The organism is Stenomitos rutilans (genome assembly GCF_059505485.1).
In genome coordinates this window covers 1-57,671 of record NZ_JCACKR010000081.1, presented here as the reverse complement: position 1 = coordinate 57,671, position 57,671 = coordinate 1, and the positions used below count along the sequence as shown (strand labels likewise).

52 protein-coding genes and 1 tRNA gene (1 of these 53 running past the window's edge) are annotated in these 57,671 nt (G+C 50.3%); 25 read left to right on the top strand and 28 right to left on the bottom strand.

The features are described 5' to 3' along the window. The 3 genes from AC5JLP_RS14560 to AC5JLP_RS14550 all read left to right on the top strand — a co-directional run. A protein-coding gene (locus AC5JLP_RS14560; RefSeq protein ID WP_496068643.1) for a WD40 domain-containing protein crosses the window boundary here: on the top strand, nt 1-2,219 show its 3' portion. The gene continues 1,339 nt to the left of window position 1, outside the view; 2,219 of the gene's 3,558 nt are visible here — the last part of the coding sequence; the start codon falls outside the window, past its left edge; it ends in the stop codon at nt 2,217-2,219. Between the two features lie 108 nt (nt 2,220-2,327). Then, nucleotides 2,328-2,552, top strand: coding sequence for a type II toxin-antitoxin system HicB family antitoxin (locus tag AC5JLP_RS14555; protein WP_496068642.1), 225 nt, complete (start codon nt 2,328-2,330; stop codon nt 2,550-2,552). Nucleotides 2,553-2,625: 73 nt separating this feature from the next. Then, complete coding sequence (locus tag AC5JLP_RS14550) at nt 2,626-3,210, top strand: hypothetical protein (protein WP_496068641.1); 585 nt, start codon at nt 2,626-2,628, stop codon at nt 3,208-3,210. 56 nt (nt 3,211-3,266) lie between these two features. On the opposite strand, the gene AC5JLP_RS14545 is transcribed toward AC5JLP_RS14550, so the two are convergent. From AC5JLP_RS14545 to AC5JLP_RS14525, 5 genes are all read right to left on the bottom strand, one after another. Next, complete coding sequence (locus tag AC5JLP_RS14545; RefSeq protein ID WP_496068640.1) at nt 3,267-4,628, bottom strand: 8-oxoguanine deaminase; 1,362 nt, start codon at nt 4,626-4,628, stop codon at nt 3,267-3,269. Nucleotides 4,629-4,748: 120 nt separating this feature from the next. Continuing rightward, a complete protein-coding gene (locus AC5JLP_RS14540; RefSeq protein ID WP_496068639.1) occupies nt 4,749-5,255 on the bottom strand; it encodes a nucleoside deaminase in 507 nt (168 codons plus the stop codon). Next, a complete protein-coding gene (locus tag AC5JLP_RS14535; protein ID WP_496068638.1) occupies nt 5,248-6,075 on the bottom strand; it encodes an ATP-grasp domain-containing protein in 828 nt (275 codons plus the stop codon). Before AC5JLP_RS14535 ends, AC5JLP_RS14540 begins: the two co-directional genes overlap by 8 nt. A 304-nt stretch (nt 6,076-6,379) precedes the next feature. Further along, nucleotides 6,380-6,535, bottom strand: a complete 156-nt coding sequence (locus AC5JLP_RS14530; protein WP_496068637.1) for a hypothetical protein — start codon at nt 6,533-6,535, stop codon at nt 6,380-6,382. 68 nt (nt 6,536-6,603) lie between these two features. Further along, nucleotides 6,604-7,050 (bottom strand): hypothetical protein, encoded by a 447-nt coding sequence (locus tag AC5JLP_RS14525; protein WP_496068636.1) that lies wholly within the window; start codon nt 7,048-7,050, stop codon nt 6,604-6,606. A 761-nt stretch (nt 7,051-7,811) separates the two neighbouring features. Here AC5JLP_RS14525 and AC5JLP_RS14520 point away from each other — a divergent pair. The 8 genes from AC5JLP_RS14520 to AC5JLP_RS14485 all read left to right on the top strand — a co-directional run bounded on the left by AC5JLP_RS14520 (nt 7,812) and on the right by AC5JLP_RS14485 (nt 12,130). Beyond that, on the top strand, nt 7,812-8,330 hold the full coding sequence (locus AC5JLP_RS14520) for a hypothetical protein (RefSeq protein WP_496068635.1): 519 nt from the start codon (nt 7,812-7,814) through the stop codon (nt 8,328-8,330). A gap of 187 nt (nt 8,331-8,517) precedes the next feature. Further along, nucleotides 8,518-9,309, top strand: a complete 792-nt coding sequence (locus tag AC5JLP_RS14515; protein WP_496068634.1) for a hypothetical protein — start codon at nt 8,518-8,520, stop codon at nt 9,307-9,309. 394 nt (nt 9,310-9,703) lie between these two features. Continuing rightward, on the top strand, nt 9,704-10,306 hold the full coding sequence (locus AC5JLP_RS14510) for a type II toxin-antitoxin system VapC family toxin (protein WP_496068633.1): 603 nt from the start codon (nt 9,704-9,706) through the stop codon (nt 10,304-10,306). Between the two features lie 2 nt (nt 10,307-10,308). Continuing rightward, nucleotides 10,309-10,536 (top strand): hypothetical protein, encoded by a 228-nt coding sequence (locus tag AC5JLP_RS14505; protein ID WP_496068632.1) that lies wholly within the window; start codon nt 10,309-10,311, stop codon nt 10,534-10,536. A 163-nt stretch (nt 10,537-10,699) separates the two neighbouring features. Then, the gene (locus AC5JLP_RS14500; protein WP_496068631.1) at nt 10,700-10,936 is read left to right on the top strand and encodes a DUF4160 domain-containing protein; all 237 of its coding nucleotides are present in this window, start codon (nt 10,700-10,702) and stop codon (nt 10,934-10,936) included. Next, the gene (locus AC5JLP_RS14495) at nt 10,917-11,225 is read left to right on the top strand and encodes a DUF2442 domain-containing protein (protein WP_496068630.1); all 309 of its coding nucleotides are present in this window, start codon (nt 10,917-10,919) and stop codon (nt 11,223-11,225) included. Before AC5JLP_RS14500 ends, AC5JLP_RS14495 begins: the two co-directional genes overlap by 20 nt. A gap of 228 nt (nt 11,226-11,453) precedes the next feature. Beyond that, nucleotides 11,454-11,726: a hypothetical protein gene (locus AC5JLP_RS14490; protein ID WP_496068629.1), complete on the top strand. Its 273-nt coding sequence runs from the start codon at nt 11,454-11,456 to the stop codon at nt 11,724-11,726. Then, complete coding sequence (locus AC5JLP_RS14485; protein ID WP_496068628.1) at nt 11,723-12,130, top strand: type II toxin-antitoxin system VapC family toxin; 408 nt, start codon at nt 11,723-11,725, stop codon at nt 12,128-12,130. Before AC5JLP_RS14490 ends, AC5JLP_RS14485 begins: the two co-directional genes overlap by 4 nt. A 24-nt stretch (nt 12,131-12,154) precedes the next feature. Here AC5JLP_RS14485 and hpxO read toward each other — a convergent pair whose 3' ends face one another. Beyond that, nucleotides 12,155-13,318 (bottom strand): FAD-dependent urate hydroxylase HpxO, encoded by a 1,164-nt coding sequence (gene hpxO, locus AC5JLP_RS14480; protein WP_496068627.1) that lies wholly within the window; start codon nt 13,316-13,318, stop codon nt 12,155-12,157. Between the two features lie 324 nt (nt 13,319-13,642). Between hpxO and AC5JLP_RS14475 the strand changes: the two genes are divergently transcribed. After that, a complete protein-coding gene (locus AC5JLP_RS14475; protein WP_496068626.1) occupies nt 13,643-13,897 on the top strand; it encodes a hypothetical protein in 255 nt (84 codons plus the stop codon). Here AC5JLP_RS14475 and AC5JLP_RS14470 read toward each other — a convergent pair. Further along, nucleotides 13,894-15,204 carry an MFS transporter gene (locus AC5JLP_RS14470; RefSeq protein WP_496068625.1) on the bottom strand — a complete coding sequence of 437 codons (1,311 nt, stop codon included), beginning with the start codon at nt 15,202-15,204 and terminating at the stop codon, nt 13,894-13,896. The two genes, AC5JLP_RS14475 and AC5JLP_RS14470, sit on opposite strands and share 4 nt — an antisense overlap. Before the next feature lie 105 nt (nt 15,205-15,309). Then, complete coding sequence (locus AC5JLP_RS14465; protein ID WP_496068624.1) at nt 15,310-15,978, bottom strand: hypothetical protein; 669 nt, start codon at nt 15,976-15,978, stop codon at nt 15,310-15,312. 235 nt (nt 15,979-16,213) lie between these two features. Here AC5JLP_RS14465 and AC5JLP_RS14460 point away from each other — a divergent pair, with 235 nt between their 5' ends. Continuing rightward, complete coding sequence (locus AC5JLP_RS14460) at nt 16,214-16,702, top strand: DUF4112 domain-containing protein (RefSeq protein WP_496068623.1); 489 nt, start codon at nt 16,214-16,216, stop codon at nt 16,700-16,702. On the opposite strand, the gene AC5JLP_RS14455 is transcribed toward AC5JLP_RS14460, so the two are convergent. After that, a complete protein-coding gene (locus AC5JLP_RS14455; RefSeq protein WP_496068622.1) occupies nt 16,671-17,141 on the bottom strand; it encodes a GNAT family N-acetyltransferase in 471 nt (156 codons plus the stop codon). The two genes, AC5JLP_RS14460 and AC5JLP_RS14455, sit on opposite strands and share 32 nt — an antisense overlap. Nucleotides 17,142-17,378: 237 nt before the next feature. Here AC5JLP_RS14455 and AC5JLP_RS14450 point away from each other — a divergent pair, with 237 nt between their 5' ends. The 5 genes from AC5JLP_RS14450 (at nt 17,379) to AC5JLP_RS14430 (ending at nt 27,852) form a co-directional block, all read left to right on the top strand. Further along, a complete protein-coding gene (locus AC5JLP_RS14450; RefSeq protein WP_496068621.1) occupies nt 17,379-17,999 on the top strand; it encodes a diheme cytochrome C in 621 nt (206 codons plus the stop codon). 333 nt (nt 18,000-18,332) lie between these two features. After that, on the top strand, nt 18,333-21,167 hold the full coding sequence (gene secA, locus AC5JLP_RS14445; protein WP_496068620.1) for a preprotein translocase subunit SecA: 2,835 nt from the start codon (nt 18,333-18,335) through the stop codon (nt 21,165-21,167). 765 nt (nt 21,168-21,932) lie between these two features. Beyond that, on the top strand, nt 21,933-23,387 hold the full coding sequence (locus tag AC5JLP_RS14440; RefSeq protein ID WP_496068619.1) for an efflux RND transporter periplasmic adaptor subunit: 1,455 nt from the start codon (nt 21,933-21,935) through the stop codon (nt 23,385-23,387). A 101-nt stretch (nt 23,388-23,488) separates the two neighbouring features. Continuing rightward, nucleotides 23,489-26,752 (top strand): efflux RND transporter permease subunit, encoded by a 3,264-nt coding sequence (locus AC5JLP_RS14435; protein WP_496068618.1) that lies wholly within the window; start codon nt 23,489-23,491, stop codon nt 26,750-26,752. 344 nt (nt 26,753-27,096) lie between these two features. Further along, nucleotides 27,097-27,852, top strand: coding sequence for a hypothetical protein (locus AC5JLP_RS14430; protein WP_496068617.1), 756 nt, complete (start codon nt 27,097-27,099; stop codon nt 27,850-27,852). A 29-nt stretch (nt 27,853-27,881) separates the two neighbouring features. Here the strand turns inward: AC5JLP_RS14430 and AC5JLP_RS14425 are convergent, their stop codons facing one another. Then, entirely contained in the window at nt 27,882-29,090 is a 1,209-nt protein-coding gene (locus AC5JLP_RS14425) for a M20 metallopeptidase family protein (RefSeq protein ID WP_496068616.1), read from the bottom strand. Nucleotides 29,091-29,206: 116 nt separating this feature from the next. On the opposite strand from AC5JLP_RS14425, the gene AC5JLP_RS14420 reads away from it, so the two are divergent. Beyond that, nucleotides 29,207-29,395, top strand: a complete 189-nt coding sequence (locus AC5JLP_RS14420) for a hypothetical protein (RefSeq protein ID WP_496068615.1) — start codon at nt 29,207-29,209, stop codon at nt 29,393-29,395. After that, nucleotides 29,365-29,820: a GNAT family N-acetyltransferase gene (locus AC5JLP_RS14415; RefSeq protein ID WP_496068614.1), complete on the top strand. Its 456-nt coding sequence runs from the start codon at nt 29,365-29,367 to the stop codon at nt 29,818-29,820. Before AC5JLP_RS14420 ends, AC5JLP_RS14415 begins: the two co-directional genes overlap by 31 nt. A gap of 206 nt (nt 29,821-30,026) precedes the next feature. On the opposite strand, the gene bioD is transcribed toward AC5JLP_RS14415, so the two are convergent. The 3 genes from bioD to AC5JLP_RS14400 form a co-directional block, all read right to left on the bottom strand. After that, nucleotides 30,027-30,749 (bottom strand): dethiobiotin synthase, encoded by a 723-nt coding sequence (gene bioD / locus AC5JLP_RS14410; protein WP_496068613.1) that lies wholly within the window; start codon nt 30,747-30,749, stop codon nt 30,027-30,029. 159 nt (nt 30,750-30,908) lie between these two features. After that, nucleotides 30,909-32,792 carry a protein kinase domain-containing protein gene (locus AC5JLP_RS14405; RefSeq protein WP_496068612.1) on the bottom strand — a complete coding sequence of 628 codons (1,884 nt, stop codon included), beginning with the start codon at nt 32,790-32,792 and terminating at the stop codon, nt 30,909-30,911. Between the two features lie 256 nt (nt 32,793-33,048). Then, entirely contained in the window at nt 33,049-33,507 is a 459-nt protein-coding gene (locus tag AC5JLP_RS14400) for a GatB/YqeY domain-containing protein (protein ID WP_496068611.1), read from the bottom strand. Between the two features lie 489 nt (nt 33,508-33,996). Between AC5JLP_RS14400 and AC5JLP_RS14395 the strand changes: the two genes are divergently transcribed. Both AC5JLP_RS14395 and AC5JLP_RS14390 read left to right on the top strand, forming a co-directional pair. Beyond that, nucleotides 33,997-34,989: a ribose-phosphate pyrophosphokinase gene (locus tag AC5JLP_RS14395; RefSeq protein ID WP_496068610.1), complete on the top strand. Its 993-nt coding sequence runs from the start codon at nt 33,997-33,999 to the stop codon at nt 34,987-34,989. Nucleotides 34,990-35,070: 81 nt separating this feature from the next. Then, on the top strand, nt 35,071-36,657 hold the full coding sequence (locus AC5JLP_RS14390; RefSeq protein ID WP_496068609.1) for an amidohydrolase family protein: 1,587 nt from the start codon (nt 35,071-35,073) through the stop codon (nt 36,655-36,657). Between the two features lie 180 nt (nt 36,658-36,837). Here the strand turns inward: AC5JLP_RS14390 and AC5JLP_RS14385 are convergent, their stop codons facing one another. The 4 genes from AC5JLP_RS14385 to AC5JLP_RS14370 form a co-directional block, all read right to left on the bottom strand. Further along, the gene (locus AC5JLP_RS14385) at nt 36,838-37,671 is read right to left on the bottom strand and encodes a nitrate ABC transporter ATP-binding protein (protein WP_496068608.1); all 834 of its coding nucleotides are present in this window, start codon (nt 37,669-37,671) and stop codon (nt 36,838-36,840) included. A 147-nt stretch (nt 37,672-37,818) separates the two neighbouring features. Then, entirely contained in the window at nt 37,819-39,819 is a 2,001-nt protein-coding gene (locus tag AC5JLP_RS14380) for an ABC transporter ATP-binding/substrate-binding protein (protein WP_496068607.1), read from the bottom strand. A gap of 132 nt (nt 39,820-39,951) precedes the next feature. Continuing rightward, nucleotides 39,952-40,797 carry a nitrate ABC transporter permease gene (gene ntrB / locus AC5JLP_RS14375; RefSeq protein ID WP_496068606.1) on the bottom strand — a complete coding sequence of 282 codons (846 nt, stop codon included), beginning with the start codon at nt 40,795-40,797 and terminating at the stop codon, nt 39,952-39,954. A gap of 319 nt (nt 40,798-41,116) precedes the next feature. Next, complete coding sequence (locus AC5JLP_RS14370) at nt 41,117-42,466, bottom strand: ABC transporter substrate-binding protein (RefSeq protein ID WP_496068605.1); 1,350 nt, start codon at nt 42,464-42,466, stop codon at nt 41,117-41,119. An 812-nt stretch (nt 42,467-43,278) separates the two neighbouring features. Between AC5JLP_RS14370 and AC5JLP_RS14365 the strand changes: the two genes are divergently transcribed. Both AC5JLP_RS14365 and AC5JLP_RS14360 read left to right on the top strand, forming a co-directional pair. After that, the gene (locus tag AC5JLP_RS14365; protein ID WP_496068604.1) at nt 43,279-43,725 is read left to right on the top strand and encodes a hypothetical protein; all 447 of its coding nucleotides are present in this window, start codon (nt 43,279-43,281) and stop codon (nt 43,723-43,725) included. Nucleotides 43,726-43,954: 229 nt separating this feature from the next. Continuing rightward, a tRNA-Leu gene (locus tag AC5JLP_RS14360) sits at nt 43,955-44,036 on the top strand. A gap of 83 nt (nt 44,037-44,119) precedes the next feature. Here the strand turns inward: AC5JLP_RS14360 and AC5JLP_RS14355 are convergent. The 11 genes from AC5JLP_RS14355 to AC5JLP_RS14305 all read right to left on the bottom strand — a co-directional run bounded on the left by AC5JLP_RS14355 (nt 44,120) and on the right by AC5JLP_RS14305 (nt 56,990). Continuing rightward, nucleotides 44,120-45,562 carry a sugar transferase gene (locus AC5JLP_RS14355; RefSeq protein WP_496068603.1) on the bottom strand — a complete coding sequence of 481 codons (1,443 nt, stop codon included), beginning with the start codon at nt 45,560-45,562 and terminating at the stop codon, nt 44,120-44,122. A gap of 121 nt (nt 45,563-45,683) precedes the next feature. Continuing rightward, the gene (locus AC5JLP_RS14350; protein ID WP_496068602.1) at nt 45,684-46,463 is read right to left on the bottom strand and encodes a WecB/TagA/CpsF family glycosyltransferase; all 780 of its coding nucleotides are present in this window, start codon (nt 46,461-46,463) and stop codon (nt 45,684-45,686) included. A gap of 202 nt (nt 46,464-46,665) precedes the next feature. Continuing rightward, on the bottom strand, nt 46,666-47,850 hold the full coding sequence (locus AC5JLP_RS14345) for a glycosyltransferase family 4 protein (RefSeq protein ID WP_496068601.1): 1,185 nt from the start codon (nt 47,848-47,850) through the stop codon (nt 46,666-46,668). 8 nt (nt 47,851-47,858) lie between these two features. Beyond that, complete coding sequence (locus tag AC5JLP_RS14340; protein WP_496068600.1) at nt 47,859-49,166, bottom strand: glycosyltransferase family 4 protein; 1,308 nt, start codon at nt 49,164-49,166, stop codon at nt 47,859-47,861. Nucleotides 49,167-49,187: 21 nt separating this feature from the next. Continuing rightward, nucleotides 49,188-50,087: a glycosyltransferase family 2 protein gene (locus AC5JLP_RS14335; protein WP_496068599.1), complete on the bottom strand. Its 900-nt coding sequence runs from the start codon at nt 50,085-50,087 to the stop codon at nt 49,188-49,190. 25 nt (nt 50,088-50,112) lie between these two features. Then, nucleotides 50,113-51,381: a glycosyltransferase family 4 protein gene (locus AC5JLP_RS14330; protein ID WP_496068598.1), complete on the bottom strand. Its 1,269-nt coding sequence runs from the start codon at nt 51,379-51,381 to the stop codon at nt 50,113-50,115. Next, nucleotides 51,362-52,327 (bottom strand): class I SAM-dependent methyltransferase, encoded by a 966-nt coding sequence (locus AC5JLP_RS14325; protein WP_496068597.1) that lies wholly within the window; start codon nt 52,325-52,327, stop codon nt 51,362-51,364. Before AC5JLP_RS14325 ends, AC5JLP_RS14330 begins: the two co-directional genes overlap by 20 nt. Continuing rightward, entirely contained in the window at nt 52,324-53,250 is a 927-nt protein-coding gene (locus AC5JLP_RS14320; RefSeq protein WP_496068596.1) for a glycosyltransferase family 2 protein, read from the bottom strand. The genes AC5JLP_RS14325 and AC5JLP_RS14320 overlap by 4 nt, the downstream gene beginning before the upstream one ends. Beyond that, on the bottom strand, nt 53,247-54,131 hold the full coding sequence (locus AC5JLP_RS14315; RefSeq protein WP_496068595.1) for a glycosyltransferase family 2 protein: 885 nt from the start codon (nt 54,129-54,131) through the stop codon (nt 53,247-53,249). Before AC5JLP_RS14315 ends, AC5JLP_RS14320 begins: the two co-directional genes overlap by 4 nt. Nucleotides 54,132-54,136: 5 nt before the next feature. Further along, nucleotides 54,137-55,474, bottom strand: coding sequence for a B12-binding domain-containing radical SAM protein (locus tag AC5JLP_RS14310; protein ID WP_496068594.1), 1,338 nt, complete (start codon nt 55,472-55,474; stop codon nt 54,137-54,139). Between the two features lie 136 nt (nt 55,475-55,610). Next, nucleotides 55,611-56,990 (bottom strand): flippase, encoded by a 1,380-nt coding sequence (locus AC5JLP_RS14305; RefSeq protein ID WP_496068593.1) that lies wholly within the window; start codon nt 56,988-56,990, stop codon nt 55,611-55,613. Nucleotides 56,991-57,212: 222 nt separating this feature from the next. Between AC5JLP_RS14305 and AC5JLP_RS14300 the strand changes: the two genes are divergently transcribed. After that, nucleotides 57,213-57,623 carry a tetratricopeptide repeat protein gene (locus tag AC5JLP_RS14300; RefSeq protein WP_496068592.1) on the top strand — a complete coding sequence of 137 codons (411 nt, stop codon included), beginning with the start codon at nt 57,213-57,215 and terminating at the stop codon, nt 57,621-57,623. Nucleotides 57,624-57,671: the final 48 nt, after the last annotated feature.

Below are 57,671 nucleotides of genomic sequence, written 5' to 3'. Positions count from 1 at the left end.
TAAAAGGCAACGCTCAACTGCCGCCCAGTGTCTTGGTCGGGGCACGGGTCGATCGCGGTGCGCCTGCCCTTTCCCAGCAAGACCTGGATCAGTTCTGCCAGCGCTACGGCATCAGCGGCGGCTATATCAGCACCAGCGCCATGACGGGTGACGGGTTACCAGAACTGCTGGAGCGTCTCAAAGCCCAAATCCCCTGGGACGAGATGACCACCACCGTTACCACCGTTACCTTCAAGCGCATTAAGGACTACGTGCTGGCACTCAAGGAACAGCCCGATCGTAAAAACGTGTTGGTCAGCCCGACGAAGTTGCGCGCTCTACTTGAGACCTCGGAGGTTTCGGAAACCTCCGAGGTCTGGGAAGGCTGGACGTTCACCGATGCCGAAATGATGACCGCTGTAGGGCATCTGGAGAATCATGGCTATGTGTGCATCCTGCGTAGCTCAGCGGGTGAGCAATCCATCCTGCTCAAGCCCGAACTGCTGGTGGGTCTGGCAGCGTCGATCGTCCTCCAGGCAGACAAACATCCCCGTGAACTGGGAGCCATCAATGAAGCAGAACTGCTAAAAGGCAACTACGCCTTTGATGAAATTAAGGGGCTCGAGCCGTCCGAACAGCAGCTTTTGCTGGATGCTGCCGTGCTGCGCTTCCTCGAACACAGCATTTGCTTCCGCGAAACTCTGGACGCCGATACCCTGCTGATCTTTCCAGCACTCATCAAGCAAAAGCGCCCCCTGCAAGACGATACCCCCTTCAGCGATGACATCTCCTACATCGTGCGCGGTCGGGTCGAAAACATCTACGCCACGCTGGTGGTCTTGCTCGGCTATACGCCCTCCTTTCTCCGCATCAATCACTGGCAAAACCAGGCGCAGTACGAAATGGATGCGGGGCAGATCTGCGGCTTTCGCATGCTTGCAGACCGCGAAGGTGAGATTGAACTGGTGCTCTACTACGGCAACCAGATGCCATCCAGCGGGCGCACCGCGTTTCAAACCCTGTTTGAGCAGTTCCTCTATCAGCGCGAGGTCGAAGTCACCCGCTTCCCAACCGTTCTCTGTGAGAACCATCACCGCCTAGAGCGTGCCACCGTCACCAAACGCAGTCGAGAAGGTAAAACCTTTGCCTTCTGTGAGGAGTGTGGCAGCAAAGTGGATCTCCCTGCCCCGCAACAGCCCAGTATTGGCACCACCGCTTCTAGCTGGCTACAACGGGAAGAGGCGATCGCCCGCCTGCGGAATACCTATGAAACCCACCTTGCCAACGTCAAAGGCTACCGTCGCCAGTGGGCGGCTCCTCGTTGCTACCTCAGCTATGTGCCAGACCAGGAAACGTGGGCTAAAACCCTCCAGCATGATTTGCGGGATGCGGGCATTTATTTGGTGAGCGATGCGGCTCACGTTCAACCGGATGATTATGTCGTGGTACTGGATACACCTGCCTATCAGCAGGCATGGCAGCAACCTGGGGCAGCCTTGGGAGACGATCGAACCCTGATTCAATCACGTTTAGTCAGCAAGAAGCGCCTGCTTTCCCTTGTTCTGGAAAGCAAAACTACATCAGCCCCCTCCCATGATTTGCGTGGGTGCAAACCTGGCGACTTTTGCAATCCCTCCCACTATCCAGTGAGCTTATTCGATCTGGTGCTGAACTTATACGCCATCCCCTTTGACCATGCAGGCTTTGCGCCGTTGCGTGAAACTCTACATCAGCAATGGGAAGAAAGCCTGAGTCAATTTGCCCCAGACCTTACACCCACGATGAAACCCCCTAAAATCTTCATTAGCTATGCCCGTGCTGATGAGCCGCACAAAGATAAGTTGTTAAAAATGCTAAGCGGGCTGAAACGCCGTGGAGTCATTGATACCTGGGACGATCGTCTGATTGAACCGGGTGAAGAATGGTATCCCGCCATTCACGAGGCGATCAATACCTGCCACTTAGCCTTACTGCTCGTGAGTGACGACTTCATCAATTCAGGCTTCATTTACAAAGAAGAGATGCCGCGCTTCCTGGAACGCCGTCAAGCAGAGGGCATGGGTATCATTCCCATCATTGTTCGTCCGTGTCTGTGGAGCAGCGAACCTGTCCTCAAAGATCTGCAAGCCTTACCGCGAGATGGTAAAGCCGTGATTACGTTTGATGAAGCGAATGGCGATCGTGACCAGGCTTGGACAGATATTGCCAAAGCCATTGAAAAGCGTGCCAAAGAACTTTAATCTGATCTTGAATGACGCAGGCACGGTTAGGGGATAGGGTGTGGGGTGTAGGGAATGCCTAAGAAGATTAGAGAGTTGAAGAGTCTTTTGTTGAAAGCAGGCTGAAGCATGAAGAGCCGCTATACCATCATCATTCAGTGGTCTGATGAAGATCAGTGCTATGTCGCCAGTCTTCCTGAGTGGGGAGAATTTTGCCACACGTATGGAGAAACCTACAGCGAAGCCTTGACCCATGCTCAAGAGGTTTTGGAGTTATTGATTGAATCTGCTGTAAAGCACAATGAATCGCTACCAGAGCCCAACGTCTTTGGAACGTCATTGCAGATCGCTTGATTCATGAGCCTGAGAATCGTAGGGTGGGCACTGCCCACCACTGCTAAACCGTTCAGCATGAAGGAGAGTGGCAATGAGCGTTGAATATACCAACCGCAGAGGCAGAAAACACTACCTTCATGAGGGGAAAACCAAAACGGGAAAGCCCAAGTATTTCTTCTCCATGAAGGCAGTAGGCACGCTGGTCAATACCATTCCTGACGGCTATGAGATTTATGAGCATCCCAGCGCTCAGGTGTTTCTGCGAAAAATTCCACCGCAGATCATTACACCTGAAGAGGTTGCGATCGTCCGTGAGGGCGTGAAAAAGTACGCCAAGCTTGACGACTTCATCATAGATGTGAAAGACAACCAGATTGTGGTCTATCTGTGTGACCAGAATGTGGACAATCTGATGGAAATCGCGTTACCTGTCAGCAGCGCCGATGCAACCAGGATGAGAGCCACGCTGATTCAGTCTCTCTCCTTCTCGCCCACAATGCAGTTTGTGTTAGAGGATGTCCAAATCAGAACGTTTGTTGTAGAACGATGGTGCTTTTTAGGGTCAGTGGATGATTGGATCGCCCTTGATCGCTCCACCAACCTGAACGCACTGGTCAAACAGTATGGTCAGCATTTGGGCAAAGAGTCATTCTATGAGTTGATGCCGCAGGGGTAGTACTGCGATCGCCCATTGGAAGACCGCTGTCTGTCTCGGAAGCTTCTGGTTAAACATTAGTCAGCCACGAGTTGCTGTGCAATTTGATTATGCTTTTCCACCAGCGTAGGGAGTTCAATGGTGGTTAACTGTCCTCGATCGACCACCTTTTTCCCATTAATAAAGCTGTAATCCACCGTATCCACCTGACAGAAAATGAGTGCGGCAACGATGTCATGATGAGCACCGGAGAAGCGATGGTGATCGACATTAACGGCAATAAAATCGGCGGACATGCCAGGAGCGATCGCGCCAATATCATCCCGACCCAAAACTCTAGCACCACCTAACGTAGCGACTTCTAAAATCTCCCTTGCTGACATAACCGTAGGGTCACAATCACGCACTCGTGCCAGCAGGAAGGCGATACGGGCTTCTTGCAGCAGATTGCTGGTGTCATTCGACGCAGAGCCGTCTACACCAATCCCCACAGGGACGTTATGGTTCAGCATCTTGCGGATGGGGGCAATACCGCTGGCGAGGCGCATATTGCTACAGGGGCAGTGCGCCACACCTGTACCCGTTCTGCCAAATTTGGCGATCGAATCATCGCTGAGTTGCACACAGTGAGCGTGCCACACATCTTCCCCCAGCCAGCCCACCGATTCGGCAAAGTCTCCTGGAATCATGCCAAAGGTTTCCAGGCTATAGGTGACATCTGACTTGTTTTCTGCTAGGTGCGTATGCAGTCGCACACCGGGATACGATCGCGCCAGCGTTGCCGACTCGCGCATGAGATCGGGCGAGACGCTGAAGGGTGAACAGGGCGCTAACGTCATTCGCAGCATGGCATGACGGTCATTATTGTGATACTGCTCGATCAACCGCTGGGAGTCTTTAAGAATGTCCGCTTCCTTCTCCACAACAGAATCGGGAGGCAAACCGCCCTGACTTTCGCCCACACTCATGCTGCCGCGACTGGCATGAAACCGCAGCCCGATCGCCTGAATCGCTTCAATCTCATGATCCAACGTGCAATCGTTGGGATAGATGTAAAGATGATCGCTGGCCGTTGTGCAGCCAGACAGCATTAACTCTGCCGCCGCCATTTGAGCGCTGATGTAAATGCCTTCTGCTGTGAGGTTTGCCCAAATGGGATACAGCGTTTGCAGCCAGTTGAACAACGTACAATCTTGCGCCGCTGGAATCACGCGCGTCAGCGTTTGGTAGAAGTGATGGTGCGTGTTGACCAGACCTGGAAGCACGACATGTCGATCGTGCAAATCCAGCACTTCATCCGCAGTTGGTGGTAGCGCGTCTGTCGTGCCGACCTGCTCAATCACGTTGTCGCGCACAAAGATTGCCCCATGACGCAGTTCTCGTCGCGTGGCATCCATCGTCACCAGAGTATGAATATTTTTGATTAGCAGTGTCGGCATGGGCGTTTAGCGATTTGGCGAGTCGCAGTGTACCGAAGAAACTACCACAGGTACTGTAGCCTGAGATGCGTTATCACTATGCAACGGGTCAATGATTGCCCGATCGCACCCCTCAACCGCTTAGTGTGAGCGATCGCCCGTTTTCCAGAAATCGCGGTGTACAGCTACGATCGCCTCTTCAACATCGGGAATTGGTCCCCAAACTTTAATGGGTTTCTGACCGCGATCGAACACCTCACGGCACGGCAAATTCAAGGTCGGGTTCTGCTCGTCGTTTCCTGTTAGCTCTAGCAAGCGCGTTTCAGCGATGCCGTACACCAGGCGACCAATATTTGCCCAATACTGCGTTCCTGCACACATCGCGCAGGGTTCAGCCGTAGTGTAAAGCGTACAGTCCCACAAATACTCCGGCGAGAAATTGAGCCAAGCTGTGCGAACGAGTACCGCTTCCGCATGATTCACGGTATCGACGTTGCCCTGCTCCAGCAGCACTGTCTCATGATCAGGTGCTACCAGCAGTGCCCCAAAGGGATGATGTCCAAAGTCACGGGCACGCATGGCAATCTGGTTGGCGCGTTGCAGATGCTGAATTATCTTTGCTGGTGTTGGATCAGAATGATTAACCATTTACAGTTTCATAATCCTCCCAGGCTGCTTTTGCACCAGCTTCGACAATTAAACCAACGTCGCAACCATATTCTCCAGCGCAACTGTAAGAACCAAGTTCCAGTATATAAAGCTCACCTTCCGATTCACAGATGTCTATTGTGTAAAGCGATTCAGGATACCACTTGACCTGTTTTAGCACGTCACTTAAGTAGTTCTTCAAATAACCTCCTTCAATTCTCTCATCAATTCTTTCTTCTCCTATCAAGTAAAGTGAACCAGTAACAATCTCATTTTTGTAGACGAAGAATCGCCATTCTCTAGCAATCGATCGCTTGCTACTAACCAGCACTAGAGTTGTTTCATCTCGTTTAAGCTCGCTGCTCAAAGCCTGCATAGTATTCAAGACTTCAAGATTGAAGACCCCGGCACGAAATGATTTCATGTTGCTGTCAGGTCGTATAAAAATTTCGCCATTAGATTTAAAATATTCCAAAATTTCTTCTTTTCTTCTAATTAGCTCGCCCAGAGAAAGAATGAAATACTTGTTGTTAAGCAGATACGAACCAAAGTACGTGTAGTAAGTGGAGCAGCGAAGATTCTTTTCATCCATATATGCACCTGGCACCCAGGATGTCCTCAAAATATCTCTGCCCAAGCCGAGAGTGCCGCGAAATAAAACGCATTCGTGATCAGGAAAATATTGATCTGCTTCTTCGCGGCGAAAAGCGAGGTATTTTGTTTCTTTGTAAGTGTAGCCTTGCTTCTGTATTGCCTCTAAAAACTGTGTTTCGGCATCGAAGATCTTTTGTTCAAGCAGCCAATTTACTTTTTGTGTCATTGCTTAATCCTTAATCTTTCTATGTTTGCTGTTCTTTTGCGCTCAAGCTAGAAGTGAAACCAGGCAAACGGATGATGCCGAAAGTCCTGCGCACGCATGGCAATCTGATTTGCTCGTTGCAAATGTTGAATCATTTGTGCTGGCGTTGGATCAGCAGTTGGGAAAGCAGAAACGAGTCACAAGCTAACGTGTGTTCTGGAAACGAAAAGGAGCGGGGAGTACGCCGAAATCAACCAAAAGACTCAGCCCCCTCACTATTATGTTTAGCATTGATGGAGGCGACAGGTCGCGCTGACTTGTTCATTTACGCCTCGGCAAGCGATCGATCAGCACTGGAATCAAGCCCTGCAATGAAGGCGGCAGCAGAATCTGCTCTGCCAGCAGCATTCAATGATAGGGAATTGACTTCCAGGTGGATTGATTGAAAGCATTGGTGAGTTGATGCAATGCGATCGCTCATCTTCAATAAAGATAAGGGGCGATCGCACATCGCATGAAGCGGGTTTTACCTGTGAGCGAACGCACAGCCTAAGCCGTTGTAGTCGCTGTCCTGCCATTTGTGGTGCTGGTGGCGCTACCATTACCGTTTGCAGTGGCAATGAAGGGAGGTTGTGCAGCAACCGATGTGGTTGATTCGCCGCGCAATCCTTTACGACGCTGGTTTTTGGGCACGCCACCTGCCATGCCATACTCGACGCTGCTTTTGCCGTATTTGGTCGCAACGCCTAACAGCATGTGTTCTGCCATGTCTCCCAGGTCGCGTTCGGTTTCCAGCAGTTCACGATAGAGTTTGTCCAGGTTGGAAAGGGCGCTGTTGTAGGCGTTTTCCCTGGTTCGCATGGTTTCGATCAGGGTGGAGAAAGAGGGCAGGGTAAGCCCATTACCAACATCTAAATTGGGATCGATGGAAGTCATGCCAGCCATGCGACGGACGGCTTTTTCTAAGACGGGAGAGGTTCGTTTTCGACGTGCCATAGTGGGTGCGGTGTGATTGGTCAGAGTTAATATTCTTTCACGTTAAGAAATTTCTAAATGGATCAACCTGAGCAAATTTCAGCAAATTGTCGATCGCTTTTGCTACATGGCAATCCTGGATCAAGAATGCGCGATCTACTGAAATGAGTAAGCAAACCGCCGTTTGAAAAAGCAATTTGCCCGTTTGCTTGCGGAAAACACCAAAATGAATGCGCGATCTACTGAAATGAGTAAGCAAACCGCCGTTTGAGAAAGCGGATTGCCTATTTGCTTGCGGAAAATACTAAATTGAGAAAGCGAATAGCTGCAATGAGAAAGTAAATTGGCGAAATGATTCAGCAAATCACCCGTTGATTAATTTGTTGTGTATTGAGGATGTGTGGATGCACGATCGCTTTCCAGCAGAAGTAATATTCCGGTTGGTGTTCATGCAGTCTAGATGAGGAGCGATCGTTGTGTTTGCATGGAAAGTGCCAGGATAAATTTTTCTGTCAATCTCGAAATAATCCTTCATACTTAGCTGCCCGCCGAGAGGGGGTAGTTATACTGAGTCGGTCTGTCCAACTGCCCAGTCTGGGATCTTATGCAGAAACCTGTCCGCCTAACTACCCAATTTCGGATCTTAGACAGGGTGCTGTCTGCCCAACTACCCAGTCTGGGATCTTAGACTGCCGAACTTCAGCCTAATTACTCGAATCAGGGATCTTAGACAGACTCCGTCTGTCTAAACAGTAGTTAGGCTTCGCACTCAAGGACTTGCGGTGGGTACATTACAACAGATGAAGATCACTGATTATCTGGCTATATACGCCGCCGCTCTTTCCACAATTGTATTCGTGTGGAACGTCTTTCAATCCCAGCCCCGCTTCCGCATTGATCTGGTATTTGGTGTAGAAACCAAAAACGAGAAGACTGAAGGAGGTGTTTATATAATCGTTCGTAACGTGTCCAATCACGATATTCACTTGGCTAGCATTGGCTTTCTCTATCTGGATCGTCAACCCAGCCTCCGTGAACGAATTTCGTATCTCTGGAAGTTCAAGCGAGTTCCACGCAGGCTCGGTTGGGTTCACTCTAGCCTCTCTTACCATGCAATCTCAAACGGATGCCCAACAGCTATTGAGGCTAGAAAGTCGCATCGCGTGTTCGTGCCGATTAGCGCCATTGAGACGATGATTGCTAAAGGCTCTGCGCCACTCTTAATTGCCAGCGCGCAAGATGAGCTTTGGAACAATGTATACACACGCCCGTTCAATTGCTCCTTCGCGTTAAAGGAGTGATGCCTAACAACCGCTCTGCACCGGAATTTCGTAATTTGGTTGGCTGCGAAGGCTACGTGCATCCGGTGAGCGCGAACGTTATACAGAAAGTTTGTAACCTGGCATTTGTCTCTTGGAGAAGCCCCTAACTTAGCTGGGTTGGCTAGAATAGACCAGGATTACTATTTTGCGCTCCGGATTAAGTTTTATGGAAGAGAAGAAGGGTATCCCAATATACCTAGATGAAGCTAAACGGAAGTTCGCTAATTCAGCATTAGAGGAAGTAGAGATTACTGCTTGGCATCCCTCGAATCCTCCTGCCATAAATCTTTGGCGATGTTTTGAGGCACTAGAAGATATTGCAAATTTATTAAAAGGTACCGCTATTCTAAGCAATGATGAAGAACGGAGGCGGCGTACCAAAATATTGGTAATTCCTCTGTACTCACTATGCGTAGCGATTCGAGATTTATGTAACTACTTAAACTCTGCACTTGAGATGCGAAATCAATTCAATAAAGTTCAGAGGGCAGAGATTAATAAAACTCTTGAAGATTTTCTGAAAGTTGTCCCACTTGATAAAACGAGTGCAATTCGAAGTGTGAGAGATCAACTGTCAGCTCACGTAGATAAGTTAATGCCTTATGAAGCTAAAACTATCTTTGACAGAGCAAAAAACCATGAAATAGGTGCTTGGTTGCATCAATGTATCCTTACATTGAGTCAGTTATTGCCTCTTGACGTATACGGTTGGACTACTGATGACTGTCCTGAAGGTTATTTTCGGGTAATGAGCGTAGAGCCTTGGTTAGTCACCTTTAAACTGGAAAATGATAAGCCAACTATGATTGCAGGACTGCACATTGCTACGTCACCTAAGAAGCTGATTCTAAAAACTTGTAATAAAGTTCTTGAAACTTCAAGATGGATGTTTCGTGAGGGTGATCAATATGTTATCTCTCTCTCGGAAGAGACTATAAACTCTGAAGAATCTGTATAACAACTGCGTTGCAGCGGAATTATAGGTGATTTCGATGCCTGGTCTAATCTCATTGCATCCGCTGAACGCAATCGTTAAGCACGATCGCTCCACAAATTAATCCAACACCACCTTTCACCTACCCTCTTGACCACTTCTGCGATTCCGGCAAACTCCACACTAGCAGGTAGGTGGGCAATGCCTATCATCTTTGGTTTGCAAGGTATTATGGAGGAGGCAAAGAGTAGAGTAGCGATCGCTTTCGAGGTTGGAGTTGGAATGGCGGTACAGCTTCCTACGTAGCTTTTGAGAACGGACAAAGCACGCTTTTTGTCCGACCTTTCGATGGTCGAACGTTTGGTTCTGTGACATCGAGTCAAGCAGTATCAGATAGAGACGTATTTCGGGGTTAGAGTTGGGATGGAAGTCGCGCCTCATACATAACCAACTAAACCTAAGCAACCTGTATGCGATCGCATCCGTACAGCTTCTAAGTCGGACTGAAGGTCTGGGGTACAATGAAGAAACTCCCAGCCCACTCTGTATGAGCGAAACGGTCTATATCGAGACCAGCATCTTAGGCTACCTTACTGCTCGACCCGGCAGAGATATTGTCGTAGTTGCCAATATTGAGATTACAAGGGAGTGGTGGGATACGCGCCGCAGCTACTTCCAACTCTACTCATCTCAAGCAGTCGTGAAAGAGACCTCCCAAGGAGATGCTGCGATCGCCTCTCAACGGCTAGAAATCCTTCGCGATTTTTCGCTCCTAGACTTGAACCAATCTGTACTTGATTTAGCAGAACAATTCTTGGGACGCAGTAACCTTCCCGCAAAAGCTGATGTTGACGCTGTTCATATTGCAGCCGCAACCGTTCACGGCATGGATTATCTGTTGACCTGGAACTGCAAGCACATCGCCAATGCTCAAATCCAGGGAAAGTTGGCAGAGATCAGCCTTGATTTTGGATACGAGTTGCCAATTCTTTGTACACCCTATGAACTTCTCGGAGGTTGATTATGTTTCAAGATGAGATTGTAGAAGAGATCCATAGAATTCGTGAAGAGTATTCTCGGTCATTCAATCATGACTTGAAAGCCATCTTTGCTGATTTACAAAAGCAGCAAGCGGAAAGCGGAAGAGAAGTTGTAACCCTGTCGCGAAAACGCGGTCTAACAACACGTTGGAGCGGACGAGCTAGAGATCTCGGTGAGGATGCAAAGGAGACTAGCCGCCGCTCAACTTAGCCGTTAAATGCACGATCGCTCTCTCCACAAGTCGTATTTCAGCTAAAGTAGGGTGGGCAGTGCCCACTCTATATACTTGCTTAAAGGATTTAGTGCGATCCTCGCTCAAGCCTTCTGACGTGTTTTAGACTATTGAAACAGGTTGGAAAACCGAATTTTTTGAATGCCTACGCTGTTGACCGTTGGTCCATACCGTTTCTTCCGTTACGCAGGCGATCGGGATGAGCCACCCCACGTACATGTTGAGCGTGATAAGGACGAAGCCAAGTTTTGGCTTGAACCCATACGCCTTCAAAGTAACAGAGGGTTTAGTCGCACAGAGATTAACCGCATTCAAAAACTTGTTGAAGAACATAAAGAGCAATTGCTAGTAGGCTGGAATGAATTCTTTAACGAATGAACTGCTTGAAATGCCCACAATTCAGCAAGTGACAGTCACAGACGACACGCTTTCTGTGGATTTATCTGATGGGCGCACTATATCTGTGCCAATAGCATGGTATCCTCGCCTGTTGCATGCCTCGATCGAAGAACGCAACGACTATCGCTTCATTGCTGGTGGCAACGGCATTCATTGGAATCAGCTAGACGAAGACATCAGCATCAAGAATCTGATTCTTGGGCAACCATCTGGCGAAAGTCAAAAATCGTTTCAGCGGTGGTTAAGTAGTCGAGTGGCGACGGTCTAATCGAGTCGCTGCACTGTAAGCTGAAAATCGGTCGGGTAAGTGGCAAAGGATATTTGCGTACGCTGAACACGACCGTTAAGCACGATCGCTCCACAAATTAACCCAACACCACCTTTCACTCACCCTCTTGACCGCTTCTGCAATTCCAGCAAACTCCACACCAGCTTTGAAAGTGCTGAAGCGATCGCCCTACAATGAGTGCAACAGAAACACGAGGCGCAGAATCAGATGAGTGCCAAAGAACAGTTGCTTAACGAGCTTGAACATGCACCCGACGCAATGCTTGAGGAAATCCTCGATTTTTGCCTTTTCCTCAAACAACGGCAGCAGCAAAAAATACCCAAACCTTCACCACCCTCTGAAGGTGGAATCGCCTCTCTGCTGGATCTGGTTGCCCAAATCCATGCCCAAGTGCCGCCTGAAGAATGGGAGAAATTACCCCGCGATTTGTCTATCAACCACGATCACTATCTCTACGGCTCCCCCAAAGTTGAGGAATGACCACCATTTTCGCAGATACAGGTTATTGGATTGCGCTTCTTGATCCACAAGACAACCTGCATCAAAAGGCTGCATCGCTAACAGCAGCATTAACAGCCAAAATTGTAACCAGTGAAATGGTTTTTACAGAAGTGCTTAACGCCTTCTCAAAGCGTGGGAATTTTCTAAAACAGTCCGCTGTCACTCTGATTCGAGGATCTGTTAGGAATCCAAATGTTGTTGTAGTTCCCCAAACCAGCGACCTCTTTCAAGCTGCTTTCGATCTCTATAGCCAACGCCTGGATCAATCATGGAGCCATACTGATTGCGCCTCATTTTGCATCATGCAGCAGCAGAACATTCAGGAAGCGCTTGCTTACGACCGCCATTTTGAACAAGCAGGTTTCATCGCCCTCCTGCGGTAACTCAAAACTTTCTACGCCCCTTCCTCACCGCAGCGGCCCCCCCAAAATGGTCTTCGCAATGCCGTCGATCGTTTCGGTGCCATCATCGTATTTCAGTTCTTCGTACCACTTTTGGGTTTTTTCCGGGTCTTTGCCGTGAATCATGTCGGCGCGTTTGCGGGCGCGGGTGATGATGTCGGCTACGCGGTCTTTGCGTTCGGCTTCGTAGCGCTTGAGGGCATCAGCGACACTAATGTTGGTGGTTGTCAGACAGGTAGCAAGGACATAGGCGGCTTCGATCGCCTGACTGCCGCCCTGTCCCAAATCGGGTGCGGTGCCGTGTCCCGAATCGCCTAGCAAGGCAACTCGCCCCTTGACCAGGGTTTGGAGGGGTTCAATATCGTGGATCAACACGCGATTGGTTTTCTCTGGCTCCAGGCGCTGGATTAAGGTTTGCACTGGGGTTGCCCAACCGGAGAAAAAGTGTTCTAAATCGGCGCGAATCTCGCCTGCTTCGTGGGCTTGCTCTTTGGGCATGGGCACATCAAAGAAGAAGTAGAACTGATCATCCGCGATCGGCATCAGCGAAGCGCGTTTGTGTTCACCCACATAGATAACCCAGCTTGTTTTGGGAGCCAGATCTTCACTGGCGGGTACCAGTCCATTCCAGTTGACGTAGCCAACGTAGCGGCGATCGAGGGGATGCCCCAGCACGTAGGGACGCAGAATTGAATGGGTGCCATCCGCAGCGACGAGTACATCGCCCGTTGTGGTTCTGCCATCCTCAAAAAAAGCCGTGACGCTATCTGCATCTTGCTCCACCCGGACACACTTTGCGCCTAATTGCACCTGTTCTTGCCCAAAGGCTTGTAGCAGCATGTGCTGAAGAGAGGCGCGTGCTACCGGATACGGTCGTTGTCCCACCCGTTCAATGAGGGGATAGAGGCTAAAGTCGTTGAGTTTTTCACCTGTACAACTGTAATACGCCATTCGATCCATGATGCCGCCAATGCTGGCAATGTCGTCTCCCAGGCCGAGGCGGTTCAGCACTTTTACCCCGTTTGACCAGAGGGAGATTGCCGCTCCTGCGGGACGCAATTCACTGACGCGATCGTAGATTTCGACCGTGTACCCCGCTTGCTGTAGGGCAATTCCAGTGGTTAAGCCGCCCATTCCGGCTCCAATCACAATGACTTTCAGGTGATTCATGATGCGCTCTCCAAATGACTGCCTTAGTGCTGCTAGATACACAATCAATTCAAATAATCTGAAGCTTTTGATACAAAATCCACCAACGGGACGATGCTGGTTGCTTTAATTACCCTTAAAATTGAAGCTGTTGGTTTCATCCAGTTGTCTTTAAGTGTGTTGATTTATTTAGGCGTGCTGATTTAAATGAAATCTTTCTTCACCCTACTATCTCAGCACACCATAACGTATGAGACAGCCACAAGGCTTACCATTAAGCACTCTAAGAGCTTTGCGACTTTAACCACACTACAAACAGGAGTATTTTTCCGTTAGGAGCATGATATGAATAATCAATGGCAGGCTTACAAAGAATTGGAACTTATTCCCGAATCGGCGATAGAACCGAAAGGAAGCCGGCTTCTTAATACATTATTGTTAAGCCAAATTTGGCGATCGCTGCTCAATGCCTTGACGCAGGAACATTTTCACGAGCAGCGACGAGAATATTTTGAGCGTTGTTGGGCGATCGATTATGCTGACCCCTACACCACGAAGCATATCGACCAGCTCAAAAAACTGTTAACTTTGATGGATTAAGATAGCGATGATTCGGGATCTGTAACCTGATCCAGGCTGCTTTCAGTCCCGATGCGTTCTAACACATACAGGATTAGCAGGCCAGCGAAGGTAGTGGCTGCTGCGATTAACCAGGTGCTATCGGCAATTATCTGGGGCTGATCCATTGCCCAGCCACCTAAAGCGGGGCCAATAAAGAACCCGATCGCCCAACTTTGCGAATTGACTCCAACATAGGCACCCCGTAGAGCAGGGGGAGCTAGTTCAGACACGATCGCAGCGACATAGGGTTTATGTAAGGTTGCGGCGATCGACATCGTGCAAAGTGCCGCAATGCCCCATCCCAATTGAGCCGTTGCCACAGTGCCCGTTGTCCACAGCAGCAAGAAGCCCACAGCCCACATCACCATCGACAGCATCAGCACGCGCACATGCTGAAACCCACTAAAGAAATGGGCGATCGGTAACTGTACGACCGTTCCCACACCGATGTAGCACCAGGTAAAGAGGTTGGCAACGTTGTCTACTGACGCATTGGGCGTGCGATCGAGGGGGATGAAGTTTGTGAAGTAGAGCGGTACGGTGCTGCTTACGATCGCAATGTAGGTTGTAAGCAAGGCGTTAGCCAAAAACAGAATCAGCAGTGCTTTATCTTTTAGCGCTACCATCATGCCTTGCACAGCAGTTTTTTCGGAGCCTACATCCGCCTGACGCGTTTCTGGCATAAAAAGCTGTGCGCCTAAAAATACCAGGAAAATCAGCCCACACCCAACAAACACCAACTGAGGCGTTTGGCTGACGCGCAGAAGCAGCAAGCCGCCTCCCAGCACACCAATGCCTGTCCCGATATTGTCTGCCACGGTCGCGATCGCAAACGCTTGCGATCGGTCTTCTGGTGCAGTCACATCCATCATGGCAGCATCGGCGGCCGTCCAATAAATGCCCACCCCAAATCCCAATAGCAAACAGGCAAAGAACAACAGTGGCAAACTGTTTGTGACCACCAGTAGAAAAGAGACGATCGCGCCCAGCACGATCGACACCAGCAGCGTTAGTTTGCGACCAAAGCGCGGTGTATCGGCGAGTGCGCCGCCTACAACGTGCCCTGCAACTTCTGCCAGCGAACCAATACCAATACTGAAGCCAACCGCTGTCGCTGATAGCCCTACCTGATTCACAAAGACCAGTGGGATGTAGAAATTTAGCAGCCCCGATCCGGTCTGACACAGCAGGCGACCGATCGCCAGCAGCCAAACACGATGATTGGAGAGTTGAAGTGCCGACAGCAATGGTTGCGTGGCAGCAGAAGTTGATTCATCTTCGTCCATTCGCGATCGCGTCCAATGTGATTGTAAGAAGTAGTTTGAAAGGGCGTAAAGAGGTTTGATGCAAATGATCCGTATAAGTCATCACATCGATCGATTGACCAAACGCTAAGCGAAAAAGCGAAAAACAGCGACCATCAAGCCATAGCCCACAAACACCAGTAAGGCACCAATCAGGTTTAGCTTTGGTTGCCGTTGCTGCGGTTTCAACCAGAAGTTAAGCAGCCAGGTCACAAACGGCATGACCGCCCAAGTCAACAGAGAGCAACTGACTAAATTGCTCACAAACATGTAATACGGTGGTGCCCAGGATTTCATAAAGCCCAACTTGGCAAACAGCAAGGTTTCCACCATTACCGTTGGATACAGCCCAAAGAGCACCGCAAAGTTTTGTTTCCAGGCAGGTGGGTTCGATCGCTTCCCATCCGCATCAAGGCGTTTAGAAAACCACGCTTCTAGCCCAGTCAAGCCATTCCCTACGTGATAACGGTACGCCCCAAAGCGACGTTTCCCTCGACTGATCAACGCGTGTCGCGTGTCCGAATCTAGCCACTGGCTTAAGGTCGCAGGGCTATCAAAATGAACCACGATATACCATCGCGCTTGTGCCCCCTGAATCGGCGGAAACACATCGGTGCGCACATGTCCGTCAAACTGGCTCACACCCGACTGGATCTCTGACTGCCATTTCCTAAACTCTGACTCTTGATCGCCAGAGATGCGGTCATACTCAATCACAATGCTGCTGGTCGCGATCGGCTCAACGGGTTGGGTCATAGGTTGGGAGGGAGCAAGACGGGTTCCAAGCTATTGCTAACCCTACTTTACAGGTCTATCAGCCGCTATAGGGCGCGTCATCAATTAAGCTCAAGAATCTTGAGCAGCCTTACCGCGCCCGTTCTCACAAACGAGGCTAGGGGCTAGAACCGTCGCTGTAAAGCATGTGTATGAGTCATTGATGACAGCCCCTAGCGTAAGGCAGGTATCCTGAGGAAAGTTCTGATAGGAAGCCATGCCTCTTAGCTCTCCCAAACCCATCCATAACCCTGCGGCACTGCAACGCATTCGCACGGTGAGCCATTTACTCGACAATGCCATCCCCATCCCCGGTACGCGCTTTCGGCTGGGGCTAGATCCGGTTCTGGGACTCTTGCCCGGTGCAGGCGATTTTCTCGGCGCGGCTCTTTCTGCCTACATCGTGATTGAAGCGGCTCGCTTTGGGCTACCACGGCAAGCCCTGACGCAAATGGTGACGAATCTAGTTCTGGATTCGATCGGCGGGTCGCTTCCAGTGGTGGGAGACGTGTTTGATGCCACCTGGAAAGCCAACAGTCGAAACCTGGCATTGCTAGAGGCTCACATTGCAACCCCAGAACCCAAAAAAGCAGCCGATCGTGGCTTCGTGGTGCTCATCATCTGCGCACTCGTGCTGCTTTTGGTGGGGATTGCCGTCATCGCCGCCTTTGTGGTTACGTGGCTGTGGAGGACACTGGCTGGTTAACCGCGAGAGGCGATCGTTCTGTGGCGAGGGACGGCTTGTGTAGCACCATCGTCGTGCTGCTATTGCACTCAAACCCAATGCGCTCGTAGAACGGCTGTTGATGCGTCGTCATCAGATAAATGCGTTCAACACGATTCATTTTGGGATGGCTCAACACGGCTTGCACTAGTTGTCGCCCTAAACCTAAGCCCTGGTAGTCGGGATGAATCACCACATCCCATATGGTGGCTCGGTAAACACCATCCGATGTGGCTCTGGCAAAGCCAATCATTAAATCATCATCCCAGGCCGTAATGACTGGATCGCTATTGGCGATCGCCAGGGCCAAATCTTCCACACGTCGATCGGCGGCCCAAAAAGCACCCACTTGAAAGAGGGCTTGAAGCTGGAGTAAATCAACCCGCTTCTGGTTACTAAACTGAATCCGACAACAGTCCATGCCAACACCAGACAGAACAACATTGGTTTCTTCTGCCTAATTTAACGTTACAAAGCGTTATATTGTCAGCCTACGAGGAACCTCATTGCACTTTTTTTCGACTCGTTCACCTGAAAGCTTGTCCGCTGCCAGCTAGAATACACACAGTAGTTGTAAGCCTTGCGTTTTGAGTGCTGCTGTCTTGTTTGCTGCCACACTCCAGAAGAGCGCTTATAGCTCAACCATTCCAGACTCTTTATGCCCTATCTCGATCGCCTACCTTCTCGTCACTCTCCTCACCGATCACTCATTGATCGCGGGCTTTGGCGTAAACGAGGGCGATCGCTGTTCGTCTTGCTGCTGCTGCTGTTGACCTGGAGCTTGTGCTTGGGATGGGGCTTGGCACAGGCGAAAGAACCGCGTGCGATCGAACCTGTCGCTCAACCGCAGCCAGCCACCAGTGCCCCTCAACCTACAACCATTGGCACCGTTGATGTCGTACCCAAGGGCTTGAAGCTGGGCCAAGAGCTTTATTTAGAAAACTGTGCGAGTTGCCATGTTGGAGTACCACCACAGGTGATGCCGACGGAAACGTGGCGGCAACTTATCCAGGATTCACAGCATTACGGTGCACAGATACAGCCGCTTGTGGAACCCAGTCTGCAAATTGTCTGGCAGTATGTCCGCGCCTTTTCTCGGCCCCAGGGCGCAGACGAAGACATTCCCTACAGAATTTATCAATCGCGCTACTTCAAGACACTGCATCCCAAAGTGACGCTACCAACGCGTGTTGGGCTTAACAGTTGTGTTTCTTGCCACCCAGGTGCAGGCAAGTATGATTTTCGTAGCCTGACCGCAGAATGGCAGAACGCGCCGTAGGAAAGGCTGAAGGCTAAAGCTAAAGCTAAATCGATTCAGCGTTTAGCTTTGGGCATTCTGCTTTCCCTCACCTTTAACTGCGGTGATAGGATGAAAGGACACCGCGTTGTGCTTCTCTCTGAGGGATTCAGCACTTTGAGCGCTAGAGACGATCGGATGCGTCTCAGCCAGGACGATCGCAGATATAGATTTCCCAGAGGCTCTTTAAACGAGGGTTCTAACGCTTCTTCTGTTGAAGAAGTAGGGAAATCGCAGCGCCAACCTTCAAAGGCGCATATTCTATGCACATCGTTTCGCACACTTCTAACACCAGGAACTAGATATTTTTCTGCCATGTTTAAGACTCTGCTGGGTGACCCCAACGCACGTAAACTCAAGAAGTACCAACCGCTTGTCACTGAGGTTGCTTTGCTAGAAGCGGAGATACAGCCGCTTTCTGACCAGGAACTTCAGGGTAAAACCATAGAGTTCAGGCAACGCCTTGAGAAGGGCGAAACCCTGGATGACCTGCTGCCTGAAGCCTTTGCGGTTGTGAGAGAAGCCGCACGACGCGTGTTGGGCATGCGCCACTTTGACGTTCAAGTATTGGGCGGCATCCTTTTGCACGACAACGAAGCAGGTCGCGTGAAAGGGCATCTTGCCGAAATGAAAACGGGAGAAGGGAAAACTCTGGTTTCAACGCTACCAGCCTATCTCAACGCGATCGAAGGTAAGGGCGTTCACGTCGTCACTGTCAACGATTATCTGGCACGGCGCGATGCCGAATGGATGGGACAAGTCCATCGCTTTTTGGGCCTGAGTGTGGGGCTGATTCAGCAGAGCATGACCGCCACCGATCGCCAGCGGAACTACGAATGCGACATTACCTACGCTACCAACAGCGAACTGGGGTTTGACTACCTGCGCGACAACATGGCGACCGCAATGGTTGACGTAGTGCAGCGTCCGTTTAACTACTGCATCATCGACGAAGTAGACTCCGTCCTCATTGATGAAGCCCGCACGCCGCTGATTATTTCTGGACAGGTAGAGCGGCCAAGTGAGAAGTACATGCGAGCCGCAGAAGTTGCTGCCGCGCTCATCCGTAAAGCCGACGAAGATGACCCAAATGGTCACTACGAAGTGGATGAAAAGCAGCGCAACGTGATTCTTGCCGATGAAGGGTTTATTGAATCAGAGCGACTGCTGGGCGTGACCGATCTATTTGACCCGCAAGACCCGTGGGCACACTACATTTTCAACGCCATCAAAGCAAAGGAACTGTTTATTGACGATGTGAACTACATTGTCCGCAATGATGAGATCGTAATTGTGGATGAGTTCACCGGACGGGTGATGCCCGGTCGTCGCTGGAGCGATGGATTGCATCAGGCGATCGAAGCCAAAGAGCGCGTCGAAATTCAGCCCGAAACCCAGACTTTAGCGACCATTACTTACCAAAACTTCTTCTTGCTCTACCCTAAGCTGGCGGGCATGACTGGCACCGCTAAGACGGAAGAAGCTGAGTTTGGCAAAATCTACAACCTGGAAGTCGCTACAGTGCCGACCAACCGTCCCACGGGACGGCGTGACCTGTCGGATGTGGTGTACAAAACGGAAGACGCGAAGTGGAACGCAATCGCCGAAGAATGCGCTCAGATGCATGAAGTGGGTCGCCCGGTACTGGTTGGTACGACCAGCGTTGAAAAATCGGAACTGCTCGCGCGGCTGCTGGGCGATCGCAACATTCCGCTGAACCTGCTGAATGCTAAACCAGAGAACGTTGAGCGAGAGTCAGAAATTATTGCGCAAGCCGGACGCAAAGGAGCGGTGACGATCGCCACGAACATGGCAGGGCGCGGTACTGACATCATTCTCGGTGGTAACGCCGACTACATGGCACGCCTGAAGGTGCGGGAATACTTCATGCCCCGCATTGTGCAACCCGAAGACGAAGATAGCTTTGGGGTGACGGATGTGCCCGCTGTAGCAAGCAGTCGCGGTGGCGGGCAAGGCTTTGTTCCCGGCAAGAAGGTGAAGTCTTGGAAAGCGTCGCCCCAAATTTATCCCACCCCGCTTTCTAAAGAAGCCGAACGCTTGCTCAAAGGTGCTGTTGATACTGCCGTACAGCAATACGGGGAGCGATCGCTGCCCGAACTTGAGGCTGAAGATCGGGTCGCGGTGGCCTCTGAAAAAGCGCCCACTGATGATCTGGTGATCCAAAAGCTGCGCGAGGTTTACAACCTCATTCGCAAAGAATACGAAGCGTTTACGACCCGCGAACACGATGAAGTCGTTCAGTTAGGTGGCTTGCATGTGATTGGGACAGAACGGCACGAATCGCGCCGCATTGATAACCAACTCCGTGGTCGAGCCGGACGGCAAGGTGACCCTGGTTCGACCAAGTTCTTCCTGAGTTTGCAAGACAACCTGCTGCGCATTTTTGGCGGCGATCGGGTCGCAGGCTTGATGAATGCCTTCCGTGTGGAAGAAGATATGCCGATCGAGTCAGGAATGCTCACGCGATCGCTGGAAGGTGCCCAGCGTAAGGTGGAAACCTACTACTACGACATCCGCAAACAGGTCTTTGAATACGATGAAGTGATGAATAATCAGCGTCGTGCCATTTACGCCGAGCGTCGCCGCGTTCTCGAAGGGCAAGACCTGAAAGAGCAGGTCATTAAGTATGCTGAGCGCACGATGGATGACATCGTTGAAGCCAAAGTAAACCCCGACCTGCCCCCTGAAGAATGGGATCTCAAGAGTCTGGTGAGCAAGGTGCAAGAATTTGTCTACCTGCTATCCGATTTGGAGCCGGACCACCTCGCGGATATGACGATCGGTGAAATTAAAACCTTCCTCCACGAGCAAGTTCGCATTGCCTATGACCTGAAGGAAGCTCAAATCGATCAGATTCAACCCGGTCTCATGCGTCAGGCAGAACGGTTTTTCATCCTTCAACGCATTGATACCCTCTGGCGCGAACACCTGCAACAGATGGATGCGTTGCGTGAATCGGTTGGGCTACGCGGCTACGGTCAGAAAGACCCACTGATTGAATACAAGAGCGAAGGGTACGAAATCTTCCTGGAAATGATGACAGAAATTCGCCGGGATGTTGTCTACTCCGTCTTCCAGTTCCAGCCACAGGTGCAACCCACCGCTGCGGTTCCTTCCGAGACAACTTAAGCGATCAAGCGTAAAGCCGCTAGAAGCCAGAAGCTCGCATTCAGGAGTCAGAAGGTTATCCAACTAACGCCTGAATGCTTGATTCAGCAAAGCTCAAAGGCATTAGCGATCGCCGCCTGCCACGTTTTGAGAGTCTCACCGTATAACTTGACAGATCTTCAGAGAGCTTCGCAGGCTTTGAGAATTGAAATCTGCTTTACCGTTTATGATCAAGTCCATCAGATGATAATCCAACTATTCAGAGTCACGCCCAAGCCGCCCTCGATCAATGTCTTCAAAGCAGCCGCAAGGAGTTGCCACACGTTTAGCCTAAAGGTTGCCAAAGCAAACGATGAAAGACGATCCATTAAGTGTAAGCATCCGGAACAATGAAATTGAACATATTCATGGGCTGAAAGCTGACGGCTTTAAGGACGTGTCAGATTACTGGAAGCGTCTACTTAGGACTTGTGGTCGATGAAGTCTCACTGATACAATTGCACCAGTTTGCCTTAGACAGTTATTCTCCAGCCCAAATGTTTGCAATCCTCCGATTGGGCGATTTGGTTAGGTGAAGTATCGCTCAACTGATTGCAGTAGTCTGACTACAGTAAAGTCGTACACTTAGCAAAACCTTAGCATCAGGTGCAATGATCAAACGTGACGGCACGCTTCTGAGACTCTGGCAAGTGAATTACTTTGTTTTCCAGGGCTTAGTCTGCTCAGAGCGTGGCTTCTCTAAGCATGGTGACGCTTTGCAAGGTTTGTTTATTTAGCATTAACCCTATGAATCTCGAAGGGACAAGCAAGAACCGCGATACTCCTCCTTTTCATGAGCCGATCGACCCACCTCGCAAAGGCGATTCTGATCATGATCCTCAACCACCCCGCAAAGGGTGGCGGCGCTTTCTTGTACCAGCGTTGATTAGTTTAGCGGTGTTGGGCGGCGTGGGTTGGGTGGTGTTCAACCGCATCATTTTACCGATTATCATTTTCAGCGGAATGAAGCCGCAGTTCACTCAGGTTGATTTAGCGAACCCTAAAGTCGCATCCATCGCCGATAGTTCAGACTATGCAGCCAATTTAGACTCGCGGCAATCTGTGACGCTACAACCGCGCGTTTCTGGTCAGGTTTCAGCCATTTATGTAAAGGCGGGTGAGCGGGTAGAGGCAGGAGCACCCATTGTGCAAATTGATGCCGAGCAACAGCGGGCACAGGTTGCCAGCCGGGGTGCGGCAGTAGAATCTGCGGCGGCTGATATTTCGGTCGCTCAATCAGATGTGGCAAGCGCCAGAGAGACCTTGCGATCGCTCCAGGCAAAGCGGACGGCCAATCAGTCTGACGTACAGTTCAATGAGGGTGAATACAAGCGCTACCAGGATTTGTATGCCCAGGGAGCCAGCAGTAAGCAGGTGTTGGATCAGAAATTAAATGCGGTGCAAACGGCACGCGCTATTCTCCGGCAAACAGAGGCTGATATGCAGGCCCAACAAGGAACCATTGCACGATCGCAGGCAACGGTTGCCAAAAATCAGCGCACCCTGCAACAGGCGGAGGCTAATGTTTCGGAAGGGGAGGCTGCGCTTCAGTACTACACCATCAAAGCGCCCTTTGCGGGGGTAGTTGGCAACATTCCGATTAAGGTCGGCGATTTTGTGGATAACACGAGCCAAATGCTGCGCATCACCCAGAACGATCGCTTAGAAGTGCAAATGCAAATTCCTCTCGATAGAACGGGGGCGCTACGGTTAGGTTTGCCCGTGCAGCTATTGAATGAGCAAGGTAAGGTGATCCAAACAGGCAGGCTTTCTTTCATTGCGCCAGATGTGGACTCGTCTACCCAGTCTGTGCAGGCAAAAGCCGTGTTTAATAATCCTGGGAACCAGTTGCGTACCTCTCAATTTGCCCGTGTTCGAGTGATTTGGGCCACAAAGCCGGGGGTGCTGGTACCCATAACTGCCATCTCACGTCTGGGCGGCAGGGATTTTGTCTTTGTTGCTACAACCTACAACGCTTCAGGCTGTAAAGCCCCGGCAGCAGGTCAGGGTGCGCCGCCACCCAAAGATGTTGCCCCTGACCAGCTGGTAACCGTGCAAAAAGCCGTCAAGCTCGGCAGGATTGTCGACAACAATCAGGAGGTGCAGACAGGACTCAGCGGCAGCGATCGCATTGCAACCTCTGGAATCCTTAACCTGCAAAACTGTCTACTAATTCAACAGGCAGCGCCACCCCCCAAATAAGCACCCTCTCATAAACCTGAATTGGACTGTTGGTCGATCGTCCGCCGTCCATTGCTTATGACCACTGACAGCGGGCAGTTCTTTCACGGCACCTGTGCTTTATGATTCTCTCCATCTCCAACTTTTTTATTCAGCGCCCAATCTTTGCGACGGTTTGTTCAATTGTGGTGACGCTGCTAGGGATTGCGTGTATCCCCACCTTGCCGATCGCCCAATATCCTGACATTGCACCACCGCAGGTCACGGTGACATCCAACTACATTGGCGCGAGTGCGGAAACGGTGGAATCAACCGTGACCAATCTTTTGGAACGAGAGCTAAATGGCATCAACGACGTGCGCTATATCAAATCGACCAGCGCCAATGATGGTTCCAGCAGCATTAACCTGACGTTTGAGCTGGGGCGCGATCAGGATCTGGCAGCGGTAGACGTGCAGAACAAGGTATCCACGGTGCAATCGCGTTTGCCGGGGCCTGTGACGCAGACGGGCGTGCAGGTAACAAAGGCAAACAGTAATTTCTTGTTGGCAGTCGGTCTATATTCCGATCGTGATGAAAAAACGAGACAGGATGTTTACGACAGTACCTACCTCAGTAACTATGCCGACTTGTACGTGGCAGATGCGCTGAAGCGGATCAAAGGGGTTGGTGGCGTACAAACCTTCGGCGAACGCAAATACGCCATGCGGCTTTGGGTTGACCCCGAACGCCTGGCCAGTCGTGGATTAACCCCGCAAGATGTCGTCACAGCGCTGCAACAGCAGAACCTTCAGGTGGGTGCGGGACAAATCGGGCAACCTCCTGTCAATGACGGGCAGCAGTATCAATACGCTGTGACGGCGCAAGGGCGGCTCAAAAATGCGGAAGAGTTCAACGATCTGGTCGTTAAAACGACGCAAACTGGTACGTTAGTTAAGCTGCGAGACGTGGGTCGCGCTGAGCTAGGGGCTGAAAACTATGGATCACTCTTGCGTTTTACACCCAGCGATCGCATTACCCATCAAGGGATTGGGCTAGGCATTACGCAACAGTTTGGCAGCAACGCGCTGGATACAGCCCACGACGTGAAGGAGGAAATGAAGAAACTGGCAGAAAGCTTTCCGCCGGGAATGCGCTATGCCGTTGCGTTTGATACGACAACCTTTATTGAAGCGGGTGCAGAGGAAGTCATCTTCTCACTGGCTCTGGCGATCGCCCTGGTTGTCCTCATTATCTTTCTCTTTTTGCAGAATTGGCGATCAGCGCTAATTGCCTCGATTGCTATTCCAGTCGCGCTGCTGGGCACCTTCATCTTTGTGAAGCTGCTGGGCTTTTCGATTAATACTCTTACCCTGTTTGGCTTAACCTTAGCAACAGGTTTGGTGGTAGACGATGCCATTGTGGTGGTAGAGGATATTACCCGACGGATTCAAGAAGATGGGATGCGACCCTTAGAGGCCGCGATCGCGTCTATGAATGCACTCATCGGTGCGGTGGTTGCCACCTCCATTGTGCTCGTGACCGTGTTTGTGCCTGTTGCCTTTTTCCCTGGCACTACAGGGCAGCTTTACAAGCAGTTTGCTCTGACGATCGCCTTTTCCATTGTTGTTTCCACCTTTAACGCCATTACCCTCACACCCACCCTATCAGCACTGCTGCTGCGCCGGGGACAGGTGCCCAACAACTGGTTTTTCAACCGCATTAACATCGCAATTGACAAAACCCGACAGAGTTACGGTCATACCCTTGGAAGCTTGACACGCCGCAAAGGATTGGTAGTTGGGCTGTTCGCCGCTGCTTTGGGGCTAACCTACTGGGTTTACACGATCGTGCCGGGCGGGTTTCTACCAGAAGAAGATCAGGGGTATTTCATTACGATCGTCCAGGCACCAGAGGGCGTTTCGCTCAACTACACGCGCGGTGTGCTGGAGCAAGCCGAAGAGATTCTGAAGCAGCAGCCAGAAATTGAAAACATTTTTGCGGTCGGCGGCTTTAGTTTTAGTGGCTCAACCCCCAACAACGGCCTCATCTTCACCACACTCAAGCCCTGGGGAGAACGCAAAAAGGCTGAACAGTCGGTCAAATCTATTATTGGGGGCTTCTTTCCAAAGCCGTCCGGTCTTTTCCCTCAGATGCTGGGCATTAAAGAAGCCACGGTCATTCCTGTATCTCCCCCCGCGCTACAGGGCGTGGGCAACTTTGGAGGCTTCGATTTTCAATTGCAAGATCGTACAGGTCTGGGCTTTGATGTCATTGGTGAAAATCTCAATAAGTTGCTGGGTCGTGCTGCCACGTATCCATCGCCCAATAACCCTCAAGTGACGGGCTTGCGTCCAACGTTTAATGCAAATACGCCACAAATTTCGGTGGAGGTCGATCGCACGCGGGCCAATCAACTCCAGGTGCCATTGCAAGATATTTTCAACACGCTGCAAACGTCACTAGGTTCAACCTATGTGAATGATTTCAACCAGTTTGAACGCACTTATCGCGTCTATGTGCAGGCCGATCAACAGTTTCGCTCTAATCCAGAAGACATTAAGCGGCTGTATGTGCGATCGCAAACGGGTCGGATGATTCCCCTCAGTAACCTGATCACGGTTAAGCAGACGATTGGGCCTTCGATCATTACCCACTACAACCTGTTTCGCTCCGTTGAAATCACAGGTGCGGCGGCACCGGGTGTTAGTTCTGGTCAAGCCTTGAAAGCAATGGAAGCAGCGGCCCAAGAAACCCTGCCTAGAGGCTTTGGCTATGAATGGTCTGGGTTATCGCTGGAGGAGATTCAGGCGGGTGGTAGTGCGGTCTTCATCTTCGCGCTGGGGATTATCTTTGTCTATCTCACGCTAGCGGCGCAGTATGAAAGCTACGTCGATCCACTGATCATTCTGCTGACCGTACCATTGGCGATTCTCGGTGCGCTGATTGCGCTCTTGCTGCGAGGCACGGCAAACGATGTTTATACCCAGATTGGCTTTGTCATGCTGATTGGGATGGCAAGCAAGAACGGGATTCTGATTGTAGAATTTGCAAACCAGCTTCACGAGCAGGGGTGGAGCATCGTCAAAGCGGCTCTAGAGGCATCGCAAGAACGGTTACGCCCTATTTTGATGACCGCGATCGCGACGATCGTGGGGGCCATTCCCCTCTTTGTAGCAACGGGTGCAGGGGCCGCAGCTCGTCAATCGCTAGGCACGGCGATCGTCGGCGGGATGTGCGTTGCAACAGTTCTCAGTCTGTTTGTTGTGCCCATTCTGTACATTGTTATCAAAACGGCAGAAGTGCGCTATCGACGTGGCCCTTACAAGCCTGCGCTTGCTGATGCACCCGATACAGACCCCGATGGCAAAACGCGGACGAGCCAAGAAGTGACATCGAATCGTTGACTACCAACTTTTGATCCACGAGAGGCTTCAGAATAACGTCAGCACGGAGTTAGAAGCCAGGAGCAGTATGCATTCTGACTCCTGACTTCCCAAGCGTGCCGTGTGTTGCTTTTGAAAACCAAAGTGGTATTTGTGGCTAAGTAAAGACATCGCAAAGCTAAAGACCGTGTAGTGACGTTGAACGCAAAGCTATCTTGAAGTTGAGCGTCAAAATCCTGATGGCGATCGCTTTTTCTGTAGAAAGGAGAGGCAGCCTGAAACAGGTGCAGGGGTAACCCTTTGAAGACACCCACTATTGCCGCACCTGTCAACGCTGCACGGTTAATTGCGTTCATGAGTGCAAAATGATTGACAAACAGAATTTTCTTCAGGCAAGCTGCCTATTGCAGGAACGTCTTCCTGTTGCGAAGATTCTCACACTCACGGTTTTATCTGCGCTGGTGCCAACCGCCTCGATCGTGCTCGTTTCTGTCGATCAGGCAAGCGCACAAACACCAACCTGCAACTCATCGTATAGTCCTGGTACCATCCAGCAGCGCACAAAAGTTGGCTTACTGGATAGCAGAGTTGGCCCGATTAAGCTGGTCAATAACACCGCCACCGCCACCATTATTTCGCTCTACCATCCCGACGCGCCAAAGCGCATCTTTAAGTATTGGTACGCTGAACCAGGACAAAGTTATCTGCTGGGTACCGATAGCTATAGTAGTGATTGGGGTATTCAGGTCGATGAAGGGCCTATTTGCATTGTGGGACGGGTTGCTACCTGGGATGGGCATACGTTTACCACCTTTCCCAGTCGCTTATACATCGCGGATGTCCCTTCGACAGCAGAGACCTCTTTGACGGTAGATGCACCCATGACACAAGGACAACCGATGGTGCAATCGGCACCTCTGCAAACGCCTGAAACCTATGAGGCGATCGCCACTAAACAGATTGCTAAAGGAGAAATCCGCAGTGGTCTGATTTCGTTGCTGCGAGCGGCTGACCTCTATCGAACCAGCGGACACCTGAAGGAAGAGCGGCGGGTGCGCGATCGCATTCAAGCGATTCGCAATACCGATAATACCTCCGTTTCAAATACCTCCAAACGATAAAAAGTAGAAATAGTCGTATGGGCTGAACCTTAATGGCAGTACTGCTCCACGCAACGAGCAAAGATTTCCACACCCATACCCAGGGCTGTTTCGTCAAAGTTGAAGCGGGGATGGTGGTGTGGATACGCCAGGTCTTTGTCGGCGTTGGCAGAACCGAGGAAAAAATAGCAACCGGGCACTTCTTGAAGGAAAAAGGACATGTCTTCGCCGCCCATTGTTTGGCATTGGGGCACTATGCCAATCGGGGATTCGATGACGGTTTCGGCGACTGATCGCACCAGGTTTGCCATCCGTTCATCATTAATGACGGGTGGATAGAGGCTGTAATACTCCAGCTTGTAGTCAGCGCCGTAGCTCTGGCAGATACCACTCACCACTTGTTTGATGCGTTGCTCAAAGTAGCCATCAAATTGAGGATTGAAGTACCGCACGGTGCCACTCATCTGAGCCGTTGCTGCAATGACGTTGTGTGCTGTACCCGCATTGAATTTGCCCACTGTAACCACAGCAGATTCTAGCGGATCGACGTTGCGTGCCACGATCGTCTGTAGCGCCGTCACCACTTGAGAGGCCACCACAATGGAGTCGATCGTCTGTTGCGGAATCGCGCCATGACCGCCCTTGCCCAAAATAGTGCAGTTAAAAAGTTCTACAGCCGCCATGAGCGCACCACTTCGCACCCCAACCATGCCCAGCGGCAGATTGTTCCACAGGTGTAGCCCGACGATAGCATCCACATCTGGATGATTGAGAACCCCTGCCTCAATCATCGGTTTCGCGCCGCCGGGGCCTTCTTCAGCAGGCTGGAAGATGATTTTGACGGTGCCTGCAAAGTCTCTGTGCTGAGAGAGGTAGTAGGCCGTGCCGAGGGCGATCGTCACGTGACCATCGTGGCCGCAAGCGTGCATCATGCCATCGTGCTGAGATTTATAGGGCACATCGTTTTCTTCCTGAATGGGTAAGGCATCCATATCCGCACGAATACCCAGAACAGCACCGGGACGATCGCCCTGAATCACCGCTACAACGCCCGTTTGCGCGATGCCTGTCTGGTGTTCAATGCCCCATGCTTCTAGCTTCTGCGCAATAAAGGCAGCCGTGAGTTGCTCTCGAAACCCCAGTTCTGGTTTTTGGTGCAGTTGCCGTCGCCATGCCACTAGGTCTGGCTGCAATGCCTGGATCGCTGCACGGATACGAGTTGTATCGACAGGATGGGGGGACAGGGAAATCGAAACCATAGTGTTCACTGTGCCTCTCAATAAAACCCTGGGCATCCTGAAAGGGACTACCGCTTGCAATATGTCTACTTTAGCGACTTTGCGCCAGTGCTTTGGCTTGCGATTTTGATCTTTCTATGACACGACCTTCACAATCGCCCGATTCGTCACCTTGCCTGATTCGTCCTGCTCAAGCGTGCGATCGCAAAGCCATTGAGCGGCTCGTGCGTCAGTTTCATCAGTCGCTGCAAATCTCTCAGATCAAGTGGATCAAGCAGCTTCCGCATGAAGTCTTGTGGGCGACGCGCTTGGAGTTGGGGCACTGATGGTTGTGCTGGCGCTACACAGGTCTTACTCACAGGTCTTTGGTCTATCGCTCTTCCTCAGCCTGCTGATACTGCAAGCTAATCAGTATACGCTTGGAGCTTTAACAAATTTTTGGGTCGCAGAATGTGACGGCAAGGTCATCGGTTGCGTCAAGCTGTTTTGCTATCACACTCACTCTGAGGCGTATTTAGTTTGTGTCGATTCGGCATGGCGTGGGCAAGAGGTTGGATCACACTTAGTGCAGCGGTTAACCGACGAAGCCACCTTACCCCTTTATCTAGCAAGCCAACCACATCGGCTGCAATTCTATACGCGGTTAAGCTTTGTGCCACTGCCGCCCGATGCGGTACCAATGATGATGCGGAACTGCTTAGGGATCGATCGCTTTTATGGCTACGGTATTGTAGCGATGGTGTTTAGGTGATCGCAGCAGCGTGAAGGATAAGGGATGAAGGATGAAGAGTTTTGAGTTGGAAGAGAGGTGAGAGATGTAAGAGGTTTGAGTTTCCCCAACTCTCCACTCCCATTCCCTTGCTTCCCCTGCTCCCTCTGCCCCCTCCGCTTCCCCTGCCCCCTCTGCTTCCCCTACTTCCAACTCCCTACTCTCCACCCTCTGCTCTCTGCCTTCTTCTACCCCACCAAACGCAAGTTTACCAGCGGCAGTAAGCATTCTAAGTCCAGGTTGGCGGCAGCTTGAGCGAGTTCGTTCAAATCTGAAGGGTCTGACAAGTGGGGAATGAGTCCCAGAATGGGAATGTTGGTGAGCGATCGAATCAAATCAGCGGGTGCCCAATCCGCGATTTCTTGCTCTGTGCAGGGCTGTACACAGTTCAGGACAATGCCTTTGAGGTGAACGCGGGTCTGACGGGCAAGGGCAACATTGGCAACGGTTTGACCGATCGCGCCCAATTTTACAGGCACAACGAGAACGGCTGGTAGGTGCCAATCCCACGCGAGATCGGCCACGGTTGTTTCATAGGTGATGGGAGAACCGAGTCCACCCAAGGCTTCTACCAGCATCCAGTCGTATTGCTGGCGCATGGCTTCAAAGGCTTGCCACAGTTTATCTAACTCTACCCGACGACCTTCACGGGTAGCGGCTAAGGGGGGGGCCAGGGGTGCCGCAAAGTGCAGCGGTGTGACTTCATCTTCAGCCAGGTTAAACAGGCGGCTGTAGAGCGCTCGATCGCTCCCAGTTTGCGCTCCATCCAGGCTACTTCCACCCGTTTGAATGGGTTTTAAAATGCCTAATGTTTGTGTCACACAATAAGTTTTCCAGTAAGCGGCTAGCGCTGTCGTGAGGACTGTTTTACCCGCGTCGGTATCTGTTCCAGTAATAAGTAGAGCGTTCAAGAGAGTTAGGAGTAGTTGGTTGTTAGTTGTTGAGTGTAGTGATTCGGAATATTAACCGAACTTTGCTTTTGAACCAGAAATGTTTGAGAATCACGTCGCAGGCTAACCTGGTGAGTCATTGTATCTAACCACTAAAAACTAACAATCAACAACTATTGTCTAATTTCGCACGCTGATATCTAGGCTGAACGTGGTGTCTTGGGTCGCAATCACGTCAATTTGATAGGTACCGCTCAAAGGTAGTTGATCTTCCCATGATAAGACGTTGGTTGCAGCCTGAATTGGTTGTCCATCAGGAGCCGTAATGTTGAGTGTTACTGTACCATCACGCACGGCCGCTTTGAAGATCTGCCCTTCGGTCGCTCTCACTAGATAGCGGTGAATCAGCAATGGATTGGCGCGATCGCCTACGGTTGTTGACGTTTGCCCCGCTTCAAACCTGACGCGATGCGGTTCCACAGTTGGCGTTGATGGTGATGGGCTAGGTGGAGGCGTTGTTTGGGTTGGGGTTGGGCTAGGTGCTACTGCACTTCTCAAGCTAACATCCAGTCGATAGTCGCTCTTGTCCAGGCCTTTGACGGGGCTGAGTTGAATGTAGTAGCTGCCTGTGTAAGGTAACGTTCCTTGCCAAAGCGACACGCGATTCGATTGTCCTGGAAGCGGTTGTCGATCGGGTCCCAGCATCGACATCAAGACCCCTTCACCCGAAATTACCGCGTTTAATTGTTGTCCCTGCACGCCAGCCAGAGTATAGTTTACGGTTTCGTTTGATCGCAACGAGCCAGTCTTCGTGACCTTCGTATCCGGGTTGATAGCTAGATCCTGGCTGTAAGTGATGGGGGTATTGGTTGGTTTCGGCGTCGGGGTGAGCGAAACAGTGGGAGATGGGCTGAATGAGGTAGTGATTGTGGGTGTAGGAGTCGGTGTGGGCTGATTGTTCAGCACAGCACGTACCACAGCCCAGGTGCCAACACCAGTCAATACCACCAGCCCCAGCCCGATCGCAATCACGGCTAACGGATCATCCCAAACCGAGCTGCGAGCCGCTGGCACGACTGGGGCAGATCGATTCGGGCTGGTCGTGACTGGTAGCGGATCGGGTTGTCGCCCGACTGCCATCGTTGCCATTTGAGAGACATCGGATGTCGGCGGTGGCACCGTTTGAACAGGGGGCGGCTGATAGGGAGGCTGGGTGTAAGTAGCGGGAATAGGAGACTGAAGCGCTTGCACCACTTCGGCAACCGACTGAAAGCGATCGCCCGGACGATAGCTCAGCATTTTGTTCAATACCTGGGCGAAACCGGGGCTGACCGTTACCCATCGCTGCCAGTACCAGGTCAACGTGGTATCATCAAACAACGTCTGTGGTTCTCGCCCAGTGAGCAACACGACGGCTGTCACTGCCAGCGAATAGAGGTCACTGCTAGGATAGGCACGTCCCGATTGCATTTGTTCGCTTGGCGCAAACCCAGGCTTACCAACCGTCGTGTTTTGCGCCGTCAGATTTGGCGATTGAAACCGCGTTGCCAATTCTTTCACGACACCAAAATCAATCAAGACGGGCTTTCCATCTTGCTGCCGCAGCATAATATTGTCTGGTGCAATATCACGGTGAATGATGCCCTTACTATGAATGTGTGCCAGCACAGGCAACAACTGTCGAATGAGCTGCAACACCTCTGCTTCCGAAAAGGCCAGCCCTTGCACCTGGCGTTGTTCCAGCAACGCCCGATAGGTTTGTCCTTCCACATAATCCTGCACTAAAAACAGGCGCTGATCTTCCTCAAACGTCGCCCGGAACTGGGGAATCTGCGGATGCTGAATCTGGTACAAGGTCTGTGCCTCCCGCTGAAAGAGCTCTTTCGATTTATCCAGCGCATAAGCTCCACCCTGGGCGGGAATTAGTTCTTTGAGTGCGCAGCGTTCGTTAAAGCGTCCCTGGTCCTCTGCCAGGTAAGTGCGACCGAACCCTCCCTGCCCCAAAACACTAAGGATACGGTAACGGTTCTGCAAGGTAGAGCTAGCGGGAATCGGTGGTCGCATAGGAAAGAAATGACTAACTGGATAACGGGCGCAAATGGTTGGGAATGAAGCTTGGGGGATGGATGGCGGAGAAAGGATTGAAGACGGCTTTAAAACCTTGGTTTTCTGATTTGTCTGATCCCGCTCCCTCAGTCTCTCTTATTCTGACAGAGGGGCGGCGATTCATTTGAGATGAAGATAGAGAAGCGCTTTTAGCGAGCCAACTTCGTGGAAAGCAAGCTACAGCAGTCAGCCGTCTGCTTTCAGCCTTCTTTCACTACCCGCCTAATTTTGCCTTCACCAGATCCTGCACTTTTTTGCCGTCTGCTTTGCCTTTAAGCTGCTGCATGGCTGATCCCATCACTTTACCCATGTCCTTGGCAGAGGTGGCACCGACTTGCGCCATAATTTGGTCGATCGCAGCCCCAATTTCCTCATCTGAGAGTTGCCTGGGTAGATACTCTTCTAAGATGGCTAATTCCTGAGCTTCTTGATCGGCTAAATCGGAGCGGTTGGCCTGCTGGTATTGAGTGATCGAATCGCGTCGCTGCTTTGCAAGTTGCACCAAGAGTTCAATTTCTTGGGCTTCCGTTAACTCTTCTTGACCAGAAGCACGCACGCTTGATTCTTTCTCCAGGATGAGCTTTTTGATGCTACGAACGGTTTCCAGCCGAATTTTATCTTTCGCTTTCATCGCCGTTTTAATCTCTTCACTAACGCGATCCTTTAAACTCATGGCCTTAAATCCTCGACGCTTAATCTACTTACATTAACTATTTTGCTTGTATGACCCATGTTGTTAAAGGCGGTTGACAATTGAGTTGCTTTTAGGAGAACAGCCACACCCATTTAAGCGCATTAAGTTTTGACCAGAGGGGTGCTTTGTGGGGGTGAAGGCGATCGACCCTGGTAAAAGGGATGCTTGAATTGAATAAAATTGTAATAGTGGTTTCTGTAGATTCACTGATTTGTTTTTTAAGGATCAAAGGAGAATAAGAAGCGAAGGGTACGGTAATCCTGCTAGCAGTTTCTGGCTTAGCAGGCCGTTCCATAGCTTTCAAAAGCTTTCGGTGCGATCGGGCGAATACTTCTCAGTACCCGGTTTTTAACGGAGCCTTGAGAAGCGCCGTGGCAGGTCGTATGTAATCGTTCTCAAGGGTATATCCTGAGGAATGTTTTTGAATCTGAATGGTAATATTGCGATGACTACGTTCGAGGGCACACCGTGATCCGCTCTGCAACTCTTACACCTCAAGCAAGCCTGCCGTCTTTAAGTGACCACAATCGGTTACGGCTGCTCTCTGGTTCAGCCAATATGCCACTGTCTCGGGAAGTAGCGCGCTACCTGGGCATGGATCTTAGCCCGATGGTACGGAAGCGGTTTGCTGATGGTGAGCTTTACATTCAAATTCAAGAGTCCATCCGGGGCTGCGATGTTTATTTGCTCCAGCCCACCTGTCGTCCAGTCAACGACAACATGATGGAGTTGCTGATTATGATTGATGCCTGCCGACGGGCTTCTGCACGACAGATTACAGCCGTCATGCCTTACTACGGCTACGCCAGAGCAGACCGCAAAACGGCAGGGCGAGAATCCATTAGCGCCAAACTGGTAGCAAACTTGATTACGCAGGCAGGTGCACATCGAGTGTTGGCGATGGATCTGCACTCAGCACAGATTCAGGGCTATTTCGATATTCCGCTGGATCATGTGTATGGCTCGCCAACGTTGATTGACTACCTTTCTAGCAAGCAGTTGTCTGACCTGGTTGTCGTTTCGCCTGATGTCGGCGGTGTGGCGCGGGCAAGGGCGTTTGCAAAGAAGCTGCATGATGCACCACTAGCCATTATTGACAAACGGCGGCAGGCGCATAACGTGGCAGAAGTCATGAATTTGATTGGCGATGTCTCTGGCAAAACGGCAGTGCTGGTCGATGACATGATCGACACCGCAGGCACGATTATTGAAGGAGCACGGTTGTTGAAGCAGGAAGGGGCGCGTCAGGTGTATGCTTGCGCCACCCATGCAGTCTTCTCGCCCCCGGCGATCGAGCGTCTCTCCAGCGGTTTGTTTGAAGAAGTGATCGTGACCAATACAATTCCCATTCCTGAGGGCGATCGGTTTCCACAGTTGACGGTGCTTTCGGTTGCCAACCTGCTGGGTGAAACGATTTGGCGCATCCATGAAGACACCTCTGTAAGCAGTATGTTTCGTTAATCGTGGTCAAAATTTAATATCCTGACACCCAGAACGGCAGTATAGTCTGACTCAGTTTTGTGTACAGATGGGATGCTGCGGATGTCAAAGCGGATGTCAAAAGGCGTTAATCTGCCGTTGTGCTTCGGCTTGCTGGTTGGTTCTGCATTGGTGGTTTCACGGGTTGCAGCACAGGATGCAGAAACGGCACAACTCGCTCAAACCCGATCGGAAGAGCAAGTTTCTGCGTGGCTAGAGCGACACCGCGATCGTCCACCTGTTGTTCGGGCCTTTGTGCAACGCATGCCAAAAGGTGGCGACATTCACACCCATTTGAGCGGAGCAGTCTACGCCGAACACTATCTAGCGTGGGGAGCAGCGGACGGCTACTGTGTAGATGCTGTCGCCATTAAACTGGTGCTGCCGCAAGATTGCAGCAAAACTCCAAACGCTTTCCCAGCAACGGAACTTTTTAAGCGCAGTGGCATTTACAATGCGTTGATCGATCGGTGGTCGCTGCGAAATTCATTGTTTACTGGAAAATCAGGGCACGACCAGTTTTTTCAGGCATTCGATGGCTTTGATTTAATTTCTTCCTCCCCGACCCGAAAAGGCGACATGGTAGCCGAAGTGGCAAAGCGTGCGGCATCCCAGCATGTGTCGTATTTGGAACTGTTGTTAACCACCCAGGGCAGCGCGATGCAACAGTTGGCGCGATCGATCGGGTGGAATCCCAACAATTTTGCGGAGCAGCGTCGTCAACTGCTGGCAAAGGGACTGATGTCGATCGTGGCGGATGGCAAGCAAGAACTGGATCGAATCGAGCGCCAAACGGCAACTGCCCTGAAATGTGGCACAGTGAAAGCGCAAGCTGGATGCAATGTTACAATCCGCTTTTTGCAGCAAACCACGCGACTGAAAGCACCGAACGAGGTTTTTGCTCAATTTGTTTATGCGTTTGAATTAGCCAAGACCGATCGCCGAGTAGTGGGCATTAACTTAGTCGCACCAGAAGACCATCCCATTGCGTTGCGCGACTACACCTTGCAAATGGAAATGCTGCAATTTCTGCACCGTCAATTCCCGGAGGTGAAGGTATCACTTCATGCCGGAGAATTAACCCTGAGACTGGTGCCGCTGGAGGATTTGCGCTTCCACATCCGCCAAGCAGTGGAACTGGCTCAAGCCGATCGCATTGGACACGGTGTGGATCTTCTCTATGAAGATGATCCCTTTGCCTTGATGGAACGCATGCGACAACGGGAGGTACTGGTGGAAATCTGCCTTTCTAGCAATGAAACCATTTTGAATGTGCAAGGGCAGAATCATCCCTTTCTAACCTATTGGGCGGCGGGTGTGCCCGTGACGCTAGCCTCTGATGATGAAGGCATTGCTCGTGTGGATTTGAGCCACGAATACCAGCTCGCCACGCTTCGGTACGGCTTGAAGTATGGAGACCTCAAGCGACTGGCTCGAAATAGCCTGGAGTACAGCTTTTTGGCAGGGCAGAGCCTCTGGCAATCCTCTAAGTTTGAGACGATGCAAACCGCTTGTGCAGACGATCGCCCCGGTTCTATTTCCCCATCGAAAGGCTGTGCGGCCTTGCTTCAAGGGAGCGATCGCGCCCGTGCTCAATGGCAACTGGAAGCTGACTTTGCTGAATTTGAAGCACTGCCCTGGCTGCACTAATACCAAGTCCTTTTGAAGATACACAGAATTGTAGGTTGGGTAGAACAGCGTGAAACCCAACAATGACCGAATCCTGTTGGGTTTCGTTAGACTCAACCCAACCTACCGTTTGTCTGCAAGTTATGTAGAATTAGTGTAAAGCTGTTGTCGTGAACAAGGTCTAGAAACTCCAAGCAACACTCATTCATCGTCGTGAGCAAAGCGATTGTAGAGATAATCCAGGATGTAGTTTCGGAGTTTATAGAATTCAGGATCTTCCATAATGCGATCGCGATCGCGGGGTCGTGGAAACGGAATCTCTAAAATTTCGCCAATCTTTGCCGCTGGGCCATTGGTCATCATCACAAGGCGATCAGCGAGAAAGAGCGCTTCATCGATGTCATGGGTAATCATCAAGACGGTACAGCGATGATCATTCCAGATTTTCAACAGTTCAACCTGCAATTCCTCTTTGGTAATTGCATCCAAAGCACCAAACGGTTCATCAAGAATCAAGACTTCTGGGCGAATTGCCAGAGCACGGGCGATCGACACCCGTTGACGCATCCCGCCCGAAAGTTGACCCGGTTGCTTGTGCGCAGCTTCTGTTAGCCCAACCATCGCCAAATGTTCCCGAACAATCTGCTTCTTTTCAGCTTCAGATTTTTGAGGGTAGACCGAATCCACTGCCAGGTAGATGTTTTCATACGCGGTGAGCCAGGGTAAGAGCGCATAGCCCTGGAAAACCACCATGCGATCGGGGCCTGGTTCAACAATCCGTTTACCGTGCAATGTAACCAAACCATCTGTAGGCTTTGAGAAGCCAGAAACCATATTCAACAAGGTTGATTTGCCACAGCCAGAATGACCAATCACACAGACAAATTCACCTTCTTGAACTTGTAAATTAACCTCCTCAAGCACAACATAGTCACCTTTAGGCGTTGGGTAGACTTTAGAAACATTGTCAATGATGAGAAACGGTTCCTGGTTGGACTGGGAATGAGCTGAGAGTGGAGTTGCTAGAGTTTGCATAGGTAGAAAGGGTGAATGGATATCAGGGTTAAGGGGGAAGTGAGAATGGTAAGAGGGGTGTGGGGTTTAGGGTGTGGTGAATCTAAAGGAAAACGGCTGTAGATTTTTTGTAAGGACGAGCCGTGCGCCCCTGCTTTAATTGGAATATCAGGCGGTTCTCAAAGCATGCGTCAAGGGCACTTCAGCCATGTAAATGTCATGCTTGATCTCTAAGCTGTTGAGATAGGCGATCGGATCATCTGCATTAAAGGTCGTGCCATCAAAGAGTTGAATAGCACCTCGACTGTAGGTGAGATCAGATAAGCCTAATTCCCGTGCTGCCGTACTGAAGGCGCTGACCCGACAAACGCGCTCTAGAATTTCCACCCAGTTACGGGGAAAGGGAATATCGCCCCAACGGGCCATTTGCGTCATCATCCAGAGATGCTCAGTGCGACTGGGACGGTTAACCCCCTGCCCGTAGAACTGGTGATGGGCATACTCTTTCGGTGAGGGATGGATACTACAAACCTGGGGATTGGGATCGCCCAAATAGATGTATTGCAGATCAGTGCCCAGATATTCACGACGCGATAAGATTTCACGAATCTCTTCATGGTTTGCCTCATCGGTACAGTAGCGACAGGCTTCTAGCAGTGCTTTCACCAATGCAATGTGAGTATTGGGGTAGGCCAGTGCCCACTCTTCCCGCACACCCAGCACTTTACCAGGATGTCCATTCCACACTTCCAGATCGGTGGCGATCGTATAGCCGATGCCTTCAACGGCTGCACGGACATTCCAGGGTTCACCCACACAAAAACCATCAATATTGCCTGCTTGCAGGTTGGCAATCATTTGGGCCGGTGGGATGGTATTGAGTTGAATATCGTGATCAGGATGAATGCCTCCTGCGGCTAACCAATAGCGTAGCAGCAGATTGTGCATAGAAGCAGGATGAACCATACCAAAGACATGCTGTTTCGTTCGAGTTTCTAGCAGCATCCGCTTGAGATCTGGCAGGGTATGAATGCCCTGTTCATAGAAGCGTTTGTCGAGGGTAATGGCATTGCCGTTGCGGGTGAGCGTGAGGGCAGTGACCGTCGGCAAGGAACGTCCATCCATGCCTCCCAGGGTTAGCCAGATTGGCATGCCAGATGGCATTTGAGCCACATCTAGATAATCTCCAGCAATCCCATCTTGAATGCCGCGCCAACTCGATTCACGCACCAGATTCACGTCATCCAAGCCATGATGGGCAAAAAACCCTTTCTCCTTCGCGATCGCCAGGGGTGCACAGGCCGTCAGCGGCACAAAGCCAATTTCCAGGTTTACTTTCTCTAAACCATGACGGGCGATCGCACTTTTTTTGCGCGATCGCAGTTGTTTAATCCGCTTTTGCTGGTTTAGAAAATAAATGATTTCACTCCGCATTGAATAATAGCTGGGGTGGTTCACCACTTCTAACCGTTTGCGGGGACGAGGTAAATCTACGTCTAAAACTTGCCCAATCTTCGATTCAGGCCCGTTCGTCAGCATCACCACACGATCGCTCAAAAGCAGTGCCTCGTCCACATCATGAGTGACCATGATCGCCGTCACGTGGCTTTCTTCACAGATTTGCATCAAGCGTTCCTGCAAATTGCCGCGAGTCAACGCATCCAGTGCGCCAAACGGTTCATCCAGCAATAGCAGTTTGGGACGAATTGCGAGGGCACGGGCGATTGCCACTCGCTGCTTCATGCCACCCGACAACTGAGCCGGTGGCTTATCAGCCGCATGGCGCAAACCCACCAAATCAATGTGATGTTCGATCACGTCATCTCGTTCTTTGGCACTGACATGAGACAAGACCTCATCCACTGCCAGCGCAATATTCTCTCGCACCGTCAGCCAGGGCAGCAAAGAATAATTTTGAAATACCACCATTTTGTCTGGGCCTGGTCGGCGAATAGTTTCACCATCCAGAATCACCATGCCATCAGAAGGCAAATCCAACCCTGCAATCAGATTCAGCAGGGTTGATTTACCACAACCAGAGTGACCAATGAGTGAAATAAATTCACCTTTTTGAATGTCTAGATCAATGCCTTTCAATGCCACATAGCGATCGCCATTAGACAAGGGAAAGGTTTTCTCAATTTTTTCAACAGTAACGAAGGTAGTCATGGGAGGGGGAGTAGAGAGTGGGGAGTCGGTTAAAGGCAGAGGGATGAAGGATGGAGGCTAAAGGTTAAAAAGCTGATAGCTGAACGCTGATGGCTAACTCAAAACTCAGAACTTGGCACTCAAAACTTTCCATTACCGCTGTTCTTCTGGCAGAATTCTGGTTTGAAGCCAAGCCATCAATTTATCCAGCAACAGCCCTACGATGCCGATGTAAAACAGTGCCAGAATAATTTCACTCACCTGGCTGTTTTGGTAGGCATTCCAGATAAAGAAGCCAATCCCCACAATGCCCGACATCACAATTTCGGCGGCAATAATGGCTAGCCATGCCAGACCGATGGAAATACGTAAACCTGTGAAGATGTAGGGTAAGGCAGCGGGAAAGAGGACTTTAAAGAAATACTTTTTGCGCGATAGCCGTAATACCCGTGCCACATTGTTGTAATCCTGTGGAATTTGTCGTACCCCAACGGCTGTGTTGATGAGGATAGGCCACACCGCCGTAATGAAAATCACAAACAACGCCGCAGGTTGGTTTTGTTGCAATGCAGCCAGGGCGATCGGCACCCATGCCAGCGGTGGAACGGTTCGCAACAACTGAAAGATGGGATCGAGCGCTTTGGATAAGGTTTTATTCAACCCGACCCAAATGCCCAAACTGATGCCAACAAGAGCCGCAAAGGTATAGCCGATCGCCACTCGTTGCAAACTCGCAAACACCTGCCAGAACAGGCCCTTATCCGTGCCGCCTTTGTCATAAAAGGGATAGAGGATCAGCGTCCATGTTTCTTGTACAACCCTGATCGGCCCCGGCAACGTAGCTCCAGGAATCCAGGAAAAGAGCTGCCAAATGACCAGAAAGATGGCGATCGCAATCGCAGGTGGAAATAAATCACCCAACCGTTCTTTCACCTTAAAACGAGTCAGCAAGGGAAAATCAAACGTTTTCGCAGTTGGTTGCTTACGGGCGATCGTCATAGTCTATCTCCTTCAAATGCAATGGTGAATGGTCAACTTCTTTGTCAGTGTGTGAACGCTGCCTAGAGAGCCTGTGAAACCCTGGTGTAACGACTCTCAAACTCACACAAGTAAGTCATCGTTGTGTCAACAGCACTCACAGACAACCCTTTCGGGGGGTTTGGGGGAGTTAGGCTCCCAAGCAGCGGGGGTTCGGGGGGAAGTCCCCTGATTCCGGGTTTGCCAGAAATCGTTGCAATCTCAAATCAATCCCGCTCACGCTTTAAAAACACGATGGCAAGGATTTTTCAAACAGCCTCTTAACCCAGCCAACAAGCCTCTAGACTCGCTTAATTTTCAAGCTATCCAAATATGCCTGTGGCTTCTCAGGGTCAAACGTTGCACCATCAAAAAACGTTTCAACCCCGCGCGACGTACTGGTGGGAATATCCGCTGCTGCAACCCCCAGTTCCTTCGCAGCTTCCCGCCAAAGATCTTCGCGGTTCACCTGCTTAATCAAATCCTTTGCCTTCGCCAGCGTATCCTTCGGCAAAAAGCCCCAGCGGACGCTTTCCGTCAAAAACCACAAATCATGACTCTGGTAAGGATAGGACACGCTGCCCTTTTCATCCTTCCAGTACAACGGAGCCATTGATTTGTCGTCAATCGATCGCTCACCCAGATTATATTTGCCCATCAACGGGTCAATCAAAATTGCTTCTGACACACCAAAGTATTCACGCCTTGCCAGAATAGAAGCCAATTCCTTGCGATTGTCAAAGTTATCGCACCACTGCTGGGCTTCCATCAGCGCTTTAAGAATGGCTTTCGTCGCCTTGGGGTATTGATCAACCCAGTCCTTCCGAATCGCCAGATATTCTTCTGGGTGATTTTTCCAAATCTCTGCCGTCAGCGCTGAAATGAACCCAATCTTATCTGCCACAATTCGGTAAGGCCAGGGATCACCCGTGCTAAACGCATCCATTGCGCCTCGCTTCATATCGGCAACCGTTTGAGCCGTTGGCACCGTCAGCAGTTCCACTTCTTTGTCAGGATCAACGCCGTTCCCAGCCAACCAATACCGGATCCAAAATTCCTGGTTGGCTTTAGGAAACGTGTAAGCCGCCTTAAATTTTGAACCTCCTGACTTCAATTTGTCAAAGAAAGCAACTTGCTCAGAAATCTTGAGGGATAAGCCTTTACTCAGATGCTTACTGGCGATTGCAATGCCATTTCCCTGCGTATTCAGTTGCGCCAGCACATACATCGGTACCTTTGTGTTGTCTGTAATAATGCCTTCCGAAATCAGGTAAGGCATCGGCATTTGCCACTGTCCACCATCAATGCCACCACCAGCCGAGCCAATTTTGACGTTATCCCGCGCCGAACCCCAGTTGGCCTGTTTAGCAATTTCAACATCAGGCATGCCGTATTTTGCAAACAGCCCTTTCTCTTTAGCCACAATCAGCGGCGCAGCTTCCACAATGGGCAGATACCCCAGTTTGGCGACTTTGACCTCTGGCATTGCGTCTGGCTTGATATCCGCAACTGGACTTGCCGCGATCAAGCCTTGACCCGCACTGGTCGTTTCAGGTGGATTTCCCAAACAGCCGTGCAGCAGCGTTGTTGCGGTAGACGCACCCGCGATCGCGATAAAGCGACGACGTGAAAGCATTGAAAACACAGACATAGGATTCTAACCTCCCAGTAAAAATTGCAATCAAAACAGGCCGTGAGTATGTGCCTGAGCGGCTTGTGACACACCGTTCAGGTTCAAAATGAACCATTCATGACTGGTTCTACCTGGCTAAACGCGCTCAAACATTGGTAGGAACCCAAGAATCATAGGTGTGGCTCAAAGCATCATGAAGACTTTCATCCTTTGTCATCGATTTTTATCTATCTATTTTTGTTTTTAGATAATCAAAAATCTATCTTGAAATTACTTTACCGTCACAGATCTGAAAGATCAATCAATGAGGCATTGAGACTTAACATGCAAAGGCAAAGATTTACTTATGGATGCCTTCTGATCATCCTTCGCTGCCATCGCCCCAAGCTTTACACTTAACATGGCAGCATAGAAGCTTCTACAACCGCTTGCGTTTGAATTCACCACATCCAACACACCGCATCCGGCTTGGTCTAGTCATAGCTGAATGGCACTGACTTAATGATCCAAACCGCCCCCAGCCCCCAAATCTGGGGGAGCCGAACCATAAAGTCTCCCAGACTTGGTGGATTTAGGGGCTAGTTTCTGCTTATTTCAGTACCATTCAGCTATGGCTGACTCGATCGAGAATCGCCATTAAGGGCATTGTGTCTGACTCGTATGATGGCAGCAGGAACCTTGCGAAGACGTAGATGGACAGCCGTTCTGATAAAAGCACTGTTCACCTGGATGGATTTAGCACAATAAGGAACTTCTGTCTGAGGAACGATATGACCGATCTGCCCAGTGAAGTAGAAATAGAGTACAAAATTGACCGGAGCTTGTATTCTATGAAACTGAATTACTTTGCAAAACAGCTACCTGTTCTGGGACGCTTGCTGACAGCAGCGATTCTCTGTGTATCGGCGATTGCCTTCGTCTGGCAAGGTTCCTTTTTCACAGACACCGCAGCGCTGGCTAGCCCTAACGCACACTTAATCGCTGCCGCAGATGCAGGTAGTGAAGTGCAAGGGAAAGCCGGTAAAGATGCTGGTCGTACCAAAGGGTTTGTGCGCGATACAACCGATAAGCTGAAGAAAACGGCAAAAACCAATGCGGCAAAGGTTGACCGTGCAACGGATAACGATAGCGCAATTGCACGCAAGGCCAAGAAAGATGCCGCTCGCATTGAGCGCAAAGCGGATAAAGACTCCGCCCGGACTCAGAACGCGATCGACAAAACGAAGAATGCCGTTGAAAGCGCAGTTGATAACATCAAAGATGCTTTTGGCAACTAGAGAGTAAGCGCCATCGCCCTGCCTGCGCACGCAACAAGCTTTTGCGGCAGGGCTTAGCGAATGCTCTTGACGTGGCAATGGCCTGAGCAGGGGCGATCGCATCGTTCAGCTAGCGTCTCAACAGTGGTACACTCGCGGTTGCGATGCAGGCGTTCTGGCGTTAGTGATCAAAAATTCGCTTGTTGCCCTAACGTCGCCTCATCCGGTATAGTAGGAAAGCTAAAGCCACGGGCGGATGGCGGAATTGGTAGACGCACCGCACTCAAAATGCGGCGCTGAAAGGCTTGCGAGTTCGAGTCTCGCTCCGCCCATAGTTAAGAAACACAGCCTAAACGTGTCACTGCTAGAAAGAACGGTTCTCTAGCAGTGATTTTTTTGCCAATTCAGCCAACGTTCAGTAAGCGCCCTTGCCACAAAGGACAATTTTGACAGTTTCCAGCAAGATTTCGAGGTCGAGGTTGAGCGACCAGTGGTCAATATAGTACAGGTCGAGCCGGGCCGCATCGTTGAACGCATCCAAAGACGATCGCCCGGAGACTTGCCACAGACCTGTTATACCAGGCAGCACTTGATGGCGGGTGTGGTGCCAAGGGTCAAACCGTTCCACATCGCGCAAGGGGAGGGGACGTGGCCCAACCAGGCTCATCTGTCCTAACAAGACGTTGAACAATTGCGGTAGTTCATCAATGCTGGTGCGCCGCAGAAAATGCCCGATCGCCGTAATCCGAGGATCACGCCGAATTTTAAACATCACGCCATCGCTGGCTTCATTCTGCTGTTCTAGCTCTGCCTGCAACGCTTCAGCATGAGGAAGCATGGTGCGAAATTTCCACATCTGAAAGACGCGCCCGTGCAGTCCCATCCGCTCCTGACAGAAGAAAACGGCACCGGGAGACGATAGTTTGATGGCGATCGCCACAACCAGAAACAGCGGTGACAGCAGCAATAGGCCAACCAAAGCACCCACAAAATCGAGCCAGCGCTTGAGCCGATAATCCCAACCGCCCAGCAGGGTGGCTTCCATTCGCAGTGTGGGAATGCCCGCTATGACTTCGGGTACGCCACGACGATGTAATAATTCCACGCTGGAGGGAATCAGCCGGAGCGTGATGCCAGCGCGACGGAGTTGCCAGTACAAGCCCGATGCCAGTTCGGTTTGCGGCAGATTTTCGGCAAACACTTCCTGTGCACCAGAACTCAAGATGGCTTGAATCGTTGCAGAAATGCTGGTGGTAGACGCAACTGCCCCGACGACATTGTAGTGCGATCGCCGCTTCAGCATCTGTGCCAACGAGGGTAGACGTTCTGCCCGTGCCAGCAAAAAGACTCTGGTTTGAACGTGTTCAAATTGCTTCAGCACCAGACTTGCCAACAGCCGAAAGCCAATCACCAGCACCACGCTGCCCACCCAAGCCGTGATAAACAGCGATCGCGGGGGTGCCAATTTGGGATCATAAAAGTAACCTAGCAGCAGCGCCGAGAGGTAAACAACACTCACCAGCTTGCCCGATCGCACGTATTTCCACTGGCTCGAAGCGCTGTACAGTCCACTGCGGGCAAACAGCAGCAGCGTCACGATCATCAAAATCCAGAACAGTCCTGGCAGTCCCAACCAGGTACCCAGGATGAGCGGCGGCGGTAACGGTGCATAAAACTGGTTGAGGTGAGCCGCAACTCGACCCGCGATCACCACGGCGGCAATATCACACAAAAGCAAGGCGATCGCTCGATGCCACGGCCAGCGAAAGAGTCGATGCCACTCTATACTGTGCGGGGCACGAATATCCGTTGCTTTTGGGTAGGCAGCACCAGGATGATCCATTGCGGTGAGGCTCACGAGAAGGCAAGTCCTGATGCTGAATGGTTTCGGCTTCAGGCTTGTGGGGCAATAGGTTGAGTATTCCGCAAACCGCACCAAAAGTTATCGCTAGCGCTCAGGTTTCTAGTGACGGCGGTTTCTAACGGTTGCGATTGGGTTTGCCTGATCGTCGATCGCACAATAATTGCCAGCCAAACAGGATTAAAAAAGCAGGATTGTTCACCAGATAGCGCTGCCATAACCGTCCTGGCTCCATCGCAAAGCGGTACAGCCACTCCAAGCCCCACGCCATCATCCAGCGGGGTGCTTGCGATACCTCACCACTGTGAAAGCTAAACGCCGCCCCCACACCGATCATCACAACCTGCAAAAGTCCCTGCTGCCGCGCCATCCATTCTTCCTGCTTGGGACACCCTAACCCAACGAAGACGACAGCCGCACCGGACGCGTGAATGCGATCGCAATCCGCTTTCTCTTCCTCCAGAGTCAGTGGACGAAACGGTGGGGCATAGCTTCCCGCGATCGCCAGTTCTGGAAAACGTGCTTGAAGTTTATGCTGAAGTGTTTCTAGCATGGTTTGTGTGCCGCCATAAAGGTAGATTGGCATCCCTGTCTGCGCCGCTCGATCGCACCATGCCAGCATTAAGTCAGGGCCGTAGACTCGCTGTTGCTGTTTCACTCCCAATAGTCGCATTCCCACAACTAACGGCATCCCATCCGGCGTGACTAGCGTAGCACCGTTAACCACCTTCTGAAACGATCGATGCCAGTAGCCCGTCATCACTACATGCACATTTGCCGCCACGATGTAACAGGATTGTTTTGCAGTGGCCCAGACTTGAATGCGATCGCAAGCATCTGTGTAACTCGTCGCATCAACGCGAGTATACAAAATGAATTGAGAAGGAAGGGCGGGCATGGGGAGTTTTGAGTTAAGAAGTCAGGAGTCAGGAGCCAGCAGTCAGGAGAGTTTAGAGTTTAGAGTTAAGGAGTCAGGAGTCAGGAGAGTTTTGAATTAGCCGTCAGCGTTTAGCGGTCAGCTATCAGCTATCTTCTCAAAACCAACAACTAACAACTTCTTTAGCCTTTTACCTTCTGCCCTCGGCCTCCCTTTCTCAATCCTAGCCACTCACTAACCCTCGATAAACGCCCTCCATCTGTTCAGCAATTTTTTCCCACGTAAAGCGAGATTCAACTTTTTGTTTTCCAGAGGTTCCCATTGCGGCAGCTTCGACTGGGTGGGTTAATAGATGCAGGATGCGATCGGCAATTTGGTTCGGCTCTTGGGCTGTGAGTAATCCATCCACGCGATCGCTGATCACTTCCGCTACGGCTGGAATGTTGCAGCCAATCACAGGTTTCCCAAAACTCCAGGCTTCGGTATACACGCCGCCAAAGCTTTCCTGGCTGGAAGGAACGCAGAGCAGTGTGCAGGCAGCGAGTGCATCCGTTTTGGTTTGCAGATCAACATTGCCTAGACGACGAAGGCGACGATCGCTCACCTGAGCAAACGCTTTTTCCGAATCAGCGACGGGTGGCCCCATGAAGACAAACTGCGCGTCTGGCACCTTCTGCCACACGATAGGAGCCGCTTGCAACATCTGCTGATAGCCCTTGTAGGGATAGTGTTGTCCTAGAAACAGGACGATCGGCCCTTCTAGCCCATACTGCTTTAGAAAGGCGGTTGGATCAGCAGTGGGGGCTAATACCGGGCCAACGCCTGTGACCGTAATGCGTTCCTCACGCACACCTAACCCTACTAAAATACGCTTTTCTGCTTGCGTCAGGGCAATCACAGCATCGGCCATCTGATATAACCGCAGGTAGGCTCGATAGCGCCAGCCCACCCAACGAGGATGATGGACTGGAGTGAACACAAAGGGACGATCGTGTCGTCGGGCAGCCTGGTAGGAGGCATAGCTCAAGCCTTCGCGCCCAATGCGGATGTTATGCACCACATCTGCCTTAGCAGCATAGGGCGTGATATGGGTTTCTAGCAGGTTGGCGGTCGGCGGCAGTGCCACCTGCATTAGCGGGTAATACAGCGGCACAAAGGGAGCTAGCTTGCATTTCTCCCAGAGCGAGAGGCCGAGCCGATGAACGGGAATATCATCGACGACGTAATCCTTACAGATTGAAGGTGCCCGTAGCGTCGTACCTAAGAGCCAGTCTGTGCGGTTGCGATCCCAATGGCTGACCACCTGCACAGAATGCCGCGTTTTCAACTGCTGCGCCAGAATATGCTGATGAAGCTGTGCGCCACCAATGTAGGGAGGATAGGCTGTGAGTGTGTAAAGCAGTTGCATGAAGAACGTCACTGAGATGAATTAGCGGCCGCAGTTTGGTAGATTTCGGCGGTTTGCTGCGCACAGCTTGCCCAACTAAATTGACTGGCTCTTTGTGTAGCCCGTTGCGACAAGTCTGCTCGCCGTTGAGCGTCATGCATAACGTTGAGGATTGCCTGACAAAGATCGTCTTCCTGGGTGGGATCGATCAATATACCAGCATCACCAACCACTTCAGGTAGAGAACTAGTGCTGGCCGTAATGACAGGGGTGCCACACTGCATCGCTTCTAAGGGCGGCAAGCCAAACCCCTCGTATAAAGAAGGATAGACGAACGCAGTGGCTCCGCTATAAATGGCACTCAAGTCACGATCGGGCAGGTATCCTGTGAAGATGATGCGCGAACGAAGTTGGGGATTGTGTCTGGCTGCCTGAAAAATTTCTGCTGTCTGCCAACCGCTCACGCCTACCAGTACCAGGTTTAGATCAAGTGCTGGGGCATCCTGAATAATTTGTGAGAAGCAGCGAATCAGGAAGCCCAAATTCTTACGGGGTTCCAATGTCGCCAAGCTAAGTAAGTAAGGATAGTTGGGAATCTGGTGGCGTTGCAGGGTTGATGCAATGAGCGCTGTATCGGTTACAGGCTGGAAAAAGTCAGCAGCGGCTAAAGGAGTGACAAAGACTCGATCGCCATCCATCCCGGTATACTCACAAAAATCTTGTTTAGTGTACTGAGAGTTGCAAATAATCCAGTCACGATCGCGATCAATGCTATTTAATGTCGCCACGCAACGCTGATAAACTCTGGGAATTACAAACTGCGGAAATAGAACTGGAATTAAATCATGCACCGTCAAAATGCGAGAGATATTTCCAGTAATGGCACGCGACGGAAGTGGATAGTAAAGTGAATGATATAGATCAAAAGAAGCTGAGTGAAACTGAGCTTCCATATCAAGCCTGGCTACTTTCTCAAAAAGAATCTGCATTGCTCTGGCAGATTTATAAAGCCAGATTCGGTCTGGAGTAGACGCTTTAATCAACGATCGCTGCCACGTTACAACGTGAGTGTATAAAGCGTACAGGTTGAAGCGACTCGAATAAACAGACTGAAAATTCTTTGCAAGAGAGGGGTATAGATTTTTGATATATAAAGATGTCCCAATATTATCCCAAAAGGTTGATTCTGAGTCAAAAGAAATGACCTTTATCTCTAAATTAGAATGAGCAACTAATTCCAATAACAATGCCTCAACCATACGAAAAATGCCCGTTCGAGCCTTTGGGTTAAGATAACCCATTCCCAGCACAGATGCATCGTAAGCAACTCGTATCATTAAAGCAGCATTCCTGGATATTTAAGTAGCTTGGGAACGACTAAGAAACTGTTTTAATTGCACGCGGTAGTGGTAAGGAATAAGCCTTGCGATCGCAGCAATGATAAAAAATTTGATTAGCAGCTCGTACAAGTAAACTCCCGTGCCAAACCATCCAAACATTTCCTGGTAAAAACCTAAATGAGCTTTCCAATAATGCGGTGATTTAATAGTAAAACGGTCTTGCCAAAGCTGATCGATCGAACGGTCTGTAACCAACCAGGAAATCGGTGTATTGGTATTCTTGCAAAATGAAACTGCGCCACCATCAAGCAATAGGGTATAACCATTGCGTTTGGCAAGATGGGTATATGCTGTATCGCCGTGATAATGGGGAAAACGCTGATGGTTTGGATAACCAATAGCCTTTACAAGACTGCAAGGTAGACAGACGAGATTACCGTTTAAACCATCACACTCTATAAGCTGGAGCGAGGTCGCATGGATCGGCGTACTGTTGAACCTGTGGTTTACTAACCCACCGTAACTAGGTTGGTGAGTCTCTGGATCAAACGCCTGACCACCGACGACCGTTCGTGGAGTCGTCTGACAAATCTTTAACAGTTTTGTGATCGCGCCTGGTTGGGGCAAACAGTCATCATTTAACCAGATGATATAGTGAGCACCCTGAGAAAGTGCATACTTCATGCCTGTCGCGATCGCCCCCGTCCACCATAATTTGCCATCGCCTGTTAGCACTTCAACCTCTGGATATTGCTCGCAGATTGCCTGCCCAGTGCCATCTGTGGAACCATCATCGATCACAACAACGTGATACCGCTCCACGTCACCGTTTTGGCTGAGCGTTGTCAGGCACTTCAAAGTAATTCGTCTACGGTTGTGAACAGGAATAAGAATATAAATAGGTTCTTTCGAAAACATTGATACAACCAAGTTAAGACTTACTTCAATGGTGGGAGGAGGGGCGCGTGCCAGTCAGCAATTGGTGGAATAACGTGACGTAACGGCTTGCCTGCGTCTTGAGTGCAAATTCTTGCTCTGCCTTTTGACGAGCGGCCTCTGCTAACTGGTGATGCCGCTCTGGATCTGCCAGTATCCAGGCGATGCCATGAGCGAGTTCCTCCGTGTGAAAGGGTTGAGCCAGGTAGCCGTTACGCTGATGTTCAATCAAGTCAGGCATACCACCGATGTTGAATGCAACACAGGGAGTGCCGCAGGCGATCGCTTCCATCACTGTATTGGGCAAATTGTCCTGCATTGAGGGAGCGACGAAGACATCGGCAGCAGCATACGTCAGCGCTAGAGCAACATCATCAATTAGCCTACCTAAATAACGCGTTGGTAGCCCTAATGCAATCGAGTCAGTTGATTGAGAAGCACCAACAACTAACAATTCTGTCTTTTTTGCCCAATCAGATTGCTTAAAGTGCTCTAGTGCCTCACGAAGCAGATGAAAACCTTTACGGCGATCGGTGGTGGCACGGGCAGCGGTAAAGAGAATCAGTTGTTTGTCTTGTGGCAGGTTCAAGATGTGACGTGCCAGTGAACGCTCAATGGGTTTGTATTGCTCTAAATCAATACCGTAGGGAATGACCTCGACTGGCACCTCCTGCAAAAGACTGCTGGTAGAAGCACACTTTGCTAACCAATGGCTGGGAGTGACAATTGTCAAATTTAAGTCTTTCCAAGCTCTGGCTTTACGAGTCCAGATCCAGCGAGACAAGTCATACGTTTGATGGCTATGCAGTTCTGGACAACTTCCACAGGATGCCATGTAGCGATCGCACTCCTGGCTGTAATGACAACCACCTGTAAACGCCCACATATCGTGTAGTGTCCACACGATCGGTCGCTTTAGCGTTGCCAGTGTTTCAATTTGCAAAAAACCATCACAGACCCAATGCAAGTTCACGAGGTCGGGTGCAAGCTGTTCAATTTTGGGTGCAATAGAGTCTGGAACCCATTGAGTCGAGAACGCTGTTTGCTCACGCTGTAGATACAGCTTAGAGGGTAAAGGATCAAGCAATGGCCGTAGCTTAGCCGCGTTTTTGCCCAACCTCGTGTGTGGTGCAACAACAGTAGCATCACCACTTGACTTCACCTGCACCAGCATCTGAGTAGTAACATCAAGCCTTGTTAACCCTTGGTGTAATCGATAGGCTGCTCGTGCTGCACCGCCATGAATATCATTAGCATTAAGGAGTAAAACGTTCAAAAGGCTCTCCTTTCGGTTTTTGATAAACAGCAATAGCAGAGTGTCCATTAGGAAGTAGGTTCGGATTTTTTAATCCTTCAACCAGAAAGCTTCCTCCAAAAGCTGCAATTGTTGCTAGCAATTTATGTTTTAGCGATCGCTCAATTAAAGAGTGTTTAAGACCAAATCTCTGCCGTAAACTCTCCATAATTACAGTAGAGAGATACCAGTTTTTATGCTCTTCTGCCAACTTCTCATGTTTAATGTCAATGATTTCTAATCCAAATTTATGACCAATAAATCTTAGGCACTTGTCGGACCAGCAGCTAACATGGTGGGGTGGCATATTGAGAATATTATTGACAGCAACAGATAAAAAGGAGTCAGAGCTAGGAACAGAATAAATAATAAAACCACCTGGTTTTAGACAATCAATGCTGGCTGTAATAAAAGATAAGATATCTGCTACATGTTCCAGCACTTGAAAAGCACAAACAACATCATATTTTAAGCTGTTATTAACAGCATGTGTTTGCACAGATTCATTCAGAACTGTAATACTTCTACTGGAGGCTAACTCAATAGCTTTCTGATTATATTCAAGGCCTATGTAATGCTCCACAGAAGCCTGTTCCGCGAAGACTCCTTTACCACAACCAATCTCAAGAATTGAATCTGATTCTCTCAAGAATTGCTTTGTGTAATCGTACTCATACCTATAGTTGGTGTAGTACCAGGGAAATGCCTGAAGCTTCTCATAAAAAAATTCCGAACCAGTTACTGGAGGATAAAAGAACTTTAAATCTGAATCAGGGCAGTAATATAGTCCTAACTCACTGATTTGACTAAATTCTAATTCCACATCGATATTTAATACTCGACGATATAACTGAGCCAATTCTTTCGATTGAATTTTATCAAGTAAAACTACGTTATGGCTATGACTAATCGGACAGTATGGCTTCATAGTTCTACTCTCAAAAACTTCAAAGCTTTTTTGACATCTTGCTTTAAGCTGACAAAGCGTAAGTAAGGAAATAATAGTCTCTGCGTGGATTGATCAGCAAATGTATCACGTATGATAAATTGAGGATGCTTGAGTGGAAGTTTGATGGCTTCACTTGGAAGATTAGATACTCGACTATTAGCATCTTTTGTATGCGTCGCCTCTGGATGGAACCCAATATTAGACACCAAATTGATATTCGGAAGAATACTTAAACCGTGTTGAATCCAGCAAGCAAATGTCCACTGGAAATCCCAGGTATCTAAACGATCGTTCGCTACAGCTTCAAAGCTATCAGTCCAATAGCGGACAGCGCGATCCTCTCCTAGCAAATCATGAAGCCAATGGCCTTGTTTAATCACCGACCAGAGCGTCATTTCCACATCGTAGTAGCGCCATGCTCGTCGCCAAGTTGCCCAACCCCAGATGTGGTTATAGCGTGAGAAGTAGTAGCTATCTGATGTGCGCTGGTGCCCAAACTGAAAGTTATTGCCTGAAATTACCATCACCCGTGTGTCATTGCGATAGTGCTCTAATAACGTCTCGCAGAAGGGGAAGAAAGTTGGGTGTGGCAAGCAGTCGTCTTCTAAGATGATCGCTTCTTCTACCGTGTCAAAAACCCAATCTAGCCCACTGGAGACTCGTCGTTTGCAGCCAAGGTTGGTGTCCGAAAAATTGGTCAAAACCTGACAAGGCCAATCCACCTGTTGAATCACAGCGCGAGTTTGGGCACAAAGTTCTGCTTCGCCAGAGCGATCGCGCCGGGGGCCATCTGCCACCACAAGCAGCCTCGCGGGTTTCGCTTGACGAATCGCATCAAATACCCGCTGCGTAAGCTGAGGACGGTTAAAAATGAAGAACGCTACTGGAGTTACAAGGGTCATGGAGCCGTTTCCAGGGTTGGCAATAGGGCAGAGCAAGGGTTGCGTTTTAGCACTGCCTGGCTATCGCGGTAGAGCATATAGAACGGCAAAAGTATGTCCAGCCAGAGAAGTTCATAGTCTCGCTGCTGCCAATCGTGCTTAACAACATCTACCAGCTGCCGTTGGAAGTGGTGCTGCTGGTGGCGGAGAAAGGTTTTGGGTTGAAAATGGCCGAAGTCTACACGCGAACCAAAGCACCAGTAGCGCCAGTAGTTGTCCAGAATCGAGGGCACTGTGTCGCGGCGCAGATGGCTGACGATCGCTCCCGGTTCATAAATAGCGGTACAGCCTGCTGTCATCAAACGACGCGATAAGTCGGCATCCTCTCCATTCGTGCGAAGCTGCTCGTTATAGCCGCCGACCTGCTCTAGAAAGGATTTGCGAATAAGGTTGTTGTTGCCAAACATGAAGCTCGGATTTTTTACCCGCAGTTCGCCCCAGTCCTGAGTCATGTGTGCCTTACGCCAGCGATCAGCCACAGAATCGAGGACTGTTTCCACCAGCCGCCCGCCTACGATCGCCACCGTTTCATCCTCAAACAGCGGTACCAGACGTTCTAACCAGTGTGGATCAGGCACACAATCTGCATCCAGTGAGGCGACAAGTTCGTTGCGAGCATGATGGAACGCTGTATTGCGTGCGGCTGCCAAGCCTTTGTTGACCTCATGTCGAATGACTCGTACTGGGTAGCGGCTAGCAATGTCGAGGGTGCGATCGCGACAGCCATCATCAATCAGCAAAATCTCATCAACTGGATAGGTTTGCTTCAACACCCCTTCAATGCAGGACGCGATATACGCCTCCACGTTGTAGCAGGGAATGTAGAGGGAGATTTTTGGCATAGACATTAATTCTCCTGTAGCTCCACCACAACCTGCTGCCACTTCTTGCTGCCGTCCGTGTTTTGGTGATAGTGGTCGTCCATTTGTGCGCCTTCATACTGCTCCAATTTGCCTTTTTGTCGCAGCGTATGCAGAGGAGTGCCTTCAATTTCAGCAGTACCAGATTCCTGAAAGGTGTCAAAGGGCAAGCCATGAATAAAGCGCTTGGTATCGAGCATTTGTTCACGAGTTTCGCCTGGTAAGCCGTAGGTAAACGTGCCGTGTACCGTCATGCCCAGACGCTTCAACTCACGTACAACTTCGGCAGCATAGTCCAGATTGAGGTGCTTGTTGACGATTTTATCGACCACCCATTGATTGCCGCTTTCAAAGCCCAACTTCACGCCAAAGCAACCGCTCTCTTTCATCAGTTGCCAGGTTTCGAGCTTGATGGTGTCAGCGCGGCACATGGCAGACCAGGGTAGCCCGATCCGCTTCATGACGGCACACATCTCCACCACATGCTTATTGCCCAGATTGAACGTATCGTCATCAAAGTAGATTGATTTGAAGTGATAGCGATCGCCCAGTTCCTTAATAAACGCTTCCATGTAGGCAGGTGAATACTGGCGCACCGTGCGCGTTGTTGTGCCTTCGGGGTCGTTGCCTGTCATCGTGGCAGGCCAAACGCAAAAAATGCACTTAAACGGACAACCTCGACTGCTCCAGATTTGGGCTTGAGGGGTTTGTTGCCCGATCGGGTTGGCATCCCAGTAGCGATGGGCGTACTGCTCGTCGAAGTAGGGAAAGGGCGCAGCATTCATTTCTTCGAGCGTTAGCAGGTCGTGTTCAATCACGCCAGAGGCACCGTTGAGAACGCGCACACTACCTTTTTCGTATTCCCCTTTAATGCACGCGTGAACCGGATAGTGCGCGAGAATTTCCTCCGATTTGGTGGTGGTAATCGGGCCTGTAACGACGATTTTGGCCTTGGGAAGCTGTGTATGAATGTCACCAATGAGCTTAGAATCGTGTTCCCAACTGGGTGTGGCAATTTCGATGAAAATGTAGTCGTACTGCTCGGCCTCTAAGTGCTGAAAGTAGCGATCGTAGGACTCCCGCAATGCAATACTGTCACGAAAATGAACCTCTGCTCCCGTTTCTTTTTGGACATAGGTTGTGGCATACCCCATGAAGAATGGATACGGCAAGTAGTCGCCAAATTTGAAGCGATCGGGGCTAGAGCTCACTAAGTAGGTAAAAGGCCAACGCGAACCAGCACGAACCCCTGCACGCCATTTCTTATGGAAAAATTTGCCTTCTTTACTTTCCCACCACGGAGGATTACTAAATAGAACTTTCATTTGGCTTGCTCTCTAAGTTTAAGCTTGACTTACTGGTATTTGTCATCGAAAGATTTGTCTCATTCTTTTAGATTTAGAAGCAAAAAACACTAGTTTTGCCTTTAAACGAATCAGGATCATGTCTAAAGCTAATTTCTTAAGTATTTTTATCTGCTCTAAAGAAATCCATTAATATAGCTTTGGTTTGAAGGCGAAATATAACAGACATTCTGGATATAAAGAGATTAGAAATATAGTTTACAATCGCGTAGGAGATACAAGTTGCTACAGCCGCTCCCAGCGCTCCATATTTCGGAATAAGCAAGAGGTTAAGCAGGACATTGATAGCGGCACCCAGCAGAACTTTAAGAAACGCTATTTTCTGTAAATTCTCAGCTAGATCCCAAGGAGATTGAGCAACACCCAGAAAGACGAACAGTGATGACCATATATGTACTGCTAACACCACTCCAGCTTCAGAATAGTTTTTACCAAACAAGAGCGTTATAAGAGGATCTGCTAGAAAGGCAATTGGGAGAGAAATTGCTATAGCGATGACCGCCATCAGATTGAATAACTGCTGCAATCGCTGATAATAAAGCGCTTCATTGATTGCTTTCGCTTCAATAATGGCAGGCGAAGCTGAAGCAACGATCGCGGTGGGGATAAAGTACCAGACTTCTGAAATGCGGGTGGCCGCAGAGTAGATACCAACGGCGTGATTGCCTGCCATTTCACCCAACATGAACTGGTCAATTTTCATGTAAATCATGATGGCAAGGCCCGATAGAATAAGCGCCCAGCTATCGGCAAGGAGTGTTTTTGCACGCGCAAGGCTGACCTTCCAGGCTGTTAAGCGCTGACCCGTTGTCTGGTAGGCAACAATCAAGCCAATACACGCGATCGCGCCTTCCAACAGACCAGTCCAGGCAAACGCAATCAACGGTGCATGTTGTTGAATCAGCATCAATCGCATCAAGGTAGCCAGCACAAAGGATAGGTTACGGGCGTAGACCACATACTTTGACTGCACCTGCGACTGAAACCAAAAGTCGATCGTATCCACCGCTTGCAGCACCATTCCGCCTGCAACGATGCCCACAAGCCACTGGTCGAGTTGATCGCCCGGACGCAAGCAGACGATCGCGCCCAATGCCGCAAAAAACGTGATCGTTCCAGCAAAAAGCTTGAGGACAAAGGCTGTGCCAAGGGTTTCGTTTTGGCAGTCAGGCTCGCGCACCAGATCCCGCACCACAATGCCTTCTAAGCCCAACCCAGCCAGCGGCGTCCATAGCGCCACAAACGCCACAACGTAATTAAATAAACCGTACTGCTCTGGTCCCAAATAGCGGGCAATCCAAACCCCAACGACCAGCCCAGCACCCATGCGAAGGAGGCGATCGGCAAACAGCCATCCTGTATTGCTCAGAATTTTTTGTAGCGTATAGCGCCCGTCCAGCTTAGAACGGAGGAATGGCGGCAAAAACTGAATCCAGGCTTGGTTCATGGGGGCGAGGGCAGTCATCAGAACAGCCATGACTGCTAAGGCATGAGGCTTGCTTCAGAGTGCCCTAAAGCATCGATCGAGCGATCGCGAGGGGATGTTCCTTCATAAAGGTAGCGGAAACGCTTGCGATCGAGGCGTTTATGATGGTTCAGGATCGCTTTGAAACGAGTGCAATCAACATAATGTCGTCTTGTTTTGACGCAAATCGTTTGATCTGGCGTTCAAATTTCTTGAGCCTTGGTTAGGTGAGTGATGTCAATGTATCGAATGTCTCTGATGCTGATCATGATGGCGCTTTGCCAGCCAGTCGTGCTGCCTGTCAACGCTAATGCGCCACTCGCCACACGCTTTGCCCAAACAGATTCGCGCCAGTCCCAAGCCGATCGCCTGCTAGAGCAAGGAACGCAGCAATATCGCACTGGGCAACCCACGCAGGCGATCGCCACCCTTCAGCAGGCATTGACTCTTTATCAGGCACTGGCTGATCAACCCAAAACTGTCAAAACCCTCCGCAATTTAGGCAATGCCTACTATGTGATGGCGAATTACAGTCAGGCCACTGCGTACTATCAGCAAAGTCTTGCACTGGCACAAAAAAGCCACGATCGCGCGGGTGAAGCCGCTGCGCTGGGAAACCTGGGCGTGATTAGCATCAATTGGTAGTCCTAAAGGTGTAAGGATAGCTAACCTCTAGCTTGAGCAGGGTAAAGC

Bases quoted from the DNA above. Each gene is read 5' to 3' on its own strand.
- AC5JLP_RS14555 (WP_496068642.1), top strand. From the start codon at position 2,328: ATGAAGAGCCGCTATACCATCATCATTCAGTGGTCTGATGAAGATCAG.
- AC5JLP_RS14550 (WP_496068641.1), top strand. From the start codon at position 2,626: ATGAGCGTTGAATATACCAACCGCAGAGGCAGAAAACACTACCTTCAT.
- AC5JLP_RS14545 (WP_496068640.1), bottom strand. From the start codon at position 4,628: ATGCCGACACTGCTAATCAAAAATATTCATACTCTGGTGACGATGGAT.
- AC5JLP_RS14540 (WP_496068639.1), bottom strand. From the start codon at position 5,255: ATGGTTAATCATTCTGATCCAACACCAGCAAAGATAATTCAGCATCTG.
- AC5JLP_RS14535 (WP_496068638.1), bottom strand. From the start codon at position 6,075: ATGACACAAAAAGTAAATTGGCTGCTTGAACAAAAGATCTTCGATGCC.
- AC5JLP_RS14530 (WP_496068637.1), bottom strand. From the start codon at position 6,535: ATGAGCGATCGCATTGCATCAACTCACCAATGCTTTCAATCAATCCAC.
- AC5JLP_RS14525 (WP_496068636.1), bottom strand. From the start codon at position 7,050: ATGGCACGTCGAAAACGAACCTCTCCCGTCTTAGAAAAAGCCGTCCGT.
- AC5JLP_RS14515 (WP_496068634.1), top strand. From the start codon at position 8,518: ATGGAAGAGAAGAAGGGTATCCCAATATACCTAGATGAAGCTAAACGG.
- AC5JLP_RS14505 (WP_496068632.1), top strand. From the start codon at position 10,309: ATGTTTCAAGATGAGATTGTAGAAGAGATCCATAGAATTCGTGAAGAG.
- AC5JLP_RS14500 (WP_496068631.1), top strand. From the start codon at position 10,700: ATGCCTACGCTGTTGACCGTTGGTCCATACCGTTTCTTCCGTTACGCA.
- AC5JLP_RS14495 (WP_496068630.1), top strand. From the start codon at position 10,917: ATGAATTCTTTAACGAATGAACTGCTTGAAATGCCCACAATTCAGCAA.
- AC5JLP_RS14490 (WP_496068629.1), top strand. From the start codon at position 11,454: ATGAGTGCCAAAGAACAGTTGCTTAACGAGCTTGAACATGCACCCGAC.
- AC5JLP_RS14485 (WP_496068628.1), top strand. From the start codon at position 11,723: ATGACCACCATTTTCGCAGATACAGGTTATTGGATTGCGCTTCTTGAT.
- hpxO (WP_496068627.1), bottom strand. From the start codon at position 13,318: ATGAATCACCTGAAAGTCATTGTGATTGGAGCCGGAATGGGCGGCTTA.
- AC5JLP_RS14475 (WP_496068626.1), top strand. From the start codon at position 13,643: ATGAATAATCAATGGCAGGCTTACAAAGAATTGGAACTTATTCCCGAA.
- AC5JLP_RS14470 (WP_496068625.1), bottom strand. From the start codon at position 15,204: ATGGACGAAGATGAATCAACTTCTGCTGCCACGCAACCATTGCTGTCG.
- AC5JLP_RS14465 (WP_496068624.1), bottom strand. From the start codon at position 15,978: ATGACCCAACCCGTTGAGCCGATCGCGACCAGCAGCATTGTGATTGAG.
- AC5JLP_RS14460 (WP_496068623.1), top strand. From the start codon at position 16,214: ATGCCTCTTAGCTCTCCCAAACCCATCCATAACCCTGCGGCACTGCAA.
- AC5JLP_RS14455 (WP_496068622.1), bottom strand. From the start codon at position 17,141: ATGGACTGTTGTCGGATTCAGTTTAGTAACCAGAAGCGGGTTGATTTA.
- AC5JLP_RS14450 (WP_496068621.1), top strand. From the start codon at position 17,379: ATGCCCTATCTCGATCGCCTACCTTCTCGTCACTCTCCTCACCGATCA.
- secA (WP_496068620.1), top strand. From the start codon at position 18,333: ATGTTTAAGACTCTGCTGGGTGACCCCAACGCACGTAAACTCAAGAAG.
- AC5JLP_RS14440 (WP_496068619.1), top strand. From the start codon at position 21,933: ATGAATCTCGAAGGGACAAGCAAGAACCGCGATACTCCTCCTTTTCAT.
- AC5JLP_RS14435 (WP_496068618.1), top strand. From the start codon at position 23,489: ATGATTCTCTCCATCTCCAACTTTTTTATTCAGCGCCCAATCTTTGCG.
- AC5JLP_RS14430 (WP_496068617.1), top strand. From the start codon at position 27,097: ATGATTGACAAACAGAATTTTCTTCAGGCAAGCTGCCTATTGCAGGAA.
- AC5JLP_RS14425 (WP_496068616.1), bottom strand. From the start codon at position 29,090: ATGGTTTCGATTTCCCTGTCCCCCCATCCTGTCGATACAACTCGTATC.
- AC5JLP_RS14420 (WP_496068615.1), top strand. From the start codon at position 29,207: ATGACACGACCTTCACAATCGCCCGATTCGTCACCTTGCCTGATTCGT.
- AC5JLP_RS14405 (WP_496068612.1), bottom strand. From the start codon at position 32,792: ATGCGACCACCGATTCCCGCTAGCTCTACCTTGCAGAACCGTTACCGT.
- AC5JLP_RS14400 (WP_496068611.1), bottom strand. From the start codon at position 33,507: ATGAGTTTAAAGGATCGCGTTAGTGAAGAGATTAAAACGGCGATGAAA.
- AC5JLP_RS14390 (WP_496068609.1), top strand. From the start codon at position 35,071: ATGTCAAAGCGGATGTCAAAAGGCGTTAATCTGCCGTTGTGCTTCGGC.
- AC5JLP_RS14385 (WP_496068608.1), bottom strand. From the start codon at position 37,671: ATGCAAACTCTAGCAACTCCACTCTCAGCTCATTCCCAGTCCAACCAG.
- AC5JLP_RS14380 (WP_496068607.1), bottom strand. From the start codon at position 39,819: ATGACTACCTTCGTTACTGTTGAAAAAATTGAGAAAACCTTTCCCTTG.
- ntrB (WP_496068606.1), bottom strand. From the start codon at position 40,797: ATGACGATCGCCCGTAAGCAACCAACTGCGAAAACGTTTGATTTTCCC.
- AC5JLP_RS14370 (WP_496068605.1), bottom strand. From the start codon at position 42,466: ATGTCTGTGTTTTCAATGCTTTCACGTCGTCGCTTTATCGCGATCGCG.
- AC5JLP_RS14365 (WP_496068604.1), top strand. From the start codon at position 43,279: ATGAAACTGAATTACTTTGCAAAACAGCTACCTGTTCTGGGACGCTTG.
- AC5JLP_RS14350 (WP_496068602.1), bottom strand. From the start codon at position 46,463: ATGCCCGCCCTTCCTTCTCAATTCATTTTGTATACTCGCGTTGATGCG.
- AC5JLP_RS14345 (WP_496068601.1), bottom strand. From the start codon at position 47,850: ATGCAACTGCTTTACACACTCACAGCCTATCCTCCCTACATTGGTGGC.
- AC5JLP_RS14340 (WP_496068600.1), bottom strand. From the start codon at position 49,166: ATGATACGAGTTGCTTACGATGCATCTGTGCTGGGAATGGGTTATCTT.
- AC5JLP_RS14335 (WP_496068599.1), bottom strand. From the start codon at position 50,087: ATGTTTTCGAAAGAACCTATTTATATTCTTATTCCTGTTCACAACCGT.
- AC5JLP_RS14325 (WP_496068597.1), bottom strand. From the start codon at position 52,327: ATGAAGCCATACTGTCCGATTAGTCATAGCCATAACGTAGTTTTACTT.
- AC5JLP_RS14320 (WP_496068596.1), bottom strand. From the start codon at position 53,250: ATGACCCTTGTAACTCCAGTAGCGTTCTTCATTTTTAACCGTCCTCAG.
- AC5JLP_RS14315 (WP_496068595.1), bottom strand. From the start codon at position 54,131: ATGCCAAAAATCTCCCTCTACATTCCCTGCTACAACGTGGAGGCGTAT.
- AC5JLP_RS14310 (WP_496068594.1), bottom strand. From the start codon at position 55,474: ATGAAAGTTCTATTTAGTAATCCTCCGTGGTGGGAAAGTAAAGAAGGC.
- AC5JLP_RS14305 (WP_496068593.1), bottom strand. From the start codon at position 56,990: ATGGCTGTTCTGATGACTGCCCTCGCCCCCATGAACCAAGCCTGGATT.
- AC5JLP_RS14300 (WP_496068592.1), top strand. From the start codon at position 57,213: ATGTCAATGTATCGAATGTCTCTGATGCTGATCATGATGGCGCTTTGC.